Here is a 56000-nt window from a genome sequence, read left to right as displayed (position 1 = left end):
CTGGTCGCGGTGCTGCTGTTCGGCTGGGTCGAGGACGTGTCGGCCAAGCGCAAGGCCTCCCTGTGGCCGGCCGCGATGCCTTCCCTGGCGGGTGCGGGCGGTCCGGCGATGCCGGCCGTGGCGGGTGCGGGTGGGCCGGCTGCGGCTGGTGCGGTTTTCCCGCGTACGCCGGAAAGCGTTTCCCCGCGTACGCCGGAGCCCCCGGCCGCCGGCAGCGCGGTGAGCCCCGGCTACGGCAGCGGCGTGAGCGTCGAATTCCAGGGCGGGACGAAGCCGCCCGCCGGAACCGTCTACGGGAGCCAGGCGAGCCGCGTGCCCGGTTCGGGGCCGGAGAATCCGCCCCGCTGACGTGCACAGTCGCCGCCCGCACTTCGATGTGCGAGCGGCGACCGGGCGCGGAGGGGTCAGCCCTTGATGCCGTTGACCGGGGGCACCGAGAGGGTGCGCTTCTTGGCGGTGCCGCCGAGCACGATCTTGCGCAGCGACGTGTTGTTGGCCGCGCTCGACTCGCTCAGCTTGCCCGCCGGGTTCGCCTTGACCTGGATGTAGTATGTGCCGTTGGGCAGGCCGGTGATGTCGAACGACTGCCCCGGACGGTCCTGGGTGTAGGTGTCGCCGTTGCCGATGTCGAGCACCTCACGGACGCCGACCGAGTCCTTCTCCCCGCATGACGTCTCGAGGTCGGTGTTCAACGGGCGCCACTTGGCCAGCGGGATCGTGTAGTCGACCTGGTCGGTGTTGGCCAGGCAGAACGCCTCCTTGCCGCTGCGGACCGCGAGCTTCTTGTCCGAGCGCAGCAGGTTGTACTGCGCGAAGTCGGTGAAGTGCCAGTGCTCGTGCCCGGCCCGCGCGTCCCACTCCATGGTCCCGGCCGGCACTGCGCCGACCTGGTTGCCCTGAGCGTCGAAGAAGTACTGGTACGCGTCCATCAGGCCCGCCCCGTCGCGGCGGAACCCATCGACCAGCAGCGGCGACGTGCCCGCGTTCCAGACGGTCGCGCCGAAGTTGACGTGCCACTTGCTCTTGGTGCCCGGCGAGATCGAGATGCCCCACGCGGGCAGCGAGCGCAGGTCGGGCTTCGGCCCGGTGGCCGGCGCCTTCGCCGCGGCGGGCCGCTTGGCCGCGACCCGGTACTCGGGCCGGTAGTCCGACACCTGCGGGCCGTGGTGATCGTGGTCGCCGGCCAGCGCCTTCTCGCCGTACTCGCCCTTCTTGACAGTCAGGCTGAGCGACACGGACGCGTCCTTGGTGGCGATGCCGAACGCCTTCCGGTACGCCTCGTTGACCGTGACACCGACCGTGTACTTGCCGAGCGGCAGGTCGAACAGCTTGCCGGTCGGGGGAGTGTCCTCGGTCGAGGCGGCCCAGCCGGCCTGGATGCCCCACACCGACCCGAGCGTGAACGGGTTCTCCCCGCCGCAATTCATCGGATACGGCGTCTGTGCCGGCGCCTCGGGCCGGGTACGGACGGAGTCGTACGTGTTGGGACAGAAGTTGGTCGTGTAGAGCCGGATCACCTTGCCCTTGGCGTCCTTGATCGTGACGGTCGAGAAGCGCCTGAGCCCGGACATGTCGGTGACCGTCCCGGCCGGCAGCCGCTTGTTGCCCTTCTTGCCGATCACGTCGGCCACGATCGGGTCCGCGTACGACTTGCGCTTCGCCCGCACCTCGATCGCCTCCTGGCCGGCGACGACGTTGAGGCCGAGGTCGAGGCCCACGGCGTACTGGTTACCGGCGTCGTACCGCTCGGCCGTGACGTTCTTGCCGGCCGCCATCAGCCGCGCCCCGGGCGGCGTCGCGGCGGCGTCCGCCACCTGGATTCCCACAATTGCCAGCGTCGCCGGCATCACGCCCGCCAACGCGGCCAGTCCCCATCTCCGAGCCCGACTCACAACCGTTCCCCCCATAGTCCGCGCGAAATCACGTGCGCCCATGAGATCGGTTGAACTGTGAGCTAGCTGTGAGCCGGAGCGCGATGTCCGTCGAATCGGCGATCCACTGTCGGGAAGCCGACTCGCCGCGCCTCGACGGCGTCGGAGCGGGCCTACCGCTTCCGCGCGCGGTTTCTCAGCACCAGAACCGCGGCGAGCGCGACGCCGAGCAGGGAGGCAGCCCCGGCCACGACGGCGATGTAGTTGAACGGCAGCTGTTCCGGGTCGGACACAGCCGTGGGCCGGGGGAGCGCGGCGTCCGGCGACGGAGAGGCGACCGACGGAGAGGCGACGGACGGCGAGGCGACCGATGGAGAGGCGGCGGGGCGGTCGGGCAAGGGGTACCGGAGGATCACCGGGCGGGCTCCGGCCTGCTCGCCGGAGGATTCCGAGACGGTCAGCAGGGAGCGGCCGTCGGCGCTGTAGGTGACGGATTCGCCCTGGGGCTCGTCGGGCAGCGGGATCTGGCGCGGGGTGGTGGACGTCAGGGCCTTCACGACGTCGTTGCCGGAGACGTCGAACTCGAAGGCGTCGGCGTAGGTGCGCAGGGCTACGTGGCGGCCGTCGGGAGAGGTGGCGGCGCCGGTGATGTAGGCGCGGCCGAGGAACGAGAACGGGTTGCTGGTGGTGGACGGCGGCAGGTCGACGGCGCCGGCCCTGGTCAGTCGGGTTGCCTTCCCGCGGCTCAGCGGGCCTGCCGGTGTGTAGAGGCCGGCGGCTCCGGCGTTCTTGGTCACGATGACGGGCGTGCCGTCGGGGGCGGCGAGCAGCGCCTCGGCGTCGTGCGGGCCGTCGGGGTAGGTCAGCCGGTACAGGGTCGGACTCTTGGCGCCGGGTGCGAGTTTCCACAGCGCGATGGTGCTGCGGCTGCCTCCGTTGTCGCCGATGTCGCCGATCCACAGCGTCCCGTCGGCGGCGCGGGCCAGGTCCTCGGTGTCGCGCGGGCGCGACGGGTAGGACACGGCGCGGGTGACGCGGCACCGGCTGTTCAGGAAGAAGATCTTCCGGTGGGAGGCCTGGTCGACGCCGTCGTTGACCACGACGTAGCCGTCGCCCTGGGCCACCATGCCGGACAGCTCGTCGAGCCGCTTGTCGCCGATGGCGCACACCGTCGCGGGCGCCGCCCGCCCGGCTTGAGCGCCACCGGCCGCGAGCGCGGGGGCCGGGAAGGCCAGGGCGACGGCCGTGAGGGCGCTGACGAGGGGAATGCGCACGACCCACTATGACCGGGATCGACCACCCCCTGGTCCGGCGGGGTGCGATCAGCCGGATGTCCGCAGGGCTGTCTTAGCGGGGAATACGGATTTAACATCCTCGACATGGGCCGCCCGACTATCTACGACGTGGCGCGCGAGGCGGGAGTTGCCGCTTCGACGGTGTCGCGGGCCTACGCGCGTCCGGGGCGGGTCAACGCGGACACCGCGCAGCGGATCTTCGCGGCGGCCGATCGGCTGGGCTATCGCACGGCCACCGCGGGGCAGCCGCCCGCGGGCACGGTGCGGAACGCGATCGCGCTGGTCGTCGCGGACGTGACGAATCCCTTCTACGGCGACATCATCAAGGGCGCGTACGAGGCGGCGCGCGAGGCCGGCTACCAGCTGATCCTGTCGCACACCAACGAGTCGCCCCGGGTGGAGCGGCAGACCATCGAGCAGGAGCTGGCCCAGGTCGACGGGGTGGTGATCGCCAGTTCGCGGATGACCGACTCGGCGCTGCGGATGGTCGCCAAGCAGAAGGCCGTGGTGCTGCTCAACCGGATCCTCCCGGAGGCCAACTGCGTGCTCAACGACGCCGAGCGCGGCATCCGGCGGGCCGTCGAGCATCTCGCGTCGCTGGGGCACGAGCGGATCACGTACGTGGCGGGGCCGGAGACCAGCTGGTCGGACGGAGTGCGGTGGCGGTCGTTGCGCACGGCCGCGGCCGATCTCGGGCTGGAGGCGCGCCGGCTGGGGCCGTACGAGCCGACTGTGCTCGCCGGTCTCAGCGCCGCTCTGCGGGTCGCCGAGTCGGACTCGACCGCTGTCCAGGCCTACAACGACCAGCTCGCCATCGGCATCATGAAGGGCCTCAGCCGGCTCGGCGTGGTCGTCCCCGAGCAGGTCAGCGTCGTCGGGTTCGACAACATCATCTTTGACGAGCTGGTCGAGCCGCAGCTCACCACGATCGCTTCGCCGCTGTACCGGATGGGCTTCACCGGCATGCAGAACTGCATCGCGGTGGCGCAGGGAGCGAAACCCAGTGGGCGCCCGCTCGTGCTGCCCGTTCGACTGGTCGTACGCGGATCGACCGCTCTGGCCGCCGGCCGCCAGGTCGCGCTCCGGCGGCGGCTGCCGGGAGCGTCGACCGAGGTCCCCGGCAGTCGCGAACGGACCGGCGGTTAGCGGATCCGGTGGAACGGCTCAGCGCAGCCGGAACAGCACCTCGCCGGCTCGCGGCACGACCATCGTGTCCGGGTCGGCCGTGAACGCCGCCAGATCGATCGTGGCCGGGTCGCGATAGCCGAGGTTGACCGCGCGGCACACCTCTTCCGGGATGCCCGTGGCCAGTGTGACCCGCACCCGCAGCTGCTCCACGCCGGTCTCGGCGTCGTAGCTGCCGGCGCCGCGCAGGTGCGTCGAGTGGGCGAGCACGCCCCAGTGGATGTGCTCGAACCGCTCCCACTGCTTCACGAAGTAGTCGCGGCAGTGGTAGCCGATCTCGTGGATCTGCGGGTGGCTGGTCGCGATCTCGGTGATGTGCGGCGCGTACAGGATGACCTCGCCGCCGTCGGCCACCACCGGCTCGACCTTGTAGAAGCCCTTGGCGCCGGTCCAGATCTCGTCGTACATCGCCGGAACGATCGACAGCACGCGGTGGACCGGCCGTTCCAGGTACGTCACGTGGGTCGCGGCACTGATCTCGGCCGCGCTGGCCCACGACGCGACGCAGTCGCCGAACGAGACCGAGTGCAGCGCGCTGCTGCGGTCGCCCTCGGCCAGGCCGGGCACGTCGGGGTCGTCGGCCATCTCCGCGGTGACCACGCAGAACGCGTACGTCTCGGCCGGGATCAGCGCCGCACCGTCGTTGATCAGAGCCCGTACGGGGGTCAGGTCGGTCGTCCCGATGATCTCGGCCGATGTGATCAGCGCGCCCAGCCAGTGCGAGACGTCGATGATCTGCTGGCCCGCCACGCCCGGGAAGAAGTACTTGTTCCCGCCCGACATGCCGACCACCTCGTGCGGCAGCACCGGCCCGACGACGATCGCGACATCGTGCTCGACGACGGCCCGGTTGAGCAGCACCGGCACGTCGCCGTGCATCCGCCCGCCCGACAGCTCTTCGATCCGCGCGCTCGGAATCGTCCCCAGGTCGGCGAAGGTCGACGGCTTCCACCACTCGTGGTTGATCACCTGGGTGTCGGGATGAACGCCGACATGGGCGTCCAGAGCCTCGGCCGACATCGCCCCGTGCGTGCCCAGGGCGATGAGTACGGTCAACCGCGACACCCGCCCGTGCAGCGCCTCGTGCACAGCGCCCACCAGCAGCGGCAGCGGGCAGGTGCGCGTGGCATCCGGCACGAGGACGCACACGCTGCGCCCGTCGAGGTCGAGCCCCGCCAGCTGCGCCCCGACGAACTCGCGTACCTCAGCCTCGCCGAGCACGCGCTCGGCGCCGCCCACCCGCGCGGCCCGCCCGATCACCGCCGACGTCATTCCTCGATCCTGCCACCCAGCGCCTGCCGCGCCCAGGCGAACGACATGCGGTGCGATTCGAGCCTGGACTCCACCGACGGCTCGTCCACCTCGATCATGAAGTCGCCGTCGTAGTCCGGCGGGATCGCGTCGAGCACGGCGTCGAAGTCGACCACACCCAGTCCGGGCTCGGCCCACAGCCGCTTCGACGCTGTCTTCTCCCGGTACGAGCCCGAGCCACCGGACAGGTGGTCGGGGAACACGTCCTTGATGTGGATGCCGCCGAGCCGATCCGCGTAGCGGCGGATGAACGGGGCCGGGTCGACGCCGGCCCAGCGCAGGTGCCCGGTGTCGGGCCCGAATCCGATCACGTCGGCGCCCAGTTCGTCGAGCAGCCGGGCGATCTCGTGCTCGGTCTCGAACACGCCGCCGACGTGTGAGTGGTGCAGCGGCCGCAGGCCCTCGGCGGCCAGCGCACGGCACACCTCGCCGCACATGTCGATCGCCCGCGACAGCCGGCCCTCGTCGAACCCGGCCCCCACCGCCGGCTGCTCGATCCGCGCCGGCACCGCCATCGACGACACCATCGTCCGGTCCAGGCCCAGCGCGACCTGCGTGCCCGCGAACTTCCTGGCCTTCTCCACCTCGCCGGCGACCTCGACCGTGTCGTCGAACGGGGAGTTGAACAGGCTCAGCGACGGCGCCAGCCCGTACCGCCCGATCCACGCGCGATACTCGCCGGCCGTCATGTCGTCCGGGACGTCGGCCTTGACCGCCGTGAAGCCGATCGCGTGGAAGTCGCTGAACGCCTCGTCGAACACCTCGCGCGTCTTGCCGGCCGAGGCCCAGTACGGGATGGGGTTGGCCGCGATCCGGCTCATGCCAGCCTCACCGGCTTCCCCGTGCGGGCCGACTCGTAGGCCCCGGTGATCACCGCGATCGACTGCCGGTTGGTCTCGAGGTCGACGCGCAGCGGCCCGTTCCCGGCCAGGGCGTCGAGGAAGTTCAGGTACTGCAGCCGGTGCGCGTCCGACAGCTGGCCGGGGTTGGCGCCGGCCGTGTCGCCGGCGCCGCCGCCCGAGGTGACCTGGGTCGTGCCCATCAGCCGCTCCTCGATGTCCTCGCCCACCGGCGTCGAGTGGAAGAACGCGAGCTGGTCGTTGTCGATGACCGCCGACCCGCGGTCGCCGTGCACCTGCAGGCGGGCGCTGAGTCCCGGGTACGCCGAGGTGGTCGCGTGCAGCACCCCCAGCGCCCCCGACTCGAACCGCACCACGCCGGTCGCCACGTCCTCGACCTCGATGCGCTCGTGGGCCAGCGTGCCCGTGTAGGCGAACACCTCGACCGGCCGCCCGAGCGCCGCCACCAGCAGGTCGACCGTGTGCACACCCTGGTTCATGAGCGCGCCGCCGCCGTCGAGCTCCCACGTGCCCCGCCAGTCGCCGGAGTCGTAGTAGCTCTGCCCCCGCCACCAGTCGATGGCCGCGATCCCGGAGCTGACCCGCCCGAACTCGCCGGCCGCGATGGCGGCCAGGGTCTTCTCGGTGGACGGGTCGAAGCGGTGCTGCGAGATGACGGTGACCAGCGTGCCCGCCTCGTCCCGGGCCTTGATGATCTCGTCGGTCCGCGCGACGGTCACCTCGGCCGGCTTCTCGATGATCACGTGCTTGCCCGCGCCGAGCGCCTCGATGGCGACGACGCCGTGCAGGCCGGTCGGCGTGCACACGACCACGACGTCGATCTGCTCGGCGGCCAGGGCGTCGGCCAGCGCCGTGTACGGGCGTCCGCCGCGCTCGGCGGCCAGCGCGGCGGCCCGCTCTGCGACGACGTCGACGACCGCGACCAGCTCCAGGCGGTCGGTGAGCTGGCTGGTGACCAGCCCGTGCTGGCGCCCGATCACTCCCGCGCCGACGATGGCGAACTTCGGGACACTCATACGTACTCGATCTCCTCGGTCTTGAGCAGGCCGGTGAAGGCGCTGTGGGCGGTGCGGAACAGCTCGGGTCCGGAGAATCCGCCGGTGGCGTGCCCGGCGGCCAGGTGCGGCTCCAGCGAGAAGAAGCCGTCGAAGCCGTCGTGCCGCAGCGCCCGGAGGGTCTCGGCCACCTCGCCGTCGCCCTGCCCGGCCGGCACGACCGTGCCGTCGGCCAGGAGGGCGTCCTTGATCTGCACGTACTCGACGTGCGGCCGCAACTGGGCGTACCCGTCGGTGTAGGGACGCACGCCGACCTGCACGAAGTTGGCCGGGTCCCAGGCCAGCCGCAGATACGGCGAGCCCACCGAGCGGATCAGGTCCAGGCAGCGGCTGGGCACGTCGCCGTAGATCTCCTTCTCGTTCTCGTGCAGCAGGATCAGGTCGGCTTCCTCGGCGACACGCGTCAGGGCGCGCATCCGCTCGATGACCTCGTTCCGGTGCACGGCCGGGTCGTCGCCGGCCGGGATGAAGAACGAGAAGATCCTGATGTACGGCGCGTCGAGCAGGCGCGCCACCTCGGCCGCGTGCCGCATGCGTTCCAGGTGCGGCGCGAAGTCGTCGGTGACGGCGATCTTCCCGATCGGCGACCCGATCGAGGACACCTTCAGCGCGTACGCGGACAGGGTCTTCTTGACCTTCTCGAGCTGCTCGGGGGACAGGTCCAGGATGTTGACGTCCCAGGCGCTGCGCACCTCGACGTGCGTCATGCCCAGGCCGGTGACGACCTCGCACTGCTCGGTGAAGTCGGGGGAGATCTCGTCGGAGAAACCGGAGAGAGTCCACATCGGCGGTGCCCTTCAGCTGGTGGTTCGATAGAACTCGTCGATCAGGCGCTGGGCCGCCAGCGCCTCCTGCGGCCCGATCGGGAACGGCTCGGGGTCGCTGAGCGAGCGGTAGAAGTCGGCGATCAGCAGTTCGTGCGAGGCGCCCCAGTACGAGCGCCCGGCGCCGCCGGGGGCCAGCTCGGCGATCATCTCGCTGCGGCCGTCGGCGTACGCGACGGTGAGGTCGCCCCGCAGCAGCAGGGTTCCCCGCTCGGCCACGATCTCGAGTGTCACCGGCGAGTCGACGGCGTTGGTGACCGTGGCGAAGAAGACGCTGCGCGCGCCGCCGGCGTGGTCGAGCACCAGGTGCGCGGTGTCCTCGACGTCGCCGGGCAGGCCGCCGTAGCGCCCGGCGTGCCCGGTCGCCGCTACGACGTCGCCGACCAGCCATTGCACGAGATCGAGCGTGTGGATGGCCTGGTTGATGAGCACGCCGCCGCCGGCCCGTTCGCGCACCGAACGCCACGGACGAGCGTCGTAGTACGCCGCGTCCCGGTGCCACAGCACACTGGCCGAGGCGCCGATCACCCTCCCGAGTTCGCCGCTCAGCAGGATTTCGCGGGCGGCCCGGCTGGTGGGGTTGTAGCGGTTCTGCAGGCAGACGCCGATCTTCACCGACGGGTGGTCCTTGGCCGCCGCGACGAGCAGCTCGGCCTGCTCGATCGTGTGCGCGACCGGCTTTTCGAGCAGAACATGCACGCCTCGCTCAAGGGCGTCCCGCGCGATCTGCACGTGCCGGTCGTGCGGCGTGCAGATATGGACAACCTCCGGCCGCACCTCGTCCAGAAACGCGCGGTGGTCGCGCGACGAGTCGCACACGCCGGCGAGGTCGGCGCCGAGCTTCCCGATGGCCGCCAGGTGCACGACCGAGACCGTCCCGGGCCCTATCAGCGCCACCCGCGGCGCCGTCATCGCCCGCACCCCGAGATGTGCGCTTCGCTCAGTCGGCGCTCGTTGCGCGGTCCGCTCAGTCGGCTCTTGTTGCACGGTCTGTTCGGTTGGCGTTCGTTGCACGGCTCGCTCAGTCGGCGCTTGTTGTGCGGTGCGTTCAGCTGGCGCTTGTTGTGCGGTGCGTTCAGCTGGCGCTTGTTGTGCGGTGCGTTCAGCCGGCGCTTGTTGCGCGTTTCGCTCATTTGACGCTGCCCGCGGTCAGGCCACCCACCAGGTAGCGCTGGAAGGCCAGGTACAGCAGCACGACGGGGGCCGCGCAGATCAGCGCCGCGGCCATCATCTGCGAATAGACCGGCAGCGCGCCGCCCTCCTGCTGCGAACCGAAAATCTGCAGAGCGACTGCGGCCGTGTGCGTTTCCGGCCGGGTGAGCACCGAAGCGAACAACACGTCGTTCCATCCGAGCAGGAACGCGAAGATGCCGGACACGACGATCGCGGGCAGGCTCAGCGGGAAGATGATCCGCCACAGGATGACGAGCGTGGAGGCGCCCTCGGTGCGGGCGGCCTCCTCCAGCTCGCGCGGGAGCCCGCGCAGGTAGGTGACCATCACCCAGGTCGAGAACGGCAGGGCGAACGTCAGGTAGGCCACGAACAGGCCCCACCGGGTGCCGATCACGGTCAGCCCCAGGTAGTTGCCGGCCGACGAGAACAGCACGAACACCGGCAGCAGCATCAGGGTGCCCGGGATGCTCTGCAGGCCGACCAGCCCGCGCAGGATCGTCAGCCGCCCGAGGAACGTGTAGCGGACCAGCACGTACGCCGTGGTCGTGCCCAGCAGGGCGGAGGCGACCGCGGTGAACGCGCAGACGATCAGGCTGTTCATGATGCCGGTGGACAGGTCGGCCGTGGTCCAGATCCGGGTGTAGCTGTCCAGGCTGAACGAGCTCGGCCAGTACTCGCCGCCGGCCACGCCCACGTCGCTGTTGAGCGAGGCCAGCACGATGTAGAGCACCGGGACCAGCACCATCGCGACCAGCAGCGCGGTCATCGTGATGAGCAGCCAGCGCGGCAACAGCCGGGTGGCCTCGGCCGACGCTGTAGTGCTCACTGCCGTACCTCCCGAGCGTGTGCTTCTGGCCCTGCGATCGCTTCGCTCATCGCGGTGCAGTCGGTCATCGCTGCACTTCCTGGCCCTACGATCGTTTCGTTCACTGCGGTGCAGGCGGTCATCGCCGTCCTCCTTCCTCGTGCACGTCCAGGCGCACTGCCCGCAGATAGACGAACAGCGGGATCGCGATCAGCACCAGCGACAGCACAGCCATGGCCGCGCTCAGCCCGAACCGCAGGCTCTGGAAGCTGGTCACGTAGACGATCATGGGCATCACGTTGACATCCTCCGGGGCGGGCGCCCCGAACAACACGAACGGCAACGTGAAGTTGTTGATGTGATTGAGCGTGGCGAGCAGGCAGGCCAGCAGCACCGGCCCGCGCAGGTAGGGCAGGATCACCCGGCGCAGCTTGGGCCACCACGGCGCCCCGTCGACGGCCGACGCCTCGTGCACCTCGTTGTCGACCGACTGCAACGCGGCCAGCGCCATCAGATAGATGAACGGCCAGGCGGCCCAGATCTCGACCAGGATCAGCGCCCAGTACGAGCGGGGGCCGGTCAGCCACAGGCCGCCCTCGATGCCCACCTTCGACAGCCAGGCGTTGACAACCCCGTCCGGCTGCAGCATCGTGCGCCACACCGTCGCCACCACGAACGACGGCAACACGTACGGGATGAGGAACACCGCTCGCACCAGGCCGCGCCCCCGGTACTTGTTCTGGGTGACCAGCGCGGCCGCGACGCCGATGGGCACGGTCGCGATCGTGGAGAGCACCGCGAACGAGACGCTGATCCAGATCGAGTTGAGCAGTCCGGAGCTGAACGACTCGACGAAGTTGTCCAGCCCGATGAACGGCGCCTCGACCCAGCGGCGCAGCGTGTACTGGTCCAGGTCGATCAGCGAGATCCACAGGGCCACCGCCAGCGGGATCAGGATGACCAGGACCATCAGGACCCCGCCCGGCGTGAGCAGCCACAGCGGACGCTGTCGCTCGGTCACGCCCCGGCGGCGCTGTTCCTTCTTGGCCGTCGTCTCCTCCGGCGGCCGGGCGAGGATGGTCATCTACTTGGCCCGATCCAGCGCGGTCTGGGCGGACTTCTGGGCGTCGGCGATCCGGGCGTCGATCTGCTGGGTGCTGATCGAGCCCTTGCCCAGGTCGGGCAGCGACTGCACGGCCACGTTGGTCAGCGCGAGCTGGATGTCACCCCAGGCGCCGGTGAACGGCGTGGCCACCGACTTCTTGGCCGCCTCGGTCACCGGGCCCAGCTGCGGGTCCGACGACAGCGTCTGCAGCGCGGCCGCGTTGGCCGGCAGGTTGCCGAACTTCTTGTAGTAGTCGAGCTGCGTCTCCTGATCGGTCACCAGCTTGACGTACTCGAAGGCCAGGTCCTTGTTCTTGGAGTAGTCGGCCACCAGCAGGTTGTCGCCGGAGAGGATGCTGGCCGCCTCGACCCCGTTCGGCGGGCGGCTGGTCGCGCCGGGCGGCACGGTCGGCAGCAGCGCGAACTTCCACTTGCCCTTGACCGCGCCCTGCTCCAGCGAGTTGATCGCGGTCGGCGTGGTCAGCATGAAGTAGCCGGTCTTGCCCTTGGCGAACGCGGCCACCGCCTGCGGGTTGGTCCAGCCCACGGCGGCCGGGTCGACCACCTTGTCGCGGGTCAGCCAGCCGAAGTACGTGTCGAACGCCTTCTGCACCGTCGGGTCCTGCAGCTTGGCCGTCTTGCCGTCGACCAGCGGGTTGCCGGCCTGCACGGACATGCCCCAGACGAACTTCCACGGGTCGAAGTTGTCCTTGTAGGCGATCGCCAGCCCGTACTCGTCGCCCTTGGTCATCTGCTTGGCCTGCTGACCCAGCTCGTCCCAGGTGGTCGCCGGCTTGTCGATGCCGGCCGCCTTGAGCATGTCGGTGTTGTAGGCCATCACGAACGGCCGGCTGACCCACGGGATGCCGACCTGGTTCTGCTCGTCCGGTCCCGAGATGCCCAGCGCGGCCGGGTTGAACTTGTCCTTGCCGCCGATCTTGTTCCACTCCTCGTCGCCCAGCTTCACGAAGGCGCCGGTCGAGTAGGCGGTGGGGGTGAACGTCGTGCCGACCGCGTAGACGTCGGGGCCGGAGCCCGACACCACCGACGTCTGGATCTTGGTCAGCTCGTCGTTGGCGCTGGCGAAGGTCTCGAACTTGACCTCGGCCCCGGTCGCCGCCTTGAACTTCGCGTTGATGTCCTTCTGCCAGGCCGCGAATTCGTCGGGATACTGGGTGTTGGCCGCGATCAGCACGTTGAGGGTCTTGCCGTCGCCACCCTCGCCGCCTTCGTCGCCGCCACCACCACAGGCGGCGGATGTGAGCGCCAGAGCCGCAACACCGGCCAGCGCCGTAAGCTTTCTGAAGTTCATTCGGGGTCTCCTCTGAGCCGCTAGCCGGGAGGCAGTGATCGGGGTCACTCTGTGCCGCCCGTTAACCTGCGCGCAACGAGTTGCCAGTTGTTGCCGCGCCGTGACGGCAACAACTGGCAACTCATTGCCAGCGCCGCGTCCGGCCGATGAGGCTCGGGCGCATGGCTGCCCTGACGTTGCACCCCGACCGGCTTCTGCCTGCCGATCCCGGAGTCCGGTCGATCGCCCGCCGGCTCTACGCCGAGGTTCAGGGCCTGCCGATCATCAGTCCGCACGGGCACGTCGATCCGCGCCTGATCCTGGACGACCGCCCCTTCGTCGACCCGGCTTCGCTGTTCATCCAGCCCGATCACTACGTGACCCGGCTGCTGCACTCGGGCGGGGTGCCGCTGACCGACCTCGGCGTGGGGGAGGGGCCGCTGCCGGAGCCGCGGGCGCGCGAGGCGTGGCGGTTGTTCTGCGCGAATTGGCAACTTCTGCGCGGCACGCCCGTCCGTTTCTGGTTCGAGTCGTCACTGGCGGACGTCTTCGGGGTGAGCGAACGGCCATCGGCGCACAACGCCGATGCTCTCTACGATCAGATCGCCGAGCAGCTCGGCCGGGACAGCCACCGGCCGCGGGCGCTTCTCGAGCGTTTCGACATCGCGTTCCTGGCGACGACCGACGACCCGGCCGACGATCTGGCCGCCCACCGCGCGCTGCGCGAGGACGAGTCGATCGCCACCCGCATCGCGCCGACGTTCCGGCCCGACCGCTACCTCGAAGCCGGCCGGCCGGGCTGGGCCGAGCTGGTCAAGGAGCTCGGCGGCGACGTCGGCGACTACGCGGGGTACATCGCGGCGCTCGAGGAACGGCGGCGCTACTTCATCTCGCTCGGCGCGGTCTCGGCCGACCACGGGCACGTCGACGCCGGTACGGAACCGCTCGGCATCCGCGAGGCCGAGCGCATCTACCGCTCGGCGCTGGCCGGCACGGTCACCCCGCGCGAGGCCCTCGCGTTCCGCCGGCACATGACCTTCGAGATGGCCCGCATGTCGTGCGACGACGGCCTGGTGATGACGCTGCACCCCGGCATCTGGCGCAACCACCACCCGGCCACGCTGGCCGCCCACGGCCCCGACACCGGCCACGACATCCCGGTCGCGCTCGAGCTGACCGCGGCGTTGCAGCCGCTGCTCGACCGCTTCGGCACCCACCCGAACCTGCATCTCGTGCTGTTCACCGTCGACCCGGACGTCTACAGCCGCGAGATAGCGCCGCTGGCCGGGTTCTACCCCTCGGTGTACGCCGGGGCGCCGTGGTGGTTTCTCGACAATCCGAGCGAGATCCGCCGGTACCAGCGGGCGGTCACCGAGATCGCCGGGTTCAGCCGGCTGTCCGGCTTCATCGACGACACCCGGGCGTTCTGCTCGATCCCGGCCCGCCACGACATGTCGCGCCGCCTCGACGCCGGTTTCCTGGCCGGTCTGGTCGCCGAGCACCGCCTCGAGGAGGACGAGGCCCTGGACACCCTGACCGGCCTGGTCGTCACCCAGCCGCGCGAGGTGTTCAAGCTGTGAGAGCCGTCCGCGTCGTCCACCTCGGGCTCGGCGGATTCTTCCGCGCCCACCAGGCCTGGTACACCGGCTTCGACGACGAGTGGGGGATCGCCGCCTTCACCGGGCGCTCGGCCGGGCTGGCCGAGACGCTGACCCGGCAGGACGGGCGCTACACCCTCGTCGTACGGGGACCCGACTCCGACGATCTTCAGGTGCAGACCTCGGTGGTGGCCGCGTATCCCGGCAGCGACGCCGCCACGTGGCGTTCGCTGGTCGCCGACCCGGCCGTCGCCGTCGTGACGATCACCATGACCGAGGCCGCCTACGCTCCCGACGGCGTCGTCGCGGACCGTCTCGTCGCCGGGCTCTCCGCGCGCCGGCTGGCCGGTTCCGGTCCGATCGCCGTCGTCTCGTGCGACAACCTGCCCGGCAACGGCGAGGTGACCGCCCGCGTGGTCCACGACCTGGCCGTCCGCCTCGATCCGGCGCTCGACGAGTGGATCACCGGCAACGTCTCCTTCGTGGCCACGATGGTCGACCGCATCACCCCTCGGACGACCCCCGCCGACGTACGCGAGGTGGGTGGCGCCGACGCCGTGCCGGTCATCACCGAGCCGTACACCGAGTGGATTCTCAGCGGCGAGTTCCCCGCGGGCCGCCCGGCCTGGGAGCGGGGCGGCGCCCGCTTCGTCGCCGACGTGGTGCCGCACGAGACCCGCAAGCTGCTGCTGCTCAACGGCGGGCATTCCCTCTTGGCGTACGCCGGCAGCGCGCTCGGCCACGAGACGGTGGCCGCCGCCGTGGCCGACCCGCAGTGCCGCGCCTGGCTGGACGAGTGGTGGGACGAGGCGTGCCGGCACGTGCCCCTGCCCGCGGACGAGCTCACCGCCTACCGCGCGGCGCTGCTCGAACGCTTCGCCAACCCGCGCATCCGCCACACCCTGGCTCAGATCGCCGCCGACGGCTCGCAGAAGATCCCGATTCGGGTGCTTCCGGTGCTGCGCGCCGAACGGAAGGCCGGCCGCCGGGCGCCCGGCTCCGCCCGGATCCTGGCCGCGTGGATCGACCACCTGCGCGGTTCCGGAGCGCCGGTCGCGGATGCGGGCGCCGCGCCGTACGCCGCCCGCGCGGGTTCAGTCCGTGACGTCCTCACCCTGCTGGCCCCCGACCTCGACGGCGACACCGAGCTGATCGCCCGGACCGAGGGCTTGCTACGAGGGGCGGAGGTGCACGGCTAGCTCGGCCCCCACGACCAGCCCGGCGTCCAGCGCGGCGGCCAGGGCGTCCTGGAGGACGAGCCGCTCCGGCCTGTCCTGGCGGCGGGCCAGCGCGGCGACGTCCTCGAACTCGGGCATGACCTGCAGGATGACCCCGTCGCGGTGGGCGACCTTGACCACCACGCGGGTGTCGCCCACGGTCACGTCGGCAAAACCCCGGTCCAGGGCCACCTTCCCGTACGGGCTGTGGCGGATCCCGAGCGTGCTGGTGTCCCGGAAGATCTGCTCGCGCAGCGTGTCGGCCAGCGCCGGCGGGCAGAGCACACTCAGCGTATGGGCCGGGCGCCCCTTCTTCATCACGATCGGCACCAGCCACGCGTCCGACGCGCCCCGGTGCAGCAGCCCGGCCAGGATCCCCGGCCACAGCCGCGGGTCGAGATCGTCGACGTTGGTCTCGAGCAGCACGGCCGTCTGCTCGGTTTTCTCCGGCTCGGTGGCGGTGCCCCCTTCCGCCATGCCGACCAGCACCCGGACGACATTGGCGTGCCCCGCCAGATCGCGGGCGCCGGCCCCGACCCCGACCAGGTCGAGCGTCATCGACGGCAGCGGTTCGCAGGCGCGGGCGAAGGCGCGCAGCAGGGCGAGCCCGGTCGGCGTGGCCAGCTCGCCGTCGCCGCCGGCCGAGACCTGCCAGCCCTTGGCCAGTTCGGCCACGGCGGGCGCGGGCACCGGCAGGCGGCCGTGCCGGGATCGCACAGTGCCCGAGCCCAGCGCCACCGGCCCGGCCGAGACGGTGGTGACGCCCAGGTCGTCCAGGGCCGCGCAGCACCCCACCACGTCGGCGATGGCGTCCAGGGCGCCCACCTCGTGGAAGTGCACGTCGCCGGCCTCGATGCCGTGCACGCGGCCCTCGGCCTCGGCCAGGCGGCGGAAGACGGCGGTGGCCTTGTCCGCGTTCTTCAGCAGGCCGCGGATGTCGTGCCAGGTGCGGTGGGGCGGATCGTCGGCGAGGGGTTCCACCTCGGCCTTGAGCGCCCGCAGCCCGCCGCGGGTCACTTCCCGCGTACGGATCCGGACCGTCCCACCGGACACGGCATCCACCGCGGACTGCACCGCCCCGAGCGACGCGCCCGCATCGAGCAGCGCCCCCAGCAGCATGTCGCCCGCGATCCCGGCCGAGGCGTCGATCCACGCGTGCCGCGTCACGCCGGCGCCGCGATCTGGGCGGCGAGGTGCCCCGCCCCGTAGCCGTTGTCGATGTTGACCACGGCCACTCCCGGGGCGCACGCGTTGAGCATGGTCAGCAGGGCCGCCAGCCCCTCGAAGGCGGCGCCGTAGCCGATCGAGGTGGGCACGGCGACGACGGGCGCCGGGATCAGGCCGGCGACCACGCCGGGCAGGGCGCCGTCCATGCCGGCCACGACCACGACGGCCCGGGCGCTGCGCAGCAGGTCGACGTGCTTGAGGATGCGGTGCAGGCCGGCCACGCCGACGTCGACGATCAGCTCGGTGCGGCGGCCCAGGTACTGCGCGGACAGGGCCGCTTCCTGGGCGACGGGCAGGTCGGACGTGCCGGCGGCGACCACGACGACCCGTCCGCCGGTGGGCTCCGGGGGGTCGGGGGGCCACGCGAGCAGGCCCGCCACCGGGTCGTGCCGGGCGTCGGGCAGCACGTTCCGCACCGCTGCGGCGTGGCTCTCGGCAGCCCGGGTGAAGAGCGTGACCACATCGGGCCGGTCCTTCACGACGGTCGCGATGCCGGCGACCTGTTCCGGGGTCTTGCCCGCGCAGAAGACGGCCTCCGGATAGCCGCGGCGTTGCGCCCGGTCCAGATCCAGGTCGGCGTAGGAGGCCAGGTCAGGTCGGGTGTCTGTCATCTAGCGGGCTCAGCCTCTGCTTCCGGGTTCGGTCGGTGCCGGCCGCGCTTCCGGCGTTGCGTCCGGCCTCGTTTCCATCCTTGCGTCCGGCTCCGTTTCCGGCCTTCTGGTCGACTTCACTTCCGGCCCCGCGGTGGGCTTCGTTTCCGGCCCCGCGTTCGGTGGGGGTTGGTCTTCGCGCAGGTAGGCGCCGGTGAACGCGCCGGACTGGATGCCGGCCAGATCGAGGGTGACGAAGCGGAAGCCGGACCCGGTCACGGCCCGGTACACCAGCTCTCGCAGCGGCTCGCTCGCAGCCCGCACGAGATCTTCGGCCGGGAGCTCGATCCGGGCGATGTCCCCGTGATGGCGTACCCGCAGATCACCGAACCCGAGCCGCCGCAGCGCCGCCTCGGCCTGCTCCACCTGGCCGAGCTTACGAGGACTGACGATCTGGTAGTGCGGAATGCGCGACGCCAGGCACGGCGCCGCCGGCTTGTCGGCACACGGCAGGTCGAGGGCACGCGCGATCCGCCGGACAGCCGCCTTGTCGAGCCCCGCGACGGCGAGCGGAGTCAGCACCCGGTGCTCGGCAGCCGCCCGCGCCCCCGGCCGATCGGGCCGCCGCACGTCGTCGGCATTCTCGCCGTACGCCACCGCGTCCAGCCGATGCCGCTGCGCCACATCGGCCCCGATGCGCGTGAAAAGCTCGTCCTTGCAGTGGAAACACCGGTCGGGCCCGTTGGCGCGGTAGGCCTCCCGCTCACCCTCGCGCGTCTCGACCTCGACCACCACCGCCCCGATCCGCCGGGCCACCCGGTGCGCGGCGGCTCGCTCGTCGGCGGCCAGGCTGGGCGAGACCCCGAGAACGGCCACCACACGGTCGGCCCCCAGGGCGCCGACCGCGAGCGCCAGCAGAACCGACGAGTCGACCCCGCCCGAGAACGCCACTCCCAGCCGCCCGACCCCCCGCAATTGGTCCGCCACGCGCTCAGTAGCCAGCGCAGTCTCGTCGATACCCACAGACGTCACCCCGCAATTGCACGCCGCCGCCCCCGCCCACTGGCAAGCGGTTGCCATTTGTTGCGGCACCCGCCGAGTCACGCAAGGCCGGCAGCCGGCTGCACTGTTCAGCACAGCATCCCGCAGGCGTCGCCTTCAGTGCAGCATCCCCGGAGGCCCCGCCTTTCAGTGCAGCGCCCCGCAGGCGCCGCTGCTCGGTACACCGCCGCCACCTGCCGCTGTCAGGACAGCACCTGCTCCGGTGGTGCCGTCCCGTGCAGCGCTCGCTGGCGCCGCGATCAGTGCAGCACCAGCAGGCGATGCTGTCCTGCTGGTGGCGCCGATCAGCGCAGCACCAGCAGGCTTTACTGACACTTTGCAAGTCCAGGACAGCGTGGGCAGTGATTGCAGCTTGACCAAGCGTCGCCCGGGCCACCGCCGGCCGGGGGCATGGGTTTATCGCTCGTCACGTAGCCGCCCAGGGCTGGGCGGGATGTGTCAACTCGCTGGGGTCCGGCGGCCTGAGGCTTGGACTACCCCACTGCCCCGACTTGTGCGGGCACACTTGGGCTGTGGATCATCACGAGTTCGGCGCCGCGGTGCGCCACCTGCGGGAGAGCACGAATCCCGCAACGGTCGGGCTGCCGGTCGGCCGGCGTCGGGTGCAAGGGTTGCGGCGGGAGGAGCTCGGCGAGCTCGCGGGGATGTCCGCGGACTACGTGCGCCGGTTGGAGCAGGGGCGCAGCCATCCGTCGGCCGGGGTGGTGAACGCCATTGCCCGTGCGCTCCGGATCGGGCGGGCGGAATACGAGCGGCTCTGCGCGCTGTCCGGGTACGCCGCCGCGGACGGGCAGGTGCCCAACGAGATCGGTCCGGGTGCGATGCGGCTGCTGGAGCGGTTCACAGACACTCCGATGTTCGTCTCCGACGGTGCGATGAATCTGGTCGCGGTGAACAGCGCGTTCCTGGCGCTGGGGCACTGGACCCTCACGGGGGATCACTGGGAGTGGAATGTCGCCTGGCGTACGTTCTGTGATCCGTTCGTGAGTTTCCGGCAGTCCGCGGCCGACGCGACCGATCATGAGGCGGTCCTTGTCGCCCAGCTGAGGAGCACGCTGTTGCGCTACCCCGCCGACGCGTCGCTGGCCGCGCTGGTCGACGAGCTGCGAAGCCGAAGCCGCCGGTTCGACACCCTGTGGCGTACGCCGCGACCGGTGACGGCGTACGAGAGCAGTGCTGAGTTCGTTCATCCGGACGGCGCCGCCGTCACGCTCGTCGGCAACCTGCTCGCCATCCCGGGTGACGACCTGGCGGCTCTGATGCTCACCGCAGCGCCGGGCTCGGCCGATGCGGCGCGTCTGGCCGAGATCGTCAGCGGCGCCGGGCATCCGGCCATCGTCAAGGTGGGCCAGCCCGGCCCAGGCTAATCGCGTCGGATCCTGCGAAGTTGATTGACGTCTCCAGCAACACCTCGACGGCGTTCCACGGAAGCAGGTTCAGCGATGAAAGCAGTGCGTTTTCACGAGTTCGGCGGTCCCGAGGTCCTTCGCTACGAGGACGTCGAGCAGCCCACCCCCGGCAGCGGTCAGGTCCGGATCCGGGTCGCCGCGACGTCGTTCAACGGCGTCGACGGCAACATCCGGGCGGGCTACATGCAGGGTCCGATCCCGGTCGAGCTCCCGCACACGCCCGGCATCGACGTCGCCGGCACGGTCGACGCGCTCGGTGACGACGTGGACGAGATCGCGGTCGGCGACCCCGTCATCGGTTTCCTGCCAATGGCGGGGGCCGGTGCGGCCGCGGAGTTCGTGATCGCGCCGGCCGACATCCTGACGGGGGCACCGAAGAACATCCCGCTGGCCGACTCGGCGGCGTTGCCGCTGGTGGGCTTGACCGCGTGGCAGGCGCTGTTCGACCACGGCAACCTGACCGCCGGTCAGCGGGTGCTGATCAACGGCGCCGGCGGAGCGGTCGGCGGATACGCCGTGCAGCTGGCCAAGGAGGCCGGCGCCCAGGTGATCGCCACGGCCAGTCCGCGCAGCGCCGACCGGGTCGAAGCCGCGGGCGCTGACGAGGTTGTCGACCACACCACCACCGGCGTGACCGCGGCGGTGACCGAGCCGGTCGACCTCGTGCTGAACCTCGCGCCGGTCCCGCCGGAACAGCTCGCCGCGCTGGTCTCGCTGATCCGGGACGGTGGCACCCTGGTCAACACCACCGTCTGGATGCCAGCCCCTTCCGACGAGGAGCGCGGCGTTCGCGGCATCGACCTGTTCGTCCGCAGCGACGCCGACCAGCTCGCCGACCTGGTCGCTCGGGTCAACACCGGTGAGTTGCGCGTCGAGGTCGCCCAGCGGGTCGCGCTGGCCGACCTGTCGGCACTCCACGCCCAGGCCGGCGCGGCCGAGCTGCCGGGCAAGACCATCGTCACGCTCTGACCCGCCTCTTCGAAGGAGCCCCAGCAATGATTCCCGATGACGACCCGTCCCGCTCGCTGACCGTGGCCCATCCGGACGACCCGAGCACGACGTACGTCTCGCTGGTCGGCAACACGTACGCCATGCTCATCACCGGCGAGCAGACCGACGGCCAGTACTGCCTGATCGATATGCGCATCCCCGACGGTGGCGGCCCGCCCCCGCACAGGCACGATTTCGAGGAGATGTTCACGATCCTCGAGGGCGAGATCGAGTTCATGTTCCGGAGTGAGAAGCACACCGTCCGGGCCGGGTCGACGATCAACATCCCGGCCAACGCGCCGCACAACTTCCGCAACGTCTCCGGCGCGCCGGCCCGGATGCTCTGCATGTGTACCCCGGCCGGGCAGGACGAGTACTTCCTGCGCATCGGCGACGTGATCGCCGGCAAGGACGCGCCACCGCCTCAGCTGTCGCCCGACGAGCTCGCCGAGCGCCGCCACCGCGCGGCCGAACTGGCCTCCACGTACCGCAGTGAGTTCCTGTAGTCACGCCGGCGGGCCGACCTGGACGCGCGGGCCATCGTCATCCGGGAACCGGCCGGAAGGAAGCAATTGAACGCTCTCCGCCTCCTCGACCTCGCTGACGCTGGGATAGCGGTCGAGCACGCCAATCGCCTCGGGAAACCAATGGAACAGGCTGATCCCGTCGTGCCGGCCCCGAAAGACCGATCGAATCATCACCGGCGCGTCCGGCTTCAGCACTCGGCGGATCTCCCGGGCGGCCGCCGCGAGGTCGGGAAGATGATGGATCACCGTGGAGAGCCAGACCCCGTCGAAGCTGGCGTCCGGGAACGGCAGGTTGTCGGCTGTGCCGGGCACGATCGGCTGAAAGGCCGCGCGGTCGCGCATCGCCGGCGACGGCTCGACCGCCAGGACGTCGACGCCCGGCCACCACATCCGGAAGGCTTGGGCCCAGCTGCCGGTGCCGCACCCGAGGTCGAGAATCCGCGTTCCGGGCCGGGGGTCGAAGTGCCCGCAGATCGCGTCACGCCACCCGCCCAGCGCGTCGTCACTCAGATGGCGGTCGGCCTGGAACACCGCCGCGTCCACACTGTCGTACGCGATCAGCGCCATGCCCCAGCCAAACCGCCCGGACCAGACGCCGGCAACAGCGAGTGCACGGTTTCACACCAGCCGGGCCGCCCCCGCCCGGTCGCCGCCGGACATCGACGACGCCGATCGGGCGGTCGGTTGCCCTACTGACCGGCCAGCAGGGCCCTGGCCGCGGCTCGGCGGAGTTTGCCGGAAGGGGTTTTCGGCAGGGAACCCGGTGGCAGGATGCGGACCGTGGCCGGGCGGGCGTCGATCTCGGAAACCACGCGGGCGGTGACCTCACGGGCCATCTGGGCCGCGGCGGCCTCGTCGCCCGCCTGACGGGACTCGGCCAGCACGGCAAAGGACTCGCGGGCCACACCGTCACCGGCCAGAAGCCGGACGGCGGCCACGTTGCCTTCGCGGACGCCGGGGACCGTGGCGGCCGCGCGTTCGATGTCGGTGGGATAGATGTTGCGTCCGCCCATGATGATCACGTCTTTACGGCGGCCGCAGACAACGATCTGCCCGTCGGCCACGTAGCCCTCGTCACCGATGTCGAGCCAGCCGTCGGCGTCGCGCGCCGGCTCCCAGCCGTCGGGCGTGAGGTAGCCGTCGGAGACCGATTCCCCGCGCAGTTGCAGGCGGCCCACCTGCCGATCGCCGAGCGGCTTGCCCTCGTCGTCGACCACCCGCACCTCGACACTCGGAAACGGCCGGCCCAGCATAGGAATGTCGCGCACGGCAGGCTCGGCGTCTGTGCCGGCGCTGGGCGCGGGGGTGGCTAGGTTGTCGCGCTCCAGGGCGGCGGCGTCGACGTGGTCGAGCTGCATCGGGTCGGCCACGCCCGACATCGAGATGACCAGCGTGCTCTCAGCGGCGCCGTAGCAGCAGTTGACGGCGCCGGGGTCGAAGCCGAAACGCGAGGCGACCTGGACGAACGAGCGCATCGTGGCCGGGTCGATCGGCTCGGCGCCGTTGCACGCCACGCGCAGCTTCGACAGGTCGAGCTGGCCCGGCTCGACCCGGGCCAGCTGGCGGGCCAGCACGGCCCAGGCGAAGTTGGGGGCGGTGGTGATCGTGCCGCCGTAGCGGCTCAGCAGCTCGGCCCAGAGCAGCGGACGGCCCAGGAAGTCGGCCGGGGTCACGCTGACCAGCTCGAGCCCGCTGAGCATGGGCAGCGCCAGGCAGCCGATCATGCCCATGTCGTGGAACATGGGCAGCCACGACACCATCACGCCGTCCTCGCCGCAGCTCAGGTGCTCGCCGGCGTCGCTCAGGTTGGCGTACAGGTTGCGGTGGGTGATGCGTACGGCCTTGGGCTCGGCCGTGGATCCGCTGGTCAGCTGCAGCAGCGCCGGGCTGTCGTCGTCGACCGGCACCGGATCGGCCGGTGGGGCCGCGCTGAGCTCGGCGGGGGAGAAGTGCCTTATGCCGTACGCGTCGAGGGCCGGCGCCATCTGGTCGAAGGGCGCGCCGACCACGACGGACTGCGCGCCGATCATCCGCAGCACGCGCAGCGTGTCGTCGCGCCAGACCGCGAGGTCGGTGCGCGGGGTGGGCTGGTGCAGCATCGTCATGCTGCCGCCGGCCAGCCACACGCCCTGCGCCACCGGGGCGATCTCGGCCGGCAGGCCGGCCAGCACCGCCACTGCCCGGCCGGGACGCAGCCCGCTCGCGATCAGGCCGCCGGCGATGCGGCGAGCGTGGTCGTGCAGGTCGTTCCACGAACGACGGACGGGCTGACCGGGCTCGCCGGTGACCATGCCCGTGCGGGCACGGCCGGCGTTGGCGACGACACCTTCGACGAAGCGGCTCACGTCCAGCACGCTACGCGGATCCGTTCATGATCGCGGGGTTGGCGTCGCGGGCCTGTGGACAACCGCGGTCAGTCCCGCGGGTAGGTCGCCGGGTAGGGCTCGGCGAAGTCGGCGGAGCGGCCGACCGCGGCCCACTCGTCGACCTCGGCGATCTGCCGGGCCGAGTACGCTCGCGACATCTCGACCGCGTTGACGCCGATCGGCAGGTGGGTGGGCAGGTGCTCGCGCTTGACCACCCGCACCAGGATCTCGCCGGCCCGCGCCGGGTCACCCGCGACCAGGTTGGCCGACCGGCCCGCGCCGCCGCCCGCCACCAGGCCGACCGTGCCGGCGTACTCCGCCGGGATGTCGTGGACGCTCATCGACGAGCCCGCCCAGTCGGTGGCGAAGCCGCTCGGCTCGACCACGAGCGTGCGGATGCCCAGCGGCGCCGTCTCGGTCGCCAGCACCCGGGTGAAGCCGTCGACGGCGAACTTGGCCGCCTGGTACGAGCCGAGCCCCGGCGTTCCGCCGACCCGCCCGCCGACCGACGAGAACTGCACGATCGTGCCCGAGCCCTGCTTCTTGAGCACCGGCAGCACGGCCCGGGTCACGTGATAGACGCCCCAGAAGTTGGTGTCGAACTGCCGGCGGAAGTCGTCCTCGCCGGTGGTCTCGATCGGCCCCACGTTGGCGTAGCCGGCGTTGTTGACCACCACGTCGATGCGCCCGAACCGCCCGACGGCCTGCTCGACCGCGGCGCGGGCGGCATCCCGGTCGGTCACGTCGAGAGCGACCGGCAAAACCCTTTCCCCGTACGCGGCGACGAGCTCGTCGAGGTCGGCGGGCTTCCGCGCCGTGGCGACGACCTGGTCGCCCGCTTCGAGGGCGGCGCGAGCGAGAGCGGCGCCGAAGCCCCGCGACGATCCGGTGATGAGCCATGTCTGTGTCATGGCTTTAGTGAAACGCCGTTGCGTTAATGCCGCAACGGTGTTGTGTAAGGTGGAGGTGTGATGTCCGCTACCCGGGCCCGCAGCGCCGAGGCCAAGCAGCAACGTGAACGCGCGATCCTCGGCGCCGCCCGCACCCTGGCCACCGCCCGCAGCGTCCGCGAGGTGACGCTGACCGACGTGGCGGCCGAGGTCGGCATGCACAAGTCGGCGATGCTGCGCTACTTCGAGACGCGCGAGCAGATCTTCCTCGCGCTGGCCGCGGAGTGCTGGCGCGAGTGGACCGGCGACGTCCGGTCGTCCTGGGAATCGGCCCCGCCCGAGGCTGTGCTGGCCCGGTCGTTCGTGTCCCGGCCGCTGTTCTGCGATCTGCTCGCGCACATTCCGCTCAACCTCGAGCGCAATGTGTCGTTCGAGTCCGTCCGGGTCTACAAGCTGGCCTCGCTGGCTGCGGTCCGGGCGGTCGCCGGTGATCTGGGCAGCCGCGAGGGCTTGACCGAGCAGCAGGCGTACGACGTCGTAGCGACCGCGGCGGGCCTGGCCGGAGCTCTCTGGCAGATGGCCGCGCCGGGCACGCAGTTGCGGGAGTTCTACAAGTCCCAGCCCGAACTGGCCCACGCGGTCGTCGACGTCGAGCCCCGCCTGGCCCGCACGCTGGGCGCGCTGATCGCCGGCTTCAGATCTCCAACTGCCGCTCGATGATCCGCAGCCGGTGCCGCGCCATCGCCAGGTTGGCGCGATCCCGGTTCAGGGCGAGATAGAGGAACAGGCCGCCGCCGTCCGGAGCGGTGATCGGGCGGATCACATGATATTGCGAACCGAGCGTCACCAGAATGTCCTCGACGCCCTCGCGAAGGCCCAGCATCTCCAGCGTACGCATTTTGGCCCGTAGGACTTCCGTGTTGGCCGCCGCCGCGACAGAGACGTCGAAGCCGAAGCCGCCGCCCGCCGTGGCGAGCGCCATTCCGCTGCTCCAGTCCACGATCGCCACCGCGAGTGCGCCGTCCAGCTGCAGCGCGTCCTTGAGTGCCACGTCCATGTCGGCCATTCCGCGTGTGCTCCTTCCGTGGTCGTGGAACGAGCATGGCCGACGGCGGTGAATATCGATCGGACACACTGTGCGTCATGGACGCGAGCCCGGCTCCGAAGATAAGAACGACTACGCCGGGAATTGAAGACTTCTGCAATTCCACACCTGGACAATTGCTTATTGGTACGGCCCGTCCGGTGCCCCCTAAGGTGGTCGGCACGCGTTCGGAGTGGGGGAGATGCCGATGTCCGTGCCGCTCTATCAGGCGAAGGCCGAGATGTTCCGCACGCTGGGCCATCCCGTGCGCATCCGCGTGCTCGAACTGCTGCAGTCCGGCCCGCGCCCGGTCCGCGACCTGCTCGCCGAGATCGACGTCGAGCCGTCCAACCTCTCCCAGCAACTGGCCGTCCTGCGCCGCACCGGCGTCGTCGTCTCCTTCCGCGACGCCGGCCTGGTCATGTACGCGCTGAGCACCCCCGACGTCGCCGACCTGCTGGCCGCGGGCCGCCGCATCCTCAGCGCCGTCCTGACCGACCGCGACGGACTGCTGGCCGAGCTCCGGGCCCACTCACCCTCCGAATAGCCCGCACGCCCCGCCGCCTCGATCAAGGGATCACCGCGGCCCGATAGGGTTTCGCGCATGAGAACTGCGTTGGTCACCGGCGCCTCGTCCGGCATCGGCCTGGCCACGGCGATCGCGCTCGCCGCCCGCGGCTACCGGGTGCTCGGCACCAGCCGGCGCCCGGAAACCGTGGCGCCCCGGCCGGGTGTCGAGTATCTGCCGCTGGATCTCACCGAGCCCGAGTCGATCGAGGCGCTGGCCGAGCGCGTCAAGACCGTCGACATCCTGGTCAACAACGCCGGCGAGAGCCAGTCCGGGCCGTTCGAGGAGCTGCCGGGCGACGCGCTGCGCCGGCTGTTCCAGGTCAACGTCCTGGGTCCCGTACGGCTGACGCAGTTGACCCTGCCCGGCATGCGGGAGCGGGGGTACGGCCGCGTCGTGATGGTCGGTTCGATGCTCGCCTCGTTCCCGTTGGCCTACCGCTCGTCGTACGTCGCCACCAAGGCCGCCATCAAGGGCTTCAGCAACGGGGCAAGGCACGAGTTCTCCCCGTACGGCGTGTGGTTCACGACGGTCGAGCCGGGCGCCATCAGCACGGGCATCAGCGAGCGCCGCACCAGCTACATCGAGCCCGATTCGCCGCATCGCCGCGACTACGAGCGCATGCTGGCCGCCCTCAACCGCAACGAGGCCGCCGGCGCCTCGGCCGAGCGGGTCGCCGCCACGATCGTCGCCGCGATCGAGAAGGACAAGCCCCGCCAGCGCTACGCCGTGGGCAGCAACGCCGCGCTGGTCTTCCCGGCCCGCCGCCTGCTGCCCGTCTGGCTGGCCGAGAAGCTCACCCACCGCCGCCACGACCTGGCCCGCTGACCAAAGCCCGCCGCCGGCTCACGTACACCGGGCGCTGACCAAGGCCGGTTCGGCGGCTCACGCACCGTCGGCGTGGCTGGGCGTGCTGACCAGGTCGAGGCCGGGCGCCGGCTTGGCGAAGTAGTAGCCCTGGGCGTACTCGTAGCCGAGCGCCCGCAGGTAGGCCGCCTGTTCGGCGGTTTCGACACCCTCGGCCACCGCGCGCAGGCCCAGCCCGTTGCTGACGTGGATGAGGGCGTCGACGATGACGGCGCGGCCGCCCTCGGTGATCTCGTCGACGAACGACTTGTCGACCTTCAGCACGTCGACCGGGACGGTGCGCAGCAGGCCGAGCGACGAGTGGCCGGTGCCGAAGTCGTCCAGCGCGATCAGCACCCCGGCCCGGTGCAACGCCTCGACCGCCTCGATGGCCACGCCGCCGCCGAAGATGGCGGTCTCGGTCACCTCGGCCAGCAGCGCACTCGGTTCCAGGCTGTTCTCGGACAGGACGGCGCTCACCACGGCGGGGAAACCCGGTTCGCTCAGCTGCCGCGCCGACACGTTCACGCTGACGTAGGCCGGGGCGCGGTCGCCCAGCTCGCGCCGCCACGTCGCCAGTTGGGCGCAGGCCGTGCGCAGCACCCACTCGCCGAGCTCGACGATGAGGCCGTTGTCCTCGGCCACCGGGATGAAGCCGGCCGGGCTGACGAAACCGCGCAACGGGTGCGTCCAGCGCACGAGGGCCTCGACGGCGACCATACGACCGTCGGACAGTCCGACGATCGGTTGGTAGACCACGTGGAAGTCGCCGTCGGAGAGGCTGTGCCGCAGGTCGGCGCCGAGCCGCTCGGCCGCCTCGGCCCGCTCGTCCAGCTCGGCGCTGTAGACCACCAGCTGCCCGCCGGACTCCTTGGCCGCGTAGCGGGCGGTGTCGGCCCGGCGGACGAGTTCGATGGCGTTCTGTTCCGGTCCGGCCGACACGCCCAGGCGAGCGTTCAACAGCAGCTCGTGCTCGCCGGCGTGCACCGGGCGGCGCAGAAGTTCGGCGATCCGGGCCGCGACCGTGGCCGCCTCGCCGGGCCGGGTGTCGCGCACCAGCACGGCGAACTCGTCGGCGCCCATCCGCGCCACCAGGTCGTGGTCGCGCACGCTGTCGCGCAGCAGCTCGGACACGGCGACCAGCGCCTGGTCGCCCACGGCGCGGCCGAGCCGGTCGTTGATGTGCTTGAAGCCGGCCAGATCGAGCATCACCACCTGGCACGGGCCGTCCCCGGCGGCGCGGGACGCGAGCCGCTCGAACTGACGGCGGTTGGGCAGGCCGGTCAGGTCGTCGCGCTCGGCCTGGTCGCGGAGTTGCCGGGCCTGCCGGTCGACGCGGGCGATGTGACCGGACAGACGGCTCGCGACGAGCACGAACAGGGCCATCGAGCCGAACGCCGCAGTCAGCCAGAACTCGTGTTCGCCGCCGCTTCCGCGGTGGGCCAGCATGAGGACCGGAACGAGCAGCATCGAGCCGGTCAGCACGAGCAGCCGCCCGCGGCCGAGGTGGTCGCTCTGCGCCGCCGGGGGATCGTCGGCCGAGGGATGCAGGGCGGCGGCGGCCCAGAGGACGTACGCCAGCAGGTAGCTCGCCAGGACGGCCGAGCTGAATCGCGCCGAGAACTCCGGGAGCAGCGTGTAGACGGCGTTGGCGGCCAGGGTCAGCGTGCTGCCGATGGTCAGCAGCCACAGGCTGACCGTGCGGGGGCCGCGTTGCAGCAGCATGGGCACGATCACCGCGCACAGCAGCACGCCCGCGGTCGGATAGCCGGCCGTGACCGCTCGGACCAGCGGCGACAGGGAGCCGTCGGTGCGGATCGGGTCGATGACGACCGTCCAGTAGACGATGCCCACGCCCACCGTGATGATCGCGGAGTCGATGACGGTGCCGGCCCGGATGCGGCCGCGCTGGCGGGTGAGCAGGAACAGGGCCGCGACCAGCAACGGGTACGCGCTCAGATAGAAGGCGTCGGCCCACGACGGGTACGTCAGCACGCCGCGCATGGTGAGAGCGGCGAACACCAGGTCGCCGCCGGCCCAGACGGCCACGCCCGCCGCGAACAGGTACCAGGCGCCGGCGGAACGACCCCGGTGCCGCCGTGCTCCGGCCGTCATGACGGCGCAGGAGCCGATCGAGATCAGCGCCGAGAGGGCCACCGCCCACCACCCGTAGGGCAGCAGGGGATGGACGACGGCCGCGACGCTTCCGCAGGCCAGCCAGACGCCCCACCACGATCTCGGCACGACCTCCTTTCGGCCGCCGCGCCGGAAAAGTGAGCGGGTTGCGCTATCCGGCCAGCGTGCGCAGGAGCCCGATGATGCGGTCGGCCTCGTTCCCGTCGGTCGTCTCGCGCCCGGAACTGTCGGCGGTGCCCAGCGAAACGCCCACCGCGTCGCGGACGATCCGCTTGGCCGAGGCGTGCACGGCCGGGACGCCGGTGGCCACGATCTTCTCGACGACGCCGGGGTGCACACCGCCCCCGGCCATGATCTCGATGCGCCCGGCCGCGGCCGCCACCAGGCTCGCCAGCGCCGGCAGCGCGTCGGCGACCTGGGCGGCCCCGGCCGACGTCAGAATTCGCCGCACGCCGAGCCGCACAAGTTCGTCGAGCCCCGCGTACGGGTCGCCGACCGTGTCGAACGCGCGGTGGAACGTCACGTCAGCCCCACCCGCCGCTTCCACCACCCGCGCGGTGAGCTCGCTGTCGATCTTTCCCCCGCGTACGCCCCCCACGACCACCCCGGCCGCGCCGGCGCGCACCACATGGCGTACGTCGGAAAGGATCGTCGCCGCCTCGGCCGGGTCGTAGTCGAAACCGCCGGGCCGCGGCCGCACCAGCACGTGCACCGGCGGCATGCCCGGCGTGCCCACGGCCGCCTCGACGAACCCCAGCGACGGCGTCACCCCACCCAGCGGCAGCGCCGAACAGAGCTCGATCCGGTCCACCGGGAGCCGCGCCGCCACAGCCAGCCCGTGCGCATCCTGAACAGCCAGCTCAAAGGCAACCATCAGGCCGCGGTCCCCCGTTGTCTCAAGCGGTCACGAACCCCGGAAGTATCCCATCGACGCCGGTTCAACCGTGCAGCGGCTCGTTCTCCCGGGCGAGGCGATCGGGTTCCGCCGCCGTGCCGATCGCCGGACGAAACTCGGGGCGACCGGCGTATGCCCGGATGACCCGCGCCCGCTGTCGACGTTCCAGGCCGATATCGGCCTGCGGCGGCCCCCACGATGTCGAGCCCCCACGGATCGACCCGATTCACGATCGCGGAAGGCTGTCGTCCCCGGCGGCGCCGCGGAAAGCTGGCCGCATGGCGAGATACGTGCTCACCGGCGCCCCGGGTTCGGGAAAAACGGCCGTTCTGCGCCGGCTCGAGACCGCCGGGTTCGCGGTCGTCGAGGAGGCCGCCACCGACGTCATCGCGCTGCAGCAGGCGCTGGGCGTCGAGGAACCGTGGGAGGCCCCGGCCTTCATCGAGCGCATTGTGGAACTCCAGCGCCGGCGGCAGCTGAGCACCCGCGACGGCATCACCTTCTTCGACCGATCACCCGTGTGCACGCTGGCGTTGAGCCGCTTCCTCGGTGTCGATCCGCCGACGGAGCTGCTCGCCGAGCTCGGCCGGATGCGGGTGGAGCGTGTGTACGAGCCGGCCGTGTTCCTCGTCCGCAACCAGGGCTTCGTCCGGCCGACGGCCGCTCGTCGCATCACTTTCGAGGAGTCCCTGGCCTTCGAGCGGGTCCACGAACAGGCCTACCGGGAGGCGGGCTTCACGATCGTCGACGTGCCCGCCGGACCGCTGGAGGCTCGCGCAGCCCTCGTTCAGGACGCCGTCACCTAAGGTGGGCGAATGGGCGAACTGCCGATCATCGCTGTGGCCAGTGGCAAGGGTGGCGTCGGGAAGACGAGTGTCGCGGTGGCGCTGGGGCGGCAGCTGGCTCGCAGCGGGCGCAGAGCCGGACTCGTCGATGCTGACATCGCCGGGCCCGATGTGCCGCGCATGCTGGGTATCCGGCGGGATGTGCCGGCCGGGTCGGTGACGCTGGCGCGGTGGACGCGGGGCGGGCGTGACGCGGGGCTGGAAGCGGTCGAGGTGGACGGGCTCAAGGTGGCCTCGGCCGGGTTTCTGCTGGCCGGGAATCAGGGGCTCGCGCTCGGCACGGATCTGAGCGATCTCATGCTCGGCCGGCTTCTCAACGAGACGAACTGGGGCGACGTCGAGGTGCTGGTGGTTGATCTGCCGCCCGGCGCCAGCTTCACGCAGCAGGGCGTGCTGTCCGGCGCCGGGCGGGTGGGGACGATCCTGGTGGTGACGCCGGCCGAGGTGTCGCATCTGGACACCGGGCGGACGATCGAGGTGCTGCGTTCGGTGCGGACTCCGGTGCTGGGCGGGGTCGAGAACATGGCGTACTTCGCCTGTCCGGGCTGTGGCGAGCGGACCGAGTTGCACACGCCCGCGCCCGAGGAGCGCACCATCTGGGCCGCCGGCGTCGGACGGCTGGCGCGGCTGCCGTTCCGGCCCGGCGGGGCGATCGGCGAGGCCGATCTGGCCCCCGTCCTCGCGGCTGTGGAAGCGCACATCGGTTAGTCGTTGCGGGCGGCCTCCGGGCCGGTGATCTGGCGCAGCAGGGGCAGGGTCAGGCTGATGACGGCGAGGGAGGCCGCGATGCCGCCCAGCACGGTCGCGTAGAACGACAGGGCCGGTGGGTGCAGCGAGATCTCCAACTGCGCGCGCAGGAACAGATGCGCCGCGAGCAGCCCGGCGCCCAGGGCCACCGCGGACGCAGCCAGCAGCGGGGTCACGCTTTCCCAGGCCACCACGCGGCGCAGCGTGCGCAGAGGGACGCCGGCCAGGCGGAGCATGCTGAACGGGCGCTTGCGCTCGCTCAAGCCGGCGGCGACGCCCACCGCCAGGCTGCACCCGGCGATGGCCAGGCCGGCCAGCACGACCACGTCGGCCAGGCGTTGCCAGCCGTCGAAGGTGCGCGTGGACTCGGCGTTCCATTCGGCGTCGGTGTACGGCGAATACATCATGGGATGGGCGAGGGCGAGCGTGGTGCGGGCGCGCTCGATCGCGGCCCGGGAGCCGTCGGTGTACGTCACGATCGAGTCGACCGCGAGGCTGGGCAGGCGGTCGGCGGGAACGCCGGCCGTGGGCCAGACGCCGTTCCAGCCGTCGGGGCCCCTCAGGCCGTTGTAGACCCACGCCGTCGTCGCGCCGGGCGCGCATCGGCCGTTCGTGGCCATGACGGCCAGGTCGGCGCAGGACGCCAGCGCCGTGGGCCAGCCCCACTCGCCGAGCGGCTGCCTCGGCGGCGGCTGGTCGGCCGGCGGGCGCCGGGTCACGGCGATTTCCCGTACGCCCGATTGGCTCTTCAGGGCGGCCGGCACCGGATCGCCGGTCGGGGCGGGCAGGCCGTCGCGGAAGATGGTGTGCAGCACGGAGCTTTCGACGCTGCCGATGGCAGCCATTTCTTTCGCCTTGTCCGCGTTCAGGGACCCCATGACGCCGACCGCGACCGTCATGACGAACAGCGCGATCACGAGGCCGCTGACCGAGCGGAAGCCGGCCTGGGGGTGGCCGGCCAGACGGCGGGCCGCGATCAGCCCGGCGGTACCGTTCGCGCGGCGGGCGACGATGCGGGCGGCGGCCATGGTGAGCCAGGGCCCGGCCACCACCAGACCGATCATCACGATGAGGATGCCGGACAGGTAGGCCACGATCTGACCGTCCGTCGTGGATGGCCGGCGGCCCACGAAGTACGAGAGCTCGGCCAGACCGGCGACCAGCGGCACGACGCGCCAGGCGCGCGGCGGACGGGCGGCGGCCCGGCGGGCTATGCCCAGCGGCGACACCCGTACGCGCCGAAGCGCGACCAGAGCAGCCACAGCGGCCAGCAGGGGGACGCCGAAGGCGACGCCGAGCGCCAGCGGCGGGCTGAGCGCCAGGTCGGCCGGGAACATGGGCGCCCCGGTGAACGGGAGCGCGGCCAGCGCGTCGCGGAAGACGAGGAACAGGACGAGACCGGCGGCGGTACCGGCGATCGCGGAGACCATGGCTTCCACGGCCGCGACGACGCCGACCTGCCCAGGCGTCGCGCCGACCAGGCGCATCGCCGCGAAGCGCTGCTCGCGGCGGGTGGCGGCGAGACGCGTGGTGGTGCCGACCAGGATGACCAACGGGAAGATGAGCGCGGCGGCCACCACGCCCAGCACCAGCTGCAGCCCGGAGGTGGGTATGCCCGCCCAGCAACCGCCGGGGCAGTCGGCCGGCGCGACCGTCGCGATCGTGCCGACCCGCCGCACGCCGGGGCGCTGGGACAGTTCGGCGGGCGAGTAGCCGACCACGGCGACCAGCGAGTCGGGCGAGGGCAGGGCCTCGTCGCCGATGGCGCCGGCGAAGCGGCCGGGGTAGCGGTCGGCCAGTTCGGCCGGGGGAATGGTTGCGATCAGCTCGGCCAGGGCCGGGGACGCGAAGTATTCGCCGGGGCCGGGTAGCCGGGGCAGACCCGGTGGCACGGGCGATTGCGGGCCGGTGGCGGCCAGGTCGACCCGGCCGACGGTCCGCGCGTCGAAGCCGTCGATCCGCAGCTGCCACCACAGCGGGTCGGCGCCGGCCTCGATGGTCGAGTTGGCCCAGCCGTAGCGGTCGTTCTGGCTGGCGACCCCGCCCAGCCCGGCCAGCGCGGCCACCAGCATGCCGACCCCGAGCGCCATCGCGACCGCGATGACCGCGAGTCGTACCAGCGCCTCACGACCCCCCGCCAGCGTGAGACGCAGCCCGAAGCGGATCATGCGACGGGCTCCGCGGTGAGCGCCAGCACCCGGCCGTCGCGCACGACAACTTCGCGGTCCGCGTACGCGGCCACGCGGGGCTCGTGCGTCACGAGCACCACCGCCGTGCCCGCCTCGCGCGCCGCGCCGACCAGCAGATCCATGACCTGCTCGCCGGTGAGCGAGTCGAGCGCGCCGGTGGGCTCGTCGGCGAACAGCACCCGCGGGCGGGCGACGAGACCGCGGGCCAGCGCGACCCGTTGGGCCTGGCCGCCGGAGAGCTCGCCCGAGGTGCGGCCGGCCAGCCCGTCGAGGCCCAGCCGGTCGAGCCAGACCCGGGCCTGGGCGGTCGCCTTCGACCGCCGCACGCCCGAGAGCAGGAGGGGAAGCGCGACGTTCTCTTCGGCGCTCAGCTCGGGGACCAACTGTCCGAACTGGAACACGAAGCCGAATCGGTCGCGGCGCAGGGCGCTGCGGCCGGTCTCCCCGAGCCGGTCGATGCGTTGCCCGTCGAAGTGAACCTCGCCGGAATCGGGCACGAGAATGCCGGCCAGGCAGTGCAGCAGGGTGGACTTGCCGGAGCCGCTGGGCCCCATGACGGCGAGGATCTCGCCCTCGGCCAGCCGCAGATCGGCGCCGCGCAGGGCCGGGGTGCGGCCGAACGAGAGGTGGACGTCGCGGGCCTCGAGAATCGTCATTGCCGGACCTCCCGGGCGAGGGCGTCGAGGCGGGCCGCGGTCAGGTCGATCCAGCGCAGATCGGCCTCGATGTGGAACATGGCGTGGTCGGCGAGGAGCGAGTCGACGAGGTTGCCGGAGCGCTTGACCGTGGTCAGCTCGCGCATGCGCCGCATGTGGGCGGCGCGCTGGGTGTCGAGGTAGTGCTCGGCCGGGCGGCCCAGCAGCAGCGACAGGGTCACCTTGGCGAACAGCACCGTCTGCAGGTGGGGCTCCGGGGCGACCGGTTCGGTGAGCCAGGCGTCGACCTCGGTCGCCCCGGAATCGGTGATGACGTAACGCTTGCGGTCGGGGCCGGCGCCCGCCTCGGGGTCGCTGATCACGACCTTGCCGTCGCGGGCGAGCCGGCTCAGCGTCGAATAGACCTGGCCGAAGGAGAGGGGCTTGTCGCGCCCGAAGAACGCGTCGTAGTCGCGTTTGAGGTCGTAGCCATGGCTGGGCTCACGTTCGAGCAGCCCGAGAAGGGTCAGCGGCACCGTCATGCGTCCGACTATACGCCGAAAGTATACGCCCAGATAATACCCGCGGCCGACACGTCTCAGACGTGTTCCAGAGCCGGCCGGGGCAGGCGACGTGCCAGGCCGGCGGGGAGCCACCAGGCGCGGGCGCCGAACAGGTGCATGGCGGCCGGGAGCAGCAGGCAGCGAATGACGACGGCGTCGATGAGGACCGCGGTGGCCAGGCCCAGCCCGAATTGCTGCAGCATGCGATCGGGCGAGAGCAGGAAGGCGCCGAAGACGACGACCATGATGGCGGCCGCAGCGGTGACCACGCGGGCCGTGGTGGCCAGGCCCTCGCGGACGGCGGTGGCCGCGTCCCGGCTGCGCTCCCACTCCTCGTGCATGCGGGCCAGCAGGAAGACCTCGTAGTCCATGGACAGGCCGAAGACGATGGCGAAGATCATGACCGGCACGTACGCCTCGATCGGGCCGGGCGGCACCCCGAAGGCGCCGCGCTGGAAGACCAGCACCACGATGCCCATGGCCGCGCCGACGCTGAGCAGATTGAGCACCGCCGCCTTGAGCGGGATCAGCAACGACCGGAACAGGATCAGCAGCAACAGGGCCGACAGTCCGACCACGACCGCCACGAACACCGGCAGGCGCTCGGACAGGGCGGCCGAGACGTCGACGACAGCTGCGGTCGGCCCGCCGATCAGGGCGGCGCCGCCCAGCGACTCCCGCAGCGTGGCGACCAGGTCGGATGTCGCCTCGTCCTGCGGCGCCGACGCCGGGATGGCGATCAGCGTGGCCACATCGCTTCCCGGCGCCCGCATCGGCGCCGTCACCGACGCGACACCGGGTGTTCCCGCGACCGTCCGGCGGACGGACTGCGCCTGTGGATCGGCGCCCGGCACCACGACCACGAGCGGACCGTTGACGCCCGGCCCGAAGCCCTGCGCCAGCAGGTCGTAGGCCCGGGTGCTGGTCTTGCCCGGGTCGTCGGTTCCGGCGTCGGCGAAGCCCAGCCGCATGTCCAGCACGGGAACCGTCAGGGCGGCCAGCGCGAGGAACGGCAGCACGACGGCCGGCCAGGGACGTCGGGCCACCGCGTCGCTCCAGCGGCGCCACCACTGTCCCTCCGTGCGGCGACGCCTGGCCGCAGCGCGTTCCAGCCGGGCGCCGAAGAGCCCGAGCAGCGCGGGCAGGAGCACCAGGGCGGCCAGCATCGTCACCAGCACCGTGACGGCCAGGGCGACCGCCACGCCCTGCAGCGCCCCCAGACCCAGCAGGACGAGGCCGAGCAGGGCGATGATGACGGTCGTGCCGGCGAAGAAGACTGTCCGGCCGGCCGTGTCCAGGGCCGTCCGCGCCGCCGTCACCCGGTCGGCGCCGTCGGCCAGCTCACCGCGGAAGCGCGAGAAGACGAGCAGCGCGTAGTCGATGCCGACCCCGAGCCCGACCAGAATCAGCAGCGGCGTGGTGAAGTCGGCGACCGTGGCGACGTGGGAGGCGAGCGTGACCAGCCCGATGGCGGTGCCGACGGCGAACAGCGCGATGATGATCGGCAGGCTGGCGGCGAGCAGCGACCCGAACAGCAGGACGAGGATCACCAGCGCGGCCAGCAGCCCGGCGCCCTCGGCGGCGCCGCCCTCCGCCTCCTCGGCGGCTCGAGCGGCCTCGCCGCCGACCTCGACGGTACGGCCGGGGCTGCCGGCCGCCCGGGCAGTGTCGATGATGCGGCGGGTGGCCTCGACGGGCATGGACTCGGCCGGGACGTCCAGCGTGACCGTCACGTACGCGACGGCGCCGTCACGGGACACGGTCGGCTCCGTGACACCCGTGACGTGCGGAAGGCCGCTCACCCCGGTCGGCGCCCCGAGGCCGGCGAGGCCGGCGGGGTCGCGGTACACGATCTGCAGGGTGCCGCCGGCGCGGTTGGGCGCCCGCTCGGCCAGCAGGTCCTGCGCCCGCTGGGATTCAGCGCCGGGCAGCGTGAAGTCGTTGCGGAAGTCGCTTCCGGCGAGGCGGGCGCCGGTGGTGACCCCGGCCAGGATCAGCACCCACAGCAGCAGCGCCGTCCAGCGGTGCCGGTCGGACCAGCCGGCCAGTCGTACGAACATCGATTCCTCCCCGAAGGCGTGCCCCAGCAACGGGAAGTGACGCTAGGCGGGCCGGTGACCGCGGCGAATCGCTCGGTGGTGGTGTTCGCGCGTACCCCCTCGGGGGGATCCGGCGCGCCGCCGGCCCTCGTACGCTGGCCGGGTGAGGGTCAGGACTGGGGCACGCGGCCGGACCGTGGCCGACGCCGCCGTGGCGGTCGCCGCCGGCGTCTTCACGATCGGGATGCTGCGCGAGGGCGGCCTGGGCGCGGCCGAACCCGGCTATCGCGAGCTCGATGCTTTTGGCGTCGTGCTGGCCGCGGCGTCGGTTTCCCCGCTCCTGGTCGCGCGCCGGTTCCCGGGGGTCGCCTGGGCCGTGGTCGCGGCCGGCACGCTGGCACTGCTCGTGTTCGACTACGGGCTCGACGTGCCGCCCGGCGCGCTGATCGCGACCTACCTGCTGGCCGAGGCGGTGGGCGGCGACCGGCGGCGAAGACTGGCGGCGGCCGTAGCGGTGGCGGCCTTCGTGCCGGCGGCCATGACGGTGATGGTCCTCGAGCGCCAGCCGTTGCTGAGCATGTCGTCCGGGCTGTTCGCCTGGGTGGCCATGTTCGCGCTGGTCTGGATCGCCGGCGACCGCAGCCACCTGCGCCGCCAGCGCATCGCCGAACTCGAGGAGCACGCCCGGCTGCGCGAGCAGGACCTGGCGGCGCAACGCCGCCTGGCCGCGAGCGAGGAGCGCATCCGGATCGCCCGCGAGCTGCACGACTCGGCCGGCCACGCGATCAACGTGATCCTGGTGCAGGCCGGCGCGGCCCGGCTGCTGCACCGGCGGGACGCCGGCCGGTCGCTGCGTGCCATCGAGACGATCGAGGAGGTCGCGCACGGCACGGTCACGGACATCGACCGTCTCGTCCGGGCCCTGCGCGAGGGCGACGAGCCGGCCGGTCCGGCGCCGGCCGACACGGTCGCGCTGGAGGAGTTGGTCGACCGGCACCGGGCGAGCGGTCTGGACGTGTCGGCGACCTTCCACGGCGCCCGGCGGGGCCTACCCAGCGGCGTGGCCTGGGCCGCCTACCGCATCCTGCAGGAGGCGCTGACCAACGCCGCCCGGCACGGCTCGGGCACGGCCGACGTCCGGATGTCGTACGGGCCGGCCGCCGTCGACATCGAGGTGAGCAATCCGGTCGGCGTGCGGCGGCGTTCCGGGGGCGGCCTCGGGATCGTGGGCATGCGGGAAAGGGCGGCCCTGCTCGACGGCACGCTGGAGGCGGCAGCTGGTGAGGCCGGCACGTTCCGGCTGAGCGCCCGGTTGCCGTACGCGGCGGGGACATGACGACGGTCCTGATCGTCGACGACGACGACCTCATGCGGGCCGGGCTGCGGGCCGTGCTCTCCAGCGACGACAGCATCACGGTGGTCGGCGAGGCAGCCGACGGTCACGAGGCGGTGGCACTGGCCCGCGAGTTCGCGCCGCAGGTCGTGCTCATGGACGTCCGGATGCCGCACCGCGACGGCATCGCCGCCACCGCCGAGCTGAGCGAGGCCGTCCCCGCGGCGCGCGTGCTGATGCTGACCACCTTCGAGGACGACGATTACGTCTTCGGCGCGCTGGCCGCGGGGGCGTCCGGCTTCATGCTCAAGCGCACCCGCCCCGAGCGCCTGATCGAGGCTGTCCACACGATCGCCGCCGGCGAGTCGCTGCTGTCCCCGTCGGTGACCCGTACGGTCATCAACCGGATGGCCGCCGCCGTGCCCCCGGACCCGGCCGTCGCCCGGCGCCTGCGCACCCTGACCGCCCGCGAACGGGACGTCCTCGAGCTGGTCGCGCGTGGCCTCTCGAACGCCGAGATCGCCGCGTCCCTGTTCGTCGAGGAGTCCACGGTCAAGACCCACATGAAGCGCCTGCTCGGCAAGCTCGGCCTGCGGGACCGCGTCCAGGCCGTGATCGTCGCCTACGAGTCCGGTCTGCTCAGACCAGGGACAGCCAGACCCGCATCGTCGACGGGCCGCGGGAGGCCCAGTCGTGGTACGGGCGAAGCGTGACCGACGTCTTCTCGAAGGGCGGTGCATCGTGTGGTCCAGGACGCGAAGTCGGTCAGCGGGCCTGGACTTCTTCTTCCAGACGGCCTGAACGCAGCGGCAGCAGGGTGTCAGCCAGGTCGATGATGCGCTGGTCGTGGGTGGCCACCAGCGCCAGAGTGCCGTCGGTCACCGCAGTCGTCAGCGCGGAGAGGACCAGCGCCACGTGTTCGTCGTCCTGGTGGGCGGTGGGCTCGTCGAGCAGGGCCACGGCCGGGCTCAGCACGAGGGTGCGAGCCAGGGCCGTGCGCTGCTGCTCGCCCAGGGAAGTGTCGTGCGCGGGGCGGGTGGCCAGGGCGTCGAGGCCGAGGCGGGCCAGCAGCTCGGGGTCGGGGGTGCGGCCGCGCAGACTGGCCGGCAGGTGGGCGTTCTCGGCGACCGTCAGCTCGGGGGCCAGGGCCGGGCGCTGGGGGAGCAGGGACACCTGCGCCCAGTCGTGCACCGAGGTTGCCGGCTTGCCGCCGACCGTGACCTCGCCCCGGGACGGCGCCATGATGCCGGCGACCAGGTGCAGCAGGGTTGATTTGCCCGACCCGGAGCGGCCCGCCAGCACGGTCAGCCGAGCCGGGGGCAGGGCCAGGCTGACCTCGCTGACCACGGCGGTCGCGCCGCGCAGGTGAGTCACCGCGTTCAGTCTGACGAGGTCTGTGGTCACCCACCCATCCTTCCCGACCAGGCGCGCCGGCGCCGCCCCCACCCGGCGCGCGTTTCGGGTGCGGGTGACGGTGCGTGTTCAGCGGAGCGGCACGCGGCTCCAGTCGGTGTCGGAGGCCAGGTAGAAGCCGGGGTACGACGGCTGGTTGTACGTCGTCTGCTGGCGGGCCACCTCGGCGCGGTACTGGGGGTCGTCCATCAGGGTGTAGAGCTTGTGCCCGGTCGGTTCGGTGCTGACGTAGATGCGTACGGCCGAACTGTCTGTCGTGCGGACCAGCAGCTCCTCGCGCCAGTCGCCGAGGATGTCGGCGATCAGTCCGGCGTTGCCCTTGGTGCCGTTGTTCGTCCGGGCGCCCTCGGCGGTCAGCAGTGTGCCCCGGCGCCAGTCGTCGATCGTCGGGGTGACGTCGCCGGCTCCGTTGACGATCTGGGTGGTCAGGTCGGCCGACCAGCGAATGCTCTGGTTGGTGCCGGGGACGGCTCCGGGCAGCACCTGGCCCTGCGCCGTGTACAGGCCCGAGGCCTCGGTGCCGCCGGGGAGGCTGGCCCAGGACTCGATGCCGGGAGTGTCCGGCAGAACGTCGCCGATCATGCCGCGGCCGGTGTCCCGGCCCGAGTAGGCGCCGAACAAGACCTCGCCGGTCCGGGCGTCGCGCATGGCCATGCCGTACGGGGCCGAGGCGCCGTTCTCGTGCACGGTGAAGATTTCCAGGCCGGGGCGGCCCGGATCGATGTCGGTGACGTGCATGGCGTCGCCGTGGCCGAGGCGGACGCGCCGGCCGGGGTCGGCGCTGCCCTCGGGGAGCACGCCGGTCGACGAGTAGAGCAGGCTGCCGTCGTCGTCGATGGTGGCTGCGCCGTACACGACCTCCTGCTGGCCGTCGCCGTCGACGTCGGCCGCGCTGAGCGAGTGGAAGCCCTGCGTGGTCAGCTTTCCGTACACGGGATCGGCGCCGTCGCGGCCGTGCGGGCTGTCGTTGAACGGGTTCGTCATGGGCGCCCAGCCGCTGTCGACATACCAGTTCTCGACCAGGTGACGGCCGTTCCACCGGTACGCGACCAGCGTCGACCGGGTGTAGTAGCCGCGCGCGAACACAGCCGACGGGTGGCGTCCGTCGAGGTAGGCGACGCCCGCGAGGAAACGGTCGACGCGGTTGGCCGGTTCGATCCGGGGCATCGCGTAGTCGCCCCAGCGGAGCCCGTCGTCGTCGCGGCCGGGCTTGTAGCGCACCGTTTCCAGCTCGCGGCCGGTGGCGCCCTCGAAGACGGTCAGATACTCGGGTCCGTCGACGATGAAGCCCTGGAACGCCCGCAGTGCGTTGCGCGGGCTGCGGGCGGGCGCGTACACGTCGATGAAGTAGTCGGCCAGTTCCTCGGCGCTGCGGCCGGCGGGCGTCAGACCGAGGGCCTCGCCGACCGTGGCCGGCCAGTGTCCCGCCACCACTTCGGGGTGAGCGGCCCAGCCACGGAACATCCTGACGAGGTGCTCGTAGTAGCCGGCCGCGCTGAGCCGGTAGTCGTCGGTGTTGCGGTAGCCGCGGGCCAGGTCGGCCCTCGGCAGGGTGATGTGACGATTCTGTCCATTGCGGATTGTCCGGGTGCCGGGCGCGGTCTTCATCATGATCTCGGCCCGGCCGTCGCCGTCGAAGTCGTACACCAGGAACTGGGTGTAGTGGGCCCCGGCCCGGATGTTCACGCCGAGGTCGATCCGGTGCCGCAGGGTCCCGTCCAGCTCGTACGTGTCGACGTACACCGGCCCCGTGTAGCCGACCTGGGACACGTCCTTGGAGTTCGACGGATCCCACTTCACGACGTACTCGTTCTGCCCGTCACCGTCCACGTCGCCCACGCTCATGTCGTTGGCCGAATACGTGTACGCCTCCCCGGCCGGCGTCACGCCGTCGGCCGGCTTGCGCAACGGTAGGTCGAAGTAGTTCGTGGCGCTGGTCGCGGCGGGGTCGCTGCGCCTCCCGCCGACGGCTGCCACCTGGTAGCGGGAGGTCGTGCTGCCACCCGCGTCCAAATAGTTGGTGCTGTCGGTGACGGTGGCGATCCGTCTGCCGTCCCGGAACACATGGAAGTTCGTGCCGGTCAGTCCGGTGGTGCTGTGCCCGGTGGCCTCGCGCTTGAACAGCCGCCAGCTGAGGAAGGCGCCCTCACTGGTTCCGGCCACGACCAGCCCGCGGTCCGCCTCGGGCCGGGGCGAAGCTACCGCGGCGGCCGGAGTGGCGAACAGAGTCAACGTCGTCGTGACAGCCAGAATCGATCGCACGGCAAGCCCTCCACGCTGGTGGATGTCCCGAGGTAAGCGCTTGCCTGAGTGTGCATCGACGCCTATGGATGGTCAATGGGCTGAGGGCGATGCATCGAATCGGGCGCCGAGAGAGAAGGCGGAGGGGTCGCGTCAGCTTCCGGCTGGCGGCGGCGACACCGGGACCGAGGGGCCAGGGCGGGAGCGCCACGCGCCCACGGCCATGTCGGCCAGCAGGAAAGCCGCGAGGGGGATGCCGAACATCGGCACCACCCAGCCGAGGGCGATCACGGCCGGGACGCCGACGGCGATGGCCCACGGCGGCAGCTTCTGCCAGGCGCCGCGCTCGACCGGGGGAGCACCCACCAGCGCGCGGCGGCCCGTGCGGGTCGGGCGGCGCTGCCACCACATGCGGTAGCCCCAGACGATGACGGTGAGGAGACCGATGGCGAGCAGGGCGAGCAGGATCTGGTTGGGGACGCCGAACAGCATGCCCATGTGGGCGCTCACGCCGAGGCTGGTGAGCTGGGCCAGCAGGGGATAGTCGGCGAAGTCGCTGCGGTCGACCACGGTGCTGCTCGCGGCGTCGACGGCGATGCTGTCCTTGCGTACGGGGAACTCGGAGTCGTTCTGGGTCACGGTCCAGGCCGTGGCCGCATCGGCGGGCACGCTCAGCTCGATCGGCCCGTCGAGGCCGTTGTCGCGGGCGATCTTGACCACCGAGTCGGCGGTGGCCGGGTCGAACGCCACCGCCCCCGAGGCGCCGCCGTGGTGGTCGCCGCTGGGCGCGTCGACGCCGGTGGTGAGCGACGGCGTGCGCGAGTCGAGCGCGTCCAGGGCCGCGCCGAAGTTCTCGCCCGCGTAACGCGACCAGGTCAGTCCGGTGGCGGCGAGGAACAGCAGGCCCACAGTCAGCCACACACCGGTCGCGGCGTGGAAGCTGCGGGTGCGGCGCACGCCCTTGCGGGCCGACAGGTCAGGGGCGAGAAGCCTTTTCGCCGTACGGTTGCCGCGCTGCCGCCGCCACCAGAGCGCCAGCCCGCCGAGCGCGATGATCGCCAGCCAGCTGGCCGCGAACTCGGAGTAGTGCCGGCCGAGGTCGCCCAGCTGCAGGTTGCGATGGAAGTCGTCGAACCACGTCTTCAGCGGGGTGTAGGTGAACCAGGTGGTGAGCTGCCCCTTCACCTCGGCCGTGTACGGGTCGACGTAGACCGTGTGCTGCCGGTCGTCGGTCAGCGACTCCACATTGAAGTCGACCTGCGTGGTGCCGTCCCCCTCGCCGGGCCGGATCGTCGCGATCTCGCCGTCGGGGTGGGCCTGCCGGGCCGCCGCCACCTGCTCGGCCAGCGGGCGCGGTGTGCCGTCCGTGCTCGCGACGGTCAGCTCGTTGCTGTAGACGAGGCTGTCGAGCTGAGGAGTCAGTGTGTAGGCGAGACCGGTGAGCGCGGCCACGAACAGGAACGGCGCTACGAAGATGCCCGCGTAGAAGTGCAGGCGTAACAGCAGCGCGCCGAAGCCGCTGGATCTCCGCTCCGGCCGGGGGACGGGCGCGGGCTTGACCTGAGTTTCGGGGACGGCGGACATGGGCTCCTCGTTCCGGGGGTCCACGACGACATGGGGGATGGTGCCGTCTGTGTGGTCGTCCTCCGGCCCGGGATAGTTCCCAGCGATTCCTCAGGAGGGAAACGCCGTGCAGGTAGCAGGTGTGAGCGCCGACCGGGCTGCCCGGGCCGCGGGGCGATGCGGGTCATGGGCGTACCGCGTCCGGCCGGCACATGCGGCAGGCTGAGCTGAACGGGTAGCAGGAAGACGGCGCCCGAGACCCCGACCGGCGTGGTGACGAGGGCGATCAGCAATCCGGCGGCGAACCCGTCCAGCAGATCGACGCCTCACCGGCCGAGCGTGACCGGGGCGGCGGGTATCCCGGACGTGAGCAGGGCGGTCAGCGGCGTGGCGAGGTCACGCGGCGAGAACAGGTCAGGTCCGGTGTAATCGATGATCTCGGCGAGCCGCCACCACCGGAAGGCGTCGAGGTGCTCGTCGGCGGCGAGCTGGTCGTCGGTGAACTCGCCTCGAGGCTCGAAGTGGGTCGCGCGGACGAGGAAGTAGTCGTTGACGATGCCGTCGAGGCCGGGCGGGTGATCCGCGCCCACGATCACCTGATGCCAGACGTGCGGCGGATCGACGGTGGTGACCAGGCCGGTTTCCTCTCGCAGCTCACGGCGCAGCGCGGAAGGCCCGTCCTCGCCCGGTTCCACGCCGCCACCCGGAGCGGCCCAGACGGCGTGTGCTCCGTTCGGTACCGCCGGGTGGGGCGGGATGAACCGGCACAGCAGGACGCGGTCGTCGTCGTCGAGGATGATCGCGCGGGCGGAGGTTCGGAGGTTCAGCGGCATGGCGGATTCCCGGGCATGATCGACACGAGACGCAGGGTAACGGGTGACACGCCCGCCACAGCATGTGGTGTTGTGCGTGGGGGCCGTCCTCCATATATGGTGACTCCCGCAGCTGGTTCGATCATCGCTGGGCGGTGATCGAGGCAAGAGGGAACCCGGTGGAAATCCGGGACTGCCCCGCAGCGGTGAGTGGGAACGACCGCCGTCACACAGCACTGGGCGTCTTGAACGACGCCTGGGAAGCGACGGCCAGTAGGCCTGGTGCAGTGCGCCCACGAGTCCGAAGACCTGCCAGCGCACCGTACGCCACTGTGGCGTGCGGTGGACGAAGGCCGCGCGGGACGGCCGACGCCATTCGTACGGCCGCACCAGGCCGTCGGCGTCCCCTGCGTGCCTTCACCACGGGTGCAAGGGGGGAACGCGAGAATGACGGTCACGCAGGACACGACCGCGGTGCCGGAGCAACGACGGCACGGCATGCAGGTGCGCAAGCGCAACGGCGACCTGGAGACGGTCGACGTCAACAAGATCGTCAAAGCCGTCGAGCGGTGGGTGGCCGACCTCGACGAGGTGGATCCGCTGCGGGTGGCGACCAAGACGATCAGCGGGCTCTACGACGGCGCGACGACCGCGGAGCTCGACAAGCTCTCCATCCAGACGTCGGCCGAGCTGATCGGCGAGGAGCCGCAGTACTCGAAGCTGGCCGCGCGGCTGCTCGCGGCCTACGTCGACAAGGAGGTCCGCCTCCAGGGTGTGCACAGTTTCAGTCAATCGATCAGAAACGCGCACTCACTGGGGCTGATCGGCGACGAAACGGCCGGCTTCGTCGAGCGAAACGCGCGAAAGCTGGACGACGCGATCGATGTGGACGGCGACCTGCGGTTCGAGTACTTCGGGCTGCGTACGGTGGCCGACCGCTACCTGCTGCGCCACCCCCAGGAGCGCACGGTCGTCGAGACCCCGCAGTACTTCCTGCTGCGGGTGGCGTGCGGGCTGTCCGAGACGCCGTCCGAGGCCATCGGGTTCTACCGGCTGATGTCGTCGCTGGCCTATCTGCCCAGCTCACCGACGCTGTTCAACTCGGGCACCCGGCACACCCAGATGTCGTCGTGCTTCCTCGTCGACTCGCCGCGCGACGAGCTCGACTCCATCTACGAGCGCTACCACCAGGTCGCGAAGCTGTCCAAGTTCTCGGGCGGCATCGGCATCGCGTGGTCGCGCGTCCGGGGTCGTGGCGCGCTCATCCGGGGCACGAACGGCAGGTCCAACGGCATCGTCCCGTTCCTCAAGACCCTCGACGCGGGCGTCGCCGCGGTCAACCAGGGCGGCCGGCGCAAGGGCGCGGCCTGCGTTTATCTCGAGCCGTGGCACCCGGACGTCGAGGAGTTCCTGGAGCTGCGCGACAACACCGGCGAGGAGTCGCGCCGCACCCACAACCTCAACCTGGCCAACTGGATCCCGGACGAGTTCATGCGCCGGGTCGAGGCCGACGGCGAGTGGTCGCTGATCGACCCGTCCGACGCGCCCGAGCTGCCCGACCTGTTCGGCGAGGCGTTCGACGAGGCCTACCGGGCGGCCGAGAAGAAGGCGGTCAAGAAGGTCAAGGCCCGCGACCTGTACGGGCGGATGATGCGCACACTCGCGCAGACCGGCAACGGCTGGATGACGTTCAAGGACCGCTCGAACGCGTTGTCCAACCAGACCGGCGCCCCGGGCAACACCATCCACCTGTCCAACCTGTGCACCGAGATCCTCGAGGTGAACAGCGACGACGAGACGGCGGTGTGCAACCTCGGCTCGATCAACCTCGGCGCTCACGTGACCGGCGGCGGCGTCGACTGGGAGAAGTTGCGCGCCACGGTGCGGACCGCGGTGGTGTTCCTGGACCGGGTCATCGACATCAACTACTACCCGTCCGAGCAGGCCGCGAAGTCGAACCCACGTTGGCGGCCGATCGGGCTCGGGCTGATGGGGCTGCAGGACGCGTTCTTCCAACTGCGGCTTCCGTTCGACTCGGCCCAAGCCCAGGAACTGTCCACGCGCGTACAAGAAGAGATCTTTCTGACCGCGCTGGAGGTGTCGGCCGATCTGGCCGAGCAGTTCGGACCGCACCCGGCCTTCGCCGAGACCCGCGCCGCGGGCGGTGACCTGCACCCGGACCTGTGGGGAGCGACGCCCGCGCAGACCGAACGGTGGACGAACGTGCGCGAACGCGCACGGACGAGCGGTCTGCGCAACTCGCTGCTGGTGGCGATCGCGCCGACGGCCACCATCGCCTCGATCGCCGGGTGTTACGAGTGCATCGAGCCGCAGGTGTCCAACCTCTTCAAGCGCGAGACCATGTCCGGCGAGTTCCTGCAGATCAACACGTATCTCGTACGGGAGTTGAAGGCCCGCGGCCTGTGGACGGCCTCGATCCGGGAGCAGATCAAGCGGGCCGAGGGTTCCGTCCAGGGCATCGCCGAACTGCCGGCCGAGGTGCGCGAACTGTTCCGTACGGCCTGGGAGTTGCCGCAGAAGGCCCTGATCGAGCTGGCCGCCGCCCGGGCGCCCTACATCGATCAGTCGCAGTCGCTCAACCTGTTCCTGAGCGCGCCGACCATCGGCAAGCTCTCCTCGATGTACCTGTACGCCTGGAAGGCCGGGTTGAAGACGTCGTACTACCTGCGCTCGCGCCCCGCGACGCGCATCCAGCAGGCGACCGTCTCCGTCGCGGCAGCCACGACGCCGCTCGCCGCGCTTCCCGTCGTCTCCGACGAGGAAGCCCTTGCCTGCTCCCTGGAAAACCCCGAGTCATGTGAGGCCTGCCAGTGACCACCACCCCCGTACGTCAGATGCTGCTCGATCCCGGCATGGACCTCACGCTGCGGCCGATGCGCTACCCGCACTTCTTCGACCGCTTCAAGGACGCCATCAAGAACACCTGGACCGTCGAGGAGGTCGACCTGCACGGCGACCTCGCCGACCTGCAGCGCCTCTCACCGGCCGAGCAACACCTGGTCTCGCGGCTGGTTGCCTTCTTCGCCACCGGTGACACGATCGTGTCCAACAACCTCGTGCTCAACCTGTATCAACACGTCAACTCGCCCGAGGGCCGCCTCTATCTCTCGCGGCAGCTGTTCGAGGAGGCCGTGCACGTTCAGTTCTATCTGAACCTGCTCGACACCTACGTGCCCGATCTCGACGAGCGCGCCGAGGCGTTCGCGGCCGTCGAGAACATCCCGTCGATCGCCCGCAAGGCCGAGTTCTGTTACCAGTGGATCGACTCGATCTACGAACTGCGCTCGCTGCGGTCGAAGGTGGACCGCCGCGCGTTCCTGCTCAACGTGATCTGCTTCGCCGCGTGCATCGAGGGGCTGTTCTTCTACGGCGCTTTCGCGTACGTGTATTTCCTGCGCTCCCGCGGCCTGCTGAACGGCCTCGCCTCCGGCACCAACTGGGTCTTCCGCGACGAGAGCATGCACATGGCGTTCGCGTTCGACGTGGTCGACCAGGTCCGGCAGGAGGAACCGGATCTCTTCGACGCCGAGATGGAGCAGCAGGTCCGCGACATGCTGTCCGAGGCCGTCGAATGCGAGGTGCAGTTCGCCGAGGACCTGCTCACCCAGGGCGTCTCGGGCATGTCGCTGGCCGACATGCGCGAGTACCTGCAGCATGTCGCCGACCGCCGCCTGTCGGCGCTGGGCATCGAGCCGATGTACGGCAGCGGCAACCCGTTCGCCTTCATGGAGCTCCAGGACGTGCAGGAGCTCTCGAACTTCTTCGAGCGCCGTGTCTCGGCCTACCAGGTCGGTGTGACGGGTTCGGTCACCTTCGACGACGAATTCTGAGCGACTGATGCCGATCCGCTCACTAGAGTGGACGGCAGTGCTGGTTCGCCCCGGTCCGACGAGACCGGACCGGGGCGTCGTAAGAGGGAACCCGGTGGAAATCCGGGACTGCCCCGCAGCGGTGAGTGGGAACGACCGCCGTCATCAAGCACTGGGCCGCGAGGCCTGGGAAGCGACGGCCAGTAGGAACGTGCCAGGCGCCCGCAAGTCCGAAGACCTGCCCGCACCGTGCGCACCGACCGGTGCGCGCCGCCGGTGATCCCGCGGGAGGGTCAGGTGCCTCGTTTCAGCGTGCCTCTTCTCGTGGGCCACCGGGGTCTTCGAGGGAAGGAACACCTGTCGTGACAACGCCTTTCGGGCAGAGCACTGTGCTCGGCTACCCGCGTATCGGCGCCAACCGTGAGTTGAAGAAGGCCGTCGAAGCCTACTGGGCCGGCACGATCGACGCCGCCGCACTCGAGCGGACCGCCGCCGGGCTGCGCGCCGAGGTGTGGCAGACGCTGCGCAACGCCCGGCTCGACGCTATCCCGTCCAACACGTTCTCGTTCTACGACCACGTCCTCGACACCGCCGTCGCCGTCGGTGCGGTCCCGGACCGGTTCGACCGGCTGTGTCTGTCCGAACTGGACACGTATTTCGCCATGGCCCGCGGAGTCGACGCCGAGCCCGCGCTCGAGCTGACCAAGTGGTTCGACACCAACTACCACTACCTGGTCCCCGAGATCGCCGACGAGACCACCTTCCGGGCGCGGCCGGACAAGCCCCTGCGGGAGTACGCCGAAGCCGCCGCGCTCGGCATCACCACCCGCCCGGTGCTGGTCGGGCCGGCCACGTTCCTGCTTCTGGCCAAGCCCTCCGCGTCGAGCGGGCTGCCGTTCGACCGTCTCGGCGAGCTGACCGACACGTACGCGGAGATCCTGGTTCGCCTCGCCGACGCCGGCGTGCCCTGGGTGCAGCTGGACGAGCCGGCCTACGTCACCGACCGCACGCCGGCGGAGATCGACGCGCTGCGCGCGGTCTACCACCGCCTCGGCGGCCTCGAACGACGGCCGCAGATCCTCGTAGCCACCTACTTCGGCGAGCTCGGCGCCGCCCTGCCCGCGCTGCTCGGCACCCCGATCGAGGCGCTCGGCCTCGATCTGGTCGCCGGCCGGGGCAACCTGGCCCGGCTGGCCGCCGCCGGGCCGCTGCGCGGCAAGACGATCGTCGCCGGACTGGTCGACGGGCACAACATCTGGCGTACCGACCTGCGCGCCGCGGCCTCGATCGGAGCGACCGTCACCGGGCTGGCCGACCACGTCGCGGTCTCGGCCTCATGCTCGCTGCTGCACGTCCCGGTCGACCTGTCGGTCGAGAAGCGCCTGGACGCGGACCTGGTCGCCCGGCTCGCGTTCGCGCGGCAGAAGGTGGACGAGGTCGTGCTGCTCGGCAGGGCGCTGCGCGACGGCACCGCCCACCTCCCCGAACCGCTGCCCGCGACCCCGCCGTCGTGGCGGCACGACGGCGTACGGGCCCGGATCGCCGCACTGAGCCCGGCCGACCGGCAGCGCGGCGCCTACGCTGAACGGGCCGCCGCCCAGCAGGCCCGGCTCGGGCTGCCGGATCTGCCCACCACGACCATCGGCTCGTTCCCGCAGACCGCTCCGCTGCGGCAGGCGCGGGCCGCTCTGCGCGCCGGAACCCTGTCCGCCGCCGATTACGCCGCGCTCATGAGGAAGGAGGTCGAGCACGTCATCCGGCTGCAGGAGGAGCTGGGCCTGGACGTCCTCGTGCACGGGGAACCGGAGCGCAACGACATGGTGCAGTACTTCGGCGAGCAGCTCGACGGGTTCGCGGCCACCGACCTCGGCTGGGTGCAGTCGTACGGCTCCCGCTGCGTACGCCCGCCGATCATCTACGGCGACGTGGCCCGCCGCGGCCCGATGACCGTCGAGTGGTCGACGTTCGCGCAGTCGCTCACCGACCGCCCGGTGAAGGGCATGCTCACCGGCCCGGTCACTATCCTGGCCTGGTCGTTCGTCCGCACCGACCAGCCCTGGGCGGACACCGCCGACCAGGTCGCGCTGGCCCTGCGCGACGAGACGGCCGACCTGGAACGGGCCGGCATCAGGGTGATCCAGGTCGACGAACCGGCGCTGCGCGAGACCCTGCCGCTGCGCCGGGCCGACCAGAAGGCGTACCTGGACTGGGCGGTCGGCTCGTTCCGGCTGGCCACCAGCGGCGTGGCCGACGACACCCAGATCCACACCCACCTCTGCTATTCCGAGTTCGGGGAGGTCATCACGGCCATCGACGCCCTCGACGCCGACGTCACCAGCATCGAGGCGTCCCGGTCGAAGATGGAGGTGCTCGGCGACCTGGCCGCGATCGGCTACGCCCGCGGTGTCGGCCCCGGCGTCTGGGACATCCACTCGCCCCGGGTGCCGTCGCGCGACGAGGTGGCCGAATCGCTGCGCCGGGCCGTCGCCGCGGTGCCGGCCCGCCGGATCTGGGTCAACCCCGACTGCGGCCTCAAGACCCGCGGCTACCCCGAGGTCGAGGCGTCGCTGAAGCACCTCGTGGCAGCCGCCGCCGAGGTTCGCGGCGGCTGAGGTGTCCGGTGGCCCATCGCCTTTCGGCCGGCCACGCATCAGCGGCTGAGGAGCCTCTGCCACTGCTCACGCCGGACCACTTCCGGCGTGAGCACGCAGTCGCCGCAGGTGCCGCCGCCGGGGATGCGGTAGTAGAGGCAGCAGTTGTCGCGCACCAGGAACCAGCGGGCCCGGTGCGGATCGGGCCGGTGCAGGGTCGCCATGCCTGCCAGGGGCGGCTCCGCGAGCAGGCCGGTGACGATCGTGGCCGCACGCTCGGCGGCCCGGCCGGGGGCGTTGCCGGCGATCATGCCGACGGCTCCGCCGAGCGCCGAGGCGACGTTGCCCCACAACACCTGCGGGGACAGGACGAACCGGTGGCGGAACACCTCGAGCATCGGGCGGACCAGCTGGTCGATCGCCGTACGGTCGTGCCCGCTGCCCGCGGCGGCGCCCAGGCCGTCGTACGCGATCGGCATCGGACCGCTCTCGACGGGCCGCCACCACAGGCGGCCCGGGTCGGCCAGCGGCACGAGGCCGGTGAGCGCAGCCGCCGCCAGCACGGGCGAGACGAGCCGCGAGGCCAGCCCGAGGAAGATCGTGGAGGCGACCACCCGCTCGCCGATCTCGTCGCGGCGCAGGCCGGACATTCGCAGAAGCACCCGCCGCCCGGCCTCGACCCGCTCGGCCACGACGGCCGGGTCGAGCAGCTCGCCGAAGGGCCGCCACCCCGGCTCGGCGTCGAGCGGCTGCCAGGCGAAATACGGCCCGAGCCGGGCCGCCGCCCGCAGGGCCGGCCCGGCGTCGACCTCGGGCATCGGCACGGCACCCACTCTACGATGACCCCGGCTACGGCGGCGACGGCCCGGTGACGGCGGCGACGACCTGGCTACGGCGGCGACGGCCCGGTCACGGCGGCGACCGCGTGGGCCGTCAGCGGCCGGGGGCCGGGATGACGGAGAGGTCGAGCACGGGTGGGAGTTCGGCGACGCCTGGCCCGCCGGCCCGCACCCAGGAGACCAGGTCGGCCTCGACCTCGGGGCTGAGCACGAGGCCGAACCAGACCGGGGTGGCGCCCCGGCGGCGGGCGGTGGGTGCGGGGTGCACGACCATCACGTTGGCCTCGGCGCAGACATCGAGGCAGAGGCTCTTGCGTACGCGGTGGGTGGGGGCCAGAGCCGCGCTCAATCGGTCGAGCTGGGCCTCGTGGTCGAGCGATGGGTGCTGGAGCGCGTTACCGCAGCAGCAGTCGCGGCACACGGTCACCGTGCAGCCCTCAGCGGTCTCGCTCACACTCACCCCGACGTTCTCGAATCCGGCCACCACGGTAGCCGCCACCACGGTGGTGCTGTGGCGAGGGAACCAGCGGGCTCGGCGCAGCGACTACCCGGGCATGGAGTTCGGGGAGCACGGGCCGGCAGCGGCCACGACCGGCACGCGGTACTGCCGTGCCCGGCGGCGGCGCGGTGCGGGGGCCGGAGGCTTGCTCACTGTGCGGCACGGGGCCGACGGGTTGCTTCTCGCTCGTACCGCAGCCGTTGTTGTCCCGGCCGCGCCTGGTCGCTCGTGGCGAGGCGGGCTGGTTGTGGCGGTGGCCCTGGGGGTGGTCCTGGTCGCGACGACGCTGCTCTGGACGGGTGCGTACATCGCGTCCGCCGAGGCGGAGGGGCCCTGCCCGGTCCGGAAGTCCGCGGTGGCGTACGCCGAGGGCCGGCAGTTGCTCCTGCGGGCGGAGCCGGTGCGCAGCGGCACAGCGCTGCTGCATCTCTGTGCGGAGAAGACAGCCGGTCGGATCCGTTCCTGGACCGTCGTGCCCGGCTCGGGCGAGCCGTTCGCCGCCCAGGTGGTCGCGCCCGGCATGGCCCTGGCGGCCGTGCCGCTGGCGGCGGGCCGGCGCACCGGGATCACCGTCGTCGCCCGTCCCGAGGCGGGTCCGCCGCTCGTCTTCGCGACCCGGCTCACCGGCGCCAGCTGACCAGCTCGTCGATCGGCCGGCGTCGCTCGGCGAGCCGGGCGGTGGGGACGGCCGGGTCGTCGGCGGGGTGGCCGAGGGTCGGGTGTCCGGATCGGTGACGACGACCAGGCGGTGACCCTGGCTGAAGCCGGCGTTCGGCGCCCGGTGCACGACCTCGACGGTGCGGGCGATGACCTCGTCGGGAATCGGGTCGGTGCGATAGTTGCGGACGATTCGCCGGCCGCGCAGCGCTTCGCGGAACTCCATCAGAGCCTCCCGGTGATCAGATACTGCGTCTGCAGGTCGTGGCCGGGCGCCACGCCGTACTTCCGGTCGAGTTCGTAGATCGTGGTCAGGGGCGTGACCGTCACCCCGGTCAGGCCGGCCTCCTCGAGCACGGCGGCGGTCGGCGCGATGGAGGTGGCCCGGGCCAGCGGCAGCGCCTGCCACACCTCGGGCTCGTAGAAGGACTGCGGGCCGTGCGGGAACCACGTGCTGTCCACCACGGCAACCGTTCCGCCGGGCCGCAGCAGCCGGATCCAGTTCCGCACGGCCGCCGCCGGGTCCCGCAGGGTCCACATGACGTAGCGACCGGTCACGGCGTCGAAGCTCCCCGCCGGCAAGTCGGGTGTGACGGCGTCGCCGAGGCGGAAGTCGACGCCCTTCACCGTGGCCCGCGCCTGCTCCAGCATTCCCTCCGACAGGTCGATGCCGGTCACCCGGTGGCCGAGCCCGGCCAGCACCGACGCGACCTGGCCGCTCCCGGTGCCGACGTCGAGCACGTCGAGGGGCGCGGGCGGCAGCTCGGACGACCAGACCTCCGACCAGGCGGCGGTGTCGTCGGCGAGCCGCTCGGGCCGCAGCTGGTACTCGGCGTAGCCGGGAGCGCGGCCGGTCCAGTAGTCGTTGATGCTGTCCTGCGCTGTCATGCGGCCTCCTCGGAGAACGGGTGGAACAGCAGGTGCAGGTGGCCGTCGAGGTCGAGGCGCTTGATTCCGATGCCGTAGACGGGCTCGAGGACGGCCGGGTCGAGCACCTCGTCCACCGGCCCGGCCGCCACCACCCCGCCCCGGCCGAGCAGCACCAGGTCGTCGCAGTAGCGGGCGGCCAGGTTGAGGTCGTGCAGCACCACGACCGAGCACGTGCCGAGCCCGCGGACCAGGCCCAGGACCTCGTGCTGGTAGCGGATGTCGAGGTGGTTGGTCGGCTCGTCGAGCAGCAGGTGGGTGGCCTGCTGGGCGAGCGCGCGGGCGATGAGCACCCGTTGGCGTTCGCCGCCGGACAGGCCGCTGAACGGGCGCGGGCCGAGGTGGGTGGCGCCGACGCGGGCCAGGCAGCGGGCGGCGATCTCGTGGTCGTCGCGGCCGGCGCGCTGAAAGGTGGACAGGTGCGGGCCCCGGCCGAGCACCACCATCTCGGCCACGGTCAGGGCCGTTTCGCCGCCGGTCTCCTGCACCACGACGGCCATGCGCAGCGCGGTCTCGCGGGGTGACAGCGACGGCAGCCGGTCACCGTCCACAGTGACCTGACCCGTCGGGCTGCGCAGCGCGCCGTGGAGCAGTCGCAGCAGCGTGGTCTTGCCCGAGCCGTTGGGCCCGATGAGTCCCAGCACGCGGCCGGGCAGCGCGGTCACGCTGACGCTGTCGATCACCGGAGTGGCGCCGTAACGCCACGACACCGCGGAAGCCTGGATCACTGCCGGAACCGTTCGACGATCTTCTCCAGGCCGTCGACGGACAGCGGCGACGGCGGCTCGGTGAAGTTGAACAGCTGCGTCATGACGGCCCTGTCCCGTACGGCCTTGAGTCTCTCGGCGCCCGGCAGGCTGGTGACAGCCCGCTCGACCTGCGCGGGGTCGCCGGCGCCGTACAGGAGGATCAGCACGTCGGGATTGCGGCCCAGCAGCTCCTCGAGGGTCACCTCGAAGACGCGTTCCCCGCTGTCGCCGAAGACGTTCTCGAACCCGGCCGCCCGCAGCTGCGGGTCGGCCATGCTGGCGGCCCCGTAGGCGTACGTCACTCCGCCTCCGACCGTGGGGTAGAGCACGGCGGCCGTACGCCCGGTCGGCTCGCCCTTGAACGTGGCCATGCGCTCCTTGAGCGCCGTCACCGCGGCCGTCGCCTCGGCCGGCCGTTCGAAGATCTTTCCGTACGTGTCCAGCTGCCGGTAGATGTCGTCGAACGTCGGCGCGCTGGTGCTGCCCGGGCACATCGCGGGCTCCTCGAGCAGCGGGATGCCGACGGCGGAGAGGCTGTCGCGGGACAGGTTGTCGACCTCGCCGAGCACCAGATCGGGCGTCTGGCTGATCACCACCTCCTTCGAGATCTGCAGGTGGCCGCTGGTATCGGTCTTGTCGGTGAGCAGCGGGATCCGGTCGAGTTCGGCCAGGGTGGCGTCGTCGTAGTACGCCTTCGGGTACTGCCCGGCGCGGGCGGTCACCTTGCCGAGCACGCCGAGGTCGTGCAGGTAGGGAACGGCGGCGCTCTTGAGCATCACCAGACGTTCGGGCGCCTTCTCGAACGTGACGTCGACGCCGCAGTTGCGGACCGTCAACGGGAACTCGTCGCCGGGCGCGGCCGTCGAGGACTTGTCGGGGGCCTCGCAGCCGGCGGCGAGCAGGAGCACCGCGGAGAGGGTGGCGATCTTCTTCATGGCTGGCCTCCGTGCAGTCGGCGGATGAGGACGAGCAGGAACGGGGCGCCGAGCAGCGCGGTGATGATGCCGATGGGGATCTCCTGCGGGGCCAGCAGCACCCGGGCGATGACGTCGGCCCAGACCAGGAGGATCGCGCCCAGCAGGGCGGCCACCGGCACCACGCGGACGTGCGGGGCGCCGACCAGGCGGCGGGCCAGATGCGGCACCACGAGCCCGACGAAGCCGATGCTGCCGGCCGCGGAGACCAGCACGCCGACGCAGAGCGAGACCACGACGAGCAGCCGCAGGCGGAACCGGTCGGGGTTCAAACCGAGGGTGTGCGCGGTCTCGTCGCCGATGGCCAGGGCGTCGAGCCGGCGGCCGGCGATGGTGAGGTAGACCGCCGTGCCGCCGATGACCACCGCGGCGAGG

Annotated in this window: 50 protein-coding genes, 4 pseudogenes and 2 riboswitches (2 of these 56 running past the window's edge); of the genes and pseudogenes, 18 read left to right on the top strand and 36 right to left on the bottom strand. The window is 71.5% G+C overall.

Annotated elements, in window-relative coordinates; all coding sequences use genetic code 11:
- On the top strand, nt 1–348 hold the 3' end of the coding sequence (locus LXN57_RS01065) for an acyltransferase family protein (protein ID WP_251795928.1). 1020 nt of this gene lie to the left of the window's left edge; the window shows 348 of its 1368 coding nt (coding positions 1021–1368); its start codon lies off the left edge, out of view; it ends in the stop codon at nt 346–348.
- Between the two features lie 56 nt (nt 349–404).
- On the opposite strand, the gene LXN57_RS01060 is transcribed toward LXN57_RS01065, so the two are convergent.
- Both LXN57_RS01060 and LXN57_RS01055 read right to left on the bottom strand, forming a co-directional pair.
- Nucleotides 405–1826 carry a lysyl oxidase family protein gene (locus tag LXN57_RS01060; protein ID WP_251795927.1) on the bottom strand — a complete coding sequence of 474 codons (1422 nt, stop codon included), beginning with the start codon at nt 1824–1826 and terminating at the stop codon, nt 405–407.
- Between the two features lie 218 nt (nt 1827–2044).
- A complete protein-coding gene (locus LXN57_RS01055; protein WP_251795926.1) occupies nt 2045–3145 on the bottom strand; it encodes an NHL repeat-containing protein in 1101 nt (366 codons plus the stop codon).
- 105 nt (nt 3146–3250) lie between these two features.
- On the opposite strand from LXN57_RS01055, the gene LXN57_RS01050 reads away from it, so the two are divergent.
- A complete protein-coding gene (locus LXN57_RS01050) occupies nt 3251–4312 on the top strand; it encodes a LacI family DNA-binding transcriptional regulator (RefSeq protein WP_251795925.1) in 1062 nt (353 codons plus the stop codon).
- 18 nt (nt 4313–4330) lie between these two features.
- On the opposite strand, the gene LXN57_RS01045 is transcribed toward LXN57_RS01050, so the two are convergent.
- The 9 genes from LXN57_RS01045 to LXN57_RS01005 all read right to left on the bottom strand — a co-directional run bounded on the left by LXN57_RS01045 (nt 4331) and on the right by LXN57_RS01005 (nt 12795).
- Nucleotides 4331–5623, bottom strand: coding sequence for a lactate racemase domain-containing protein (locus LXN57_RS01045; RefSeq protein ID WP_251795924.1), 1293 nt, complete (start codon nt 5621–5623; stop codon nt 4331–4333).
- Nucleotides 5620–6483, bottom strand: a complete 864-nt coding sequence (locus LXN57_RS01040) for a sugar phosphate isomerase/epimerase family protein (protein ID WP_251795923.1) — start codon at nt 6481–6483, stop codon at nt 5620–5622. The genes LXN57_RS01045 and LXN57_RS01040 overlap by 4 nt, the downstream gene beginning before the upstream one ends.
- Nucleotides 6480–7538: a Gfo/Idh/MocA family protein gene (locus tag LXN57_RS01035; protein ID WP_251795922.1), complete on the bottom strand. Its 1059-nt coding sequence runs from the start codon at nt 7536–7538 to the stop codon at nt 6480–6482. The genes LXN57_RS01040 and LXN57_RS01035 overlap by 4 nt, the downstream gene beginning before the upstream one ends.
- Complete coding sequence (locus tag LXN57_RS01030) at nt 7535–8362, bottom strand: sugar phosphate isomerase/epimerase family protein (protein ID WP_251795921.1); 828 nt, start codon at nt 8360–8362, stop codon at nt 7535–7537. The genes LXN57_RS01035 and LXN57_RS01030 overlap by 4 nt, the downstream gene beginning before the upstream one ends.
- Nucleotides 8363–8374: 12 nt before the next feature.
- Nucleotides 8375–9313, bottom strand: a complete 939-nt coding sequence (locus LXN57_RS01025) for a Gfo/Idh/MocA family protein (protein ID WP_251795920.1) — start codon at nt 9311–9313, stop codon at nt 8375–8377.
- Nucleotides 9310–9534: a hypothetical protein gene (locus tag LXN57_RS01020; RefSeq protein ID WP_251795919.1), complete on the bottom strand. Its 225-nt coding sequence runs from the start codon at nt 9532–9534 to the stop codon at nt 9310–9312. The genes LXN57_RS01025 and LXN57_RS01020 overlap by 4 nt, the downstream gene beginning before the upstream one ends.
- Nucleotides 9531–10340, bottom strand: a complete 810-nt coding sequence (locus LXN57_RS01015) for a carbohydrate ABC transporter permease (protein ID WP_251796092.1) — start codon at nt 10338–10340, stop codon at nt 9531–9533. Before LXN57_RS01015 ends, LXN57_RS01020 begins: the two co-directional genes overlap by 4 nt.
- A gap of 178 nt (nt 10341–10518) precedes the next feature.
- On the bottom strand, nt 10519–11463 hold the full coding sequence (locus LXN57_RS01010) for a carbohydrate ABC transporter permease (protein WP_251795918.1): 945 nt from the start codon (nt 11461–11463) through the stop codon (nt 10519–10521).
- Nucleotides 11464–12795 carry an extracellular solute-binding protein gene (locus tag LXN57_RS01005; RefSeq protein ID WP_251795917.1) on the bottom strand — a complete coding sequence of 444 codons (1332 nt, stop codon included), beginning with the start codon at nt 12793–12795 and terminating at the stop codon, nt 11464–11466. It lies immediately after the preceding gene.
- Between the two features lie 161 nt (nt 12796–12956).
- On the opposite strand from LXN57_RS01005, the gene uxaC reads away from it, so the two are divergent.
- Nucleotides 12957–14354, top strand: a complete 1398-nt coding sequence (uxaC, locus tag LXN57_RS01000; RefSeq protein ID WP_251795916.1) for a glucuronate isomerase — start codon at nt 12957–12959, stop codon at nt 14352–14354.
- Nucleotides 14351–15571, top strand: coding sequence for a mannitol dehydrogenase family protein (locus LXN57_RS00995; protein ID WP_251795915.1), 1221 nt, complete (start codon nt 14351–14353; stop codon nt 15569–15571). Before uxaC ends, LXN57_RS00995 begins: the two co-directional genes overlap by 4 nt.
- Here LXN57_RS00995 and larC read toward each other — a convergent pair.
- From larC to larE, 3 genes and pseudogenes are all read right to left on the bottom strand, one after another.
- A complete protein-coding gene (gene larC / locus LXN57_RS00990) occupies nt 15545–16756 on the bottom strand; it encodes a nickel pincer cofactor biosynthesis protein LarC (RefSeq protein ID WP_251795914.1) in 1212 nt (403 codons plus the stop codon). The two genes, LXN57_RS00995 and larC, sit on opposite strands and share 27 nt — an antisense overlap.
- The gene (gene larB, locus LXN57_RS00985; RefSeq protein ID WP_251795913.1) at nt 16753–17427 is read right to left on the bottom strand and encodes a nickel pincer cofactor biosynthesis protein LarB; all 675 of its coding nucleotides are present in this window, start codon (nt 17425–17427) and stop codon (nt 16753–16755) included. Before larB ends, larC begins: the two co-directional genes overlap by 4 nt.
- Nucleotides 17428–17619: 192 nt before the next feature.
- Nucleotides 17620–18486 (bottom strand): annotated as a pseudogene (gene larE / locus LXN57_RS00980) (ATP-dependent sacrificial sulfur transferase LarE); the annotation flags it as partial.
- A gap of 494 nt (nt 18487–18980) precedes the next feature.
- On the opposite strand from larE, the gene LXN57_RS00975 reads away from it, so the two are divergent.
- From LXN57_RS00975 to LXN57_RS00965, 3 genes are all read left to right on the top strand, one after another.
- The gene (locus LXN57_RS00975) at nt 18981–19835 is read left to right on the top strand and encodes a helix-turn-helix domain-containing protein (protein WP_251795912.1); all 855 of its coding nucleotides are present in this window, start codon (nt 18981–18983) and stop codon (nt 19833–19835) included.
- Between the two features lie 75 nt (nt 19836–19910).
- Nucleotides 19911–20846, top strand: coding sequence for an NADP-dependent oxidoreductase (locus LXN57_RS00970; protein WP_251795911.1), 936 nt, complete (start codon nt 19911–19913; stop codon nt 20844–20846).
- Between the two features lie 26 nt (nt 20847–20872).
- Entirely contained in the window at nt 20873–21373 is a 501-nt protein-coding gene (locus tag LXN57_RS00965) for a cupin domain-containing protein (RefSeq protein ID WP_251795910.1), read from the top strand.
- Here the strand turns inward: LXN57_RS00965 and LXN57_RS00960 are convergent, their stop codons facing one another.
- From LXN57_RS00960 to LXN57_RS00950, 3 genes are all read right to left on the bottom strand, one after another.
- Nucleotides 21374–21961 (bottom strand): class I SAM-dependent methyltransferase, encoded by a 588-nt coding sequence (locus LXN57_RS00960; RefSeq protein ID WP_251795909.1) that lies wholly within the window; start codon nt 21959–21961, stop codon nt 21374–21376.
- Between the two features lie 122 nt (nt 21962–22083).
- Nucleotides 22084–23739 carry a fatty acyl-AMP ligase gene (locus LXN57_RS00955; RefSeq protein ID WP_251795908.1) on the bottom strand — a complete coding sequence of 552 codons (1656 nt, stop codon included), beginning with the start codon at nt 23737–23739 and terminating at the stop codon, nt 22084–22086.
- Between the two features lie 68 nt (nt 23740–23807).
- The gene (locus LXN57_RS00950; protein WP_251795907.1) at nt 23808–24671 is read right to left on the bottom strand and encodes an SDR family NAD(P)-dependent oxidoreductase; all 864 of its coding nucleotides are present in this window, start codon (nt 24669–24671) and stop codon (nt 23808–23810) included.
- 60 nt (nt 24672–24731) lie between these two features.
- Between LXN57_RS00950 and LXN57_RS00945 the strand changes: the two genes are divergently transcribed.
- Nucleotides 24732–25370 (top strand): TetR/AcrR family transcriptional regulator, encoded by a 639-nt coding sequence (locus LXN57_RS00945; protein WP_251795906.1) that lies wholly within the window; start codon nt 24732–24734, stop codon nt 25368–25370.
- On the opposite strand, the gene LXN57_RS00940 is transcribed toward LXN57_RS00945, so the two are convergent.
- Entirely contained in the window at nt 25345–25716 is a 372-nt protein-coding gene (locus tag LXN57_RS00940; RefSeq protein ID WP_251795905.1) for a hypothetical protein, read from the bottom strand. The genes LXN57_RS00945 and LXN57_RS00940 overlap by 26 nt on opposite strands.
- Before the next feature lie 226 nt (nt 25717–25942).
- Between LXN57_RS00940 and LXN57_RS00935 the strand changes: the two genes are divergently transcribed.
- Together LXN57_RS00935 and LXN57_RS00930 are read left to right on the top strand one after the other, a co-directional pair.
- Entirely contained in the window at nt 25943–26281 is a 339-nt protein-coding gene (locus tag LXN57_RS00935; protein ID WP_251795904.1) for an ArsR/SmtB family transcription factor, read from the top strand.
- A gap of 57 nt (nt 26282–26338) precedes the next feature.
- Nucleotides 26339–27130 (top strand): SDR family oxidoreductase, encoded by a 792-nt coding sequence (locus tag LXN57_RS00930; protein WP_251795903.1) that lies wholly within the window; start codon nt 26339–26341, stop codon nt 27128–27130.
- A 57-nt stretch (nt 27131–27187) separates the two neighbouring features.
- Here the strand turns inward: LXN57_RS00930 and LXN57_RS00925 are convergent, their stop codons facing one another.
- Both LXN57_RS00925 and LXN57_RS00920 read right to left on the bottom strand, forming a co-directional pair.
- A complete protein-coding gene (locus LXN57_RS00925; RefSeq protein WP_251795902.1) occupies nt 27188–29392 on the bottom strand; it encodes a putative bifunctional diguanylate cyclase/phosphodiesterase in 2205 nt (734 codons plus the stop codon).
- A 43-nt stretch (nt 29393–29435) separates the two neighbouring features.
- Nucleotides 29436–30158, bottom strand: a complete 723-nt coding sequence (locus tag LXN57_RS00920; RefSeq protein WP_251795901.1) for a copper homeostasis protein CutC — start codon at nt 30156–30158, stop codon at nt 29436–29438.
- Between the two features lie 299 nt (nt 30159–30457).
- Between LXN57_RS00920 and LXN57_RS00915 the strand changes: the two genes are divergently transcribed.
- On the top strand, nt 30458–30985 hold the full coding sequence (locus LXN57_RS00915; protein WP_251795900.1) for an AAA family ATPase: 528 nt from the start codon (nt 30458–30460) through the stop codon (nt 30983–30985).
- Between the two features lie 9 nt (nt 30986–30994).
- Complete coding sequence (locus tag LXN57_RS00910) at nt 30995–31732, top strand: P-loop NTPase (protein ID WP_251795899.1); 738 nt, start codon at nt 30995–30997, stop codon at nt 31730–31732.
- On the opposite strand, the gene LXN57_RS00905 is transcribed toward LXN57_RS00910, so the two are convergent.
- The 4 genes from LXN57_RS00905 to LXN57_RS00890 are packed head-to-tail and all read right to left on the bottom strand — an operon-like array spanning nt 31729 to nt 37218.
- On the bottom strand, nt 31729–33939 hold the full coding sequence (locus tag LXN57_RS00905) for an FtsX-like permease family protein (protein ID WP_251795898.1): 2211 nt from the start codon (nt 33937–33939) through the stop codon (nt 31729–31731). The two genes, LXN57_RS00910 and LXN57_RS00905, sit on opposite strands and share 4 nt — an antisense overlap.
- On the bottom strand, nt 33936–34616 hold the full coding sequence (locus LXN57_RS00900; protein ID WP_251795897.1) for an ABC transporter ATP-binding protein: 681 nt from the start codon (nt 34614–34616) through the stop codon (nt 33936–33938). Before LXN57_RS00900 ends, LXN57_RS00905 begins: the two co-directional genes overlap by 4 nt.
- On the bottom strand, nt 34613–35137 hold the full coding sequence (locus LXN57_RS00895; protein ID WP_251795896.1) for a PadR family transcriptional regulator: 525 nt from the start codon (nt 35135–35137) through the stop codon (nt 34613–34615). The genes LXN57_RS00900 and LXN57_RS00895 overlap by 4 nt, the downstream gene beginning before the upstream one ends.
- A gap of 56 nt (nt 35138–35193) precedes the next feature.
- The gene (locus tag LXN57_RS00890) at nt 35194–37218 is read right to left on the bottom strand and encodes an MMPL family transporter (RefSeq protein ID WP_251795895.1); all 2025 of its coding nucleotides are present in this window, start codon (nt 37216–37218) and stop codon (nt 35194–35196) included.
- A 142-nt stretch (nt 37219–37360) separates the two neighbouring features.
- On the opposite strand from LXN57_RS00890, the gene LXN57_RS00885 reads away from it, so the two are divergent.
- A complete protein-coding gene (locus LXN57_RS00885) occupies nt 37361–38533 on the top strand; it encodes a sensor histidine kinase (RefSeq protein ID WP_251795894.1) in 1173 nt (390 codons plus the stop codon).
- Nucleotides 38530–39186: pseudogene (locus LXN57_RS00880) on the top strand (response regulator); the annotation flags it as partial. The gene LXN57_RS00885 and the pseudogene LXN57_RS00880, both read left to right, overlap by 4 nt.
- On the opposite strand, the pseudogene LXN57_RS48275 reads toward LXN57_RS00880, so the two are convergent.
- The 5 genes and pseudogenes from LXN57_RS48275 to LXN57_RS00860 all read right to left on the bottom strand — a co-directional run.
- Nucleotides 39170–39220, bottom strand: a pseudogene (locus LXN57_RS48275) (hypothetical protein); the annotation flags it as partial. The pseudogenes LXN57_RS00880 and LXN57_RS48275 overlap by 17 nt on opposite strands.
- Before the next feature lie 75 nt (nt 39221–39295).
- On the bottom strand, nt 39296–39934 hold the full coding sequence (locus LXN57_RS00875) for an ABC transporter ATP-binding protein (RefSeq protein WP_251795892.1): 639 nt from the start codon (nt 39932–39934) through the stop codon (nt 39296–39298).
- A gap of 78 nt (nt 39935–40012) precedes the next feature.
- Nucleotides 40013–42205 carry a rhamnogalacturonan lyase gene (locus LXN57_RS00870; protein ID WP_438872810.1) on the bottom strand — a complete coding sequence of 731 codons (2193 nt, stop codon included), beginning with the start codon at nt 42203–42205 and terminating at the stop codon, nt 40013–40015.
- A 132-nt stretch (nt 42206–42337) separates the two neighbouring features.
- Entirely contained in the window at nt 42338–43768 is a 1431-nt protein-coding gene (locus LXN57_RS00865) for a PepSY-associated TM helix domain-containing protein (protein WP_251795891.1), read from the bottom strand.
- Between the two features lie 305 nt (nt 43769–44073).
- Complete coding sequence (locus LXN57_RS00860; RefSeq protein WP_251795890.1) at nt 44074–44580, bottom strand: NUDIX hydrolase; 507 nt, start codon at nt 44578–44580, stop codon at nt 44074–44076.
- Nucleotides 44581–44676: 96 nt separating this feature from the next.
- Nucleotides 44677–44890: riboswitch (cobalamin riboswitch) on the top strand.
- Between the two features lie 116 nt (nt 44891–45006).
- Here LXN57_RS00860 and LXN57_RS00855 point away from each other — a divergent pair.
- The 3 genes from LXN57_RS00855 to metE all read left to right on the top strand — a co-directional run bounded on the left by LXN57_RS00855 (nt 45007) and on the right by metE (nt 51001).
- A complete protein-coding gene (locus LXN57_RS00855; protein WP_251795889.1) occupies nt 45007–47394 on the top strand; it encodes a ribonucleoside-diphosphate reductase subunit alpha in 2388 nt (795 codons plus the stop codon).
- A gap of 20 nt (nt 47395–47414) precedes the next feature.
- Nucleotides 47415–48410 (top strand): ribonucleotide-diphosphate reductase subunit beta, encoded by a 996-nt coding sequence (locus LXN57_RS00850; protein WP_251796090.1) that lies wholly within the window; start codon nt 47415–47417, stop codon nt 48408–48410.
- Nucleotides 48411–48434: 24 nt separating this feature from the next.
- Nucleotides 48435–48649, top strand: a riboswitch (cobalamin riboswitch).
- Between the two features lie 102 nt (nt 48650–48751).
- Nucleotides 48752–51001: a 5-methyltetrahydropteroyltriglutamate--homocysteine S-methyltransferase gene (gene metE / locus LXN57_RS00845; protein WP_251795888.1), complete on the top strand. Its 2250-nt coding sequence runs from the start codon at nt 48752–48754 to the stop codon at nt 50999–51001.
- Between the two features lie 38 nt (nt 51002–51039).
- Here metE and LXN57_RS00840 read toward each other — a convergent pair whose 3' ends face one another.
- Nucleotides 51040–51798: a (2Fe-2S)-binding protein gene (locus LXN57_RS00840; protein ID WP_251796105.1), complete on the bottom strand. Its 759-nt coding sequence runs from the start codon at nt 51796–51798 to the stop codon at nt 51040–51042.
- 115 nt (nt 51799–51913) lie between these two features.
- Nucleotides 51914–52246, bottom strand: a complete 333-nt coding sequence (locus LXN57_RS00835; protein WP_251796104.1) for a hypothetical protein — start codon at nt 52244–52246, stop codon at nt 51914–51916.
- Nucleotide 52247: 1 nt separating this feature from the next.
- Between LXN57_RS00835 and LXN57_RS00830 the strand changes: the two genes are divergently transcribed.
- Nucleotides 52248–52955, top strand: coding sequence for a hypothetical protein (locus LXN57_RS00830; RefSeq protein ID WP_251796106.1), 708 nt, complete (start codon nt 52248–52250; stop codon nt 52953–52955).
- 90 nt (nt 52956–53045) lie between these two features.
- Here LXN57_RS00830 and LXN57_RS00825 read toward each other — a convergent pair.
- From LXN57_RS00825 to LXN57_RS00805, 5 genes and pseudogenes are all read right to left on the bottom strand, one after another.
- Nucleotides 53046–53201, bottom strand: a pseudogene (locus LXN57_RS00825) (nitroreductase family protein); the annotation flags it as partial.
- On the bottom strand, nt 53201–53863 hold the full coding sequence (locus tag LXN57_RS00820) for a class I SAM-dependent methyltransferase (protein WP_251795887.1): 663 nt from the start codon (nt 53861–53863) through the stop codon (nt 53201–53203). The pseudogene LXN57_RS00825 and the gene LXN57_RS00820, both read right to left, overlap by 1 nt.
- Nucleotides 53860–54630 carry an ABC transporter ATP-binding protein gene (locus tag LXN57_RS00815; protein WP_251795886.1) on the bottom strand — a complete coding sequence of 257 codons (771 nt, stop codon included), beginning with the start codon at nt 54628–54630 and terminating at the stop codon, nt 53860–53862. Before LXN57_RS00815 ends, LXN57_RS00820 begins: the two co-directional genes overlap by 4 nt.
- Nucleotides 54627–55586 (bottom strand): ABC transporter substrate-binding protein, encoded by a 960-nt coding sequence (locus LXN57_RS00810; protein ID WP_251795885.1) that lies wholly within the window; start codon nt 55584–55586, stop codon nt 54627–54629. Before LXN57_RS00810 ends, LXN57_RS00815 begins: the two co-directional genes overlap by 4 nt.
- Nucleotides 55583–56000 carry the end of a FecCD family ABC transporter permease gene (locus LXN57_RS00805; protein WP_438872809.1) on the bottom strand. 659 nt of this gene lie beyond the right edge of the window, so the window shows 418 of its 1077 coding nt (coding positions 660–1077); the start codon falls outside the window, past its right edge; its stop codon occupies nt 55583–55585. Before LXN57_RS00805 ends, LXN57_RS00810 begins: the two co-directional genes overlap by 4 nt.

The organism is Paractinoplanes hotanensis (assembly GCF_023717965.1).
In the GTDB taxonomy this organism is placed as follows: Bacteria; Actinomycetota; Actinomycetes; order Mycobacteriales; family Micromonosporaceae; genus Actinoplanes; species Actinoplanes polyasparticus.
The sequence above is the reverse complement of the archived record's forward strand: the minus strand, read 5'-3'. Positions and strand labels throughout refer to the sequence as shown.

Coding starts and splice junctions, on each gene's coding strand:
- LXN57_RS00820 (WP_251795887.1), bottom strand. CDS start 53,863: ATGACAGCGCAGGACAGCATCAACGACTACTGGACCGGCCGCGCTCCC.
- LXN57_RS00915 (WP_251795900.1), top strand. CDS start 30,458: ATGGCGAGATACGTGCTCACCGGCGCCCCGGGTTCGGGAAAAACGGCC.
- LXN57_RS01030 (WP_251795921.1), bottom strand. CDS start 8,362: ATGTGGACTCTCTCCGGTTTCTCCGACGAGATCTCCCCCGACTTCACC.
- LXN57_RS00970 (WP_251795911.1), top strand. CDS start 19,911: ATGAAAGCAGTGCGTTTTCACGAGTTCGGCGGTCCCGAGGTCCTTCGC.
- uxaC (WP_251795916.1), top strand. CDS start 12,957: ATGGCTGCCCTGACGTTGCACCCCGACCGGCTTCTGCCTGCCGATCCC.
- LXN57_RS01035 (WP_251795922.1), bottom strand. CDS start 7,538: ATGAGTGTCCCGAAGTTCGCCATCGTCGGCGCGGGAGTGATCGGGCGC.
- LXN57_RS00920 (WP_251795901.1), bottom strand. CDS start 30,158: ATGGTTGCCTTTGAGCTGGCTGTTCAGGATGCGCACGGGCTGGCTGTG.
- LXN57_RS01005 (WP_251795917.1), bottom strand. CDS start 12,795: ATGAACTTCAGAAAGCTTACGGCGCTGGCCGGTGTTGCGGCTCTGGCG.
- LXN57_RS01040 (WP_251795923.1), bottom strand. CDS start 6,483: ATGAGCCGGATCGCGGCCAACCCCATCCCGTACTGGGCCTCGGCCGGC.
- LXN57_RS00935 (WP_251795904.1), top strand. CDS start 25,943: ATGTCCGTGCCGCTCTATCAGGCGAAGGCCGAGATGTTCCGCACGCTG.
- LXN57_RS01050 (WP_251795925.1), top strand. CDS start 3,251: ATGGGCCGCCCGACTATCTACGACGTGGCGCGCGAGGCGGGAGTTGCC.
- LXN57_RS01010 (WP_251795918.1), bottom strand. CDS start 11,463: ATGACCATCCTCGCCCGGCCGCCGGAGGAGACGACGGCCAAGAAGGAA.
- LXN57_RS00930 (WP_251795903.1), top strand. CDS start 26,339: ATGAGAACTGCGTTGGTCACCGGCGCCTCGTCCGGCATCGGCCTGGCC.
- LXN57_RS00965 (WP_251795910.1), top strand. CDS start 20,873: ATGATTCCCGATGACGACCCGTCCCGCTCGCTGACCGTGGCCCATCCG.
- larB (WP_251795913.1), bottom strand. CDS start 17,427: ATGACAGACACCCGACCTGACCTGGCCTCCTACGCCGACCTGGATCTG.
- LXN57_RS00850 (WP_251796090.1), top strand. CDS start 47,415: ATGCTGCTCGATCCCGGCATGGACCTCACGCTGCGGCCGATGCGCTAC.
- LXN57_RS01015 (WP_251796092.1), bottom strand. CDS start 10,340: ATGACCGCGCTGCTGGTCGCGATGGTGCTGGTCCCGGTGCTCTACATC.
- LXN57_RS00960 (WP_251795909.1), bottom strand. CDS start 21,961: ATGGCGCTGATCGCGTACGACAGTGTGGACGCGGCGGTGTTCCAGGCC.
- LXN57_RS00865 (WP_251795891.1), bottom strand. CDS start 43,768: ATGTCCGCCGTCCCCGAAACTCAGGTCAAGCCCGCGCCCGTCCCCCGG.
- LXN57_RS00945 (WP_251795906.1), top strand. CDS start 24,732: ATGTCCGCTACCCGGGCCCGCAGCGCCGAGGCCAAGCAGCAACGTGAA.
- LXN57_RS01025 (WP_251795920.1), bottom strand. CDS start 9,313: ATGACGGCGCCGCGGGTGGCGCTGATAGGGCCCGGGACGGTCTCGGTC.
- LXN57_RS00855 (WP_251795889.1), top strand. CDS start 45,007: ATGACGGTCACGCAGGACACGACCGCGGTGCCGGAGCAACGACGGCAC.
- LXN57_RS00840 (WP_251796105.1), bottom strand. CDS start 51,798: ATGCCCGAGGTCGACGCCGGGCCGGCCCTGCGGGCGGCGGCCCGGCTC.
- LXN57_RS00900 (WP_251795897.1), bottom strand. CDS start 34,616: ATGACGATTCTCGAGGCCCGCGACGTCCACCTCTCGTTCGGCCGCACC.
- LXN57_RS01045 (WP_251795924.1), bottom strand. CDS start 5,623: ATGACGTCGGCGGTGATCGGGCGGGCCGCGCGGGTGGGCGGCGCCGAG.
- LXN57_RS00860 (WP_251795890.1), bottom strand. CDS start 44,580: ATGCCGCTGAACCTCCGAACCTCCGCCCGCGCGATCATCCTCGACGAC.
- LXN57_RS00905 (WP_251795898.1), bottom strand. CDS start 33,939: ATGATCCGCTTCGGGCTGCGTCTCACGCTGGCGGGGGGTCGTGAGGCG.
- LXN57_RS00950 (WP_251795907.1), bottom strand. CDS start 24,671: ATGACACAGACATGGCTCATCACCGGATCGTCGCGGGGCTTCGGCGCC.
- LXN57_RS00940 (WP_251795905.1), bottom strand. CDS start 25,716: ATGGCCGACATGGACGTGGCACTCAAGGACGCGCTGCAGCTGGACGGC.
- LXN57_RS00895 (WP_251795896.1), bottom strand. CDS start 35,137: ATGACGGTGCCGCTGACCCTTCTCGGGCTGCTCGAACGTGAGCCCAGC.
- LXN57_RS00910 (WP_251795899.1), top strand. CDS start 30,995: ATGGGCGAACTGCCGATCATCGCTGTGGCCAGTGGCAAGGGTGGCGTC.
- LXN57_RS01020 (WP_251795919.1), bottom strand. CDS start 9,534: ATGAGCGAAACGCGCAACAAGCGCCGGCTGAACGCACCGCACAACAAG.
- LXN57_RS00890 (WP_251795895.1), bottom strand. CDS start 37,218: ATGTTCGTACGACTGGCCGGCTGGTCCGACCGGCACCGCTGGACGGCG.
- LXN57_RS00810 (WP_251795885.1), bottom strand. CDS start 55,586: ATGAAGAAGATCGCCACCCTCTCCGCGGTGCTCCTGCTCGCCGCCGGC.